The sequence below is a fragment of the Sulfitobacter sp. PS-8MA genome (genome assembly GCF_040933935.1).
Classification (GTDB): Bacteria; Pseudomonadota; Alphaproteobacteria; order Rhodobacterales; family Rhodobacteraceae; genus Sulfitobacter.
In genome coordinates this window covers 1-57,671 of sequence record NZ_JBFQYJ010000003.1, presented here as the reverse complement: position 1 = coordinate 57,671, position 57,671 = coordinate 1, and the positions used below count along the sequence as shown (strand labels likewise).

Sequence of the window (57,671 nt, the reverse complement as noted above, 5' to 3'; positions counted from 1 at the left end):
ACAGTTGCCATATCGTCGTGGAACGGCCGCATCGAAGCCAACATCACGGCAAAGAATTCCATCTGCGGATCGAAGTCCGCGTGCCTGAACATGAAATTGTCATCAGCAATGATCCCGGTGACCGGCGGGATCATTTCGACCCCAATATCGTCATCCGCGACGCGTTCGACGCGATGGAGCGAAGGTTGGAAGGGCATTCCCAGAAGATGCGGGGGGATACCAAAACTCTCTCCGGTCCGCCCCAGGGCATCGTCGTGCGGATGTTCGACAACTATGGGTTTGTGCGAATAAGCGATGGTCAGGAAATCTATTTTGCGCCCAATGCTGTACTGAACGATGGATTTGAGGCTCTCAAGGTCGGATCGGCGGTAGAGTTGAGCGTAGCCGAAGGCGAGGGGGCCATGGGTCCCCAGGCCTCAATGGTACGGCCCATCAGTGAGGTGAGCCTCGAATCCGAACGGCGCGCAGCGCCCTGACAGATCCGCAGAACCATGGGTAGACCGTGCCTTGGGTCCGCCTTCGGTTCGCAAAAACTTCTGGGCGGAACTGGCGTGAGGTTTCAGCCGAGAAAAGCCCCCTTCCTGTGTTGCAGGGATCTTTGAGCGAGGGCCCTTGGCCCGCCTAGGCTTCAAAGAGGGAGCAACAGTAAAAAGGAGCAAGTATAATGCTTATGAACAACTTCAAGGAAATGTATGTCGCCGAACTGCAGGAGGCCCGGTCGTTGGAGGCCCAACTGGTCAAGGCGTTGCCCGGTATGATCGACGACGTCAATGAAATTGACCTGAAACAGGTTTTGGAAGCCCACCTTACGGAAACGCAAGGTCATCTCGAGCGGGTAGAAGCCATCCTTCGGCGCCATGAGGCCGCGTCGGAAGAACATAAGGATCACTCGATGCAGCGGCTGGTGTCAGAAGCCGACAAATGGGCGGGCATGATCGAAGATCGCGATCAACGGGATGCGGGTATCATCGCCTCAGCGCAGCGGATCGAACACTATGAAATGGCCGTGTACGGCACCTTGGCCGCTTGGGCGAAGCAACTCGGCCTGGGCGAGGATGAGAAGGATCTGCGGGCGATTCTGACGGAAGAGCAAGCTGCGGATCACAAGCTTACCGTGCTTGCCGAAAAGGAAATCAATCCCTTAGCAACATAATCCGGCCAACCTGCCATGACAGGACGACGAGAGGGACGGTGCATTTTGCAGCGGCTCAGCCCTTCGCGGTGTGGACCGCGCGGATGTAAGTGGACGCAAAATCTGCCCGGTGGGAGCGATGTACTGCCGGCGTGGCGTTGGAACAATGCGTCCTGCCAATGGTTTTCTTCCTAGGTGACCTGTTCACCAAAGTTCTGGACAGCTTGCCTATGTGCATCGTGAGCAACGATGCTGAACATGACTGAAATGACGTAAGGAAGGGCACAGAATGACTCCGCCAGATGCAAATCTCAAAAAGCAGGAGCGTCGCCATATCGGCCCTTTGATCGGAATGGCCGCGGTAGTGATCTTTGGCATTGGCATTATTGTTTACTGGATGGGCGAGGAAGTCGCCACGGCACCTGAAGAGGCTGATACCGCAATTGAGGCGCTCTCGACCGAGGATGGCGTTTCCAGAAATATAGAGCCTGCCCCAGCTGAATGATCGGTGAGCACTTTGCGTTTGGCCCCTATGCGGGAGGCGCCGCAAAATTCTGTCGCCCCATCGTTGGGAGCGACTTTCTCAGGGCCGCTGCTTGCCAAATGCTATGACGCGTTCGTTTCACATGAGGAATCAAGGAACTGTGCTGTGCGACAGCGCGTTGGCCCAAAAGTACGGAGGTCCATTCTGCACATGCCCCAATTCCGTCGGAACTATATCACTCAACCCATTCACAAGTGGGCACGCAAAGTATTACCCCAACTGAGCGCGACTGAAGCCGAAGCATTGGAAGCGGGCGAGGTGTGGTGGGAAGCGGAGTTGTTTTCCGGTCATCCCGACTGGTCCAAGCTTTTGTCGGTCACGGCACCCAATCTGACCGAAGAAGAACAGGCATTCCTTGATGGTCCCTGCCAGGAATTGTGCAGCATGATCAATGACTGGGCGATCAACGAACAGGATGCCGATCTGTCGCCAGATGTCTGGCAGTTCATGCGGAACAATAAATTCTTCGGCATGATCATTCCGAAAAAATATGGGGGACTTGGGTTCTCGGCCTTTGCCCATTCCGAGGTTGTCCGTTTCATTTCTACTCGTTCTGTTGCGGCGGCCGTCACGGTGATGGTTCCGAATTCGCTTGGACCGGGCGAGCTTTTGCACATGTTCGGAACCGACGCGCAGCAGGACCACTGGCTGCCGCGTCTGGCCGACGGACGCGAATTGCCCGCATTCGGCCTGACCAGTGACGAGGCCGGATCGGACGCCACCGCGATGATCGATGACGGCGTGATCGAAATGGGTACCTGGAAGGGCGAAGAGGTGCTGGGAATCCGACTGAACTGGGCCAAGCGGTACATCACGTTGGCCCCCGTCTGTACGGTGCTGGGCCTCGCATTCAAGCTGCGGGACCCCCACGGGCATCTGGGCGGAAAAGAAGACATCGGCATCACCTGTGCGTTGATACCGGCTGATCTGCCTGGGGTCGAAACCGGGCGACGGCACATTCCCAGCCAGACCATGTTTATGAACGGTCCGACAACGGGCAAGGATGTCTTCGTGCCGCTCGACAATATCATAGGCGGCAAAGAATACGCCGGGCGCGGCTGGATGATGCTGATGAGCGCGCTGGCCGCCGGGCGGGGGATTTCGCTGCCGTCGATGGGGTGCGCCGCGATAGCGTTGTCGGCGCATACGACCGGAGCCTATTCCCGTATCCGCCAGCAATTCGGGCTGCCGATCGGTAAGTTCGGCGGCATTCAAACGCGGCTGGGACGGCTGGCTGCGGACAGCTATTCGATGGATGCTGCACGGCGGCTGACCTGTGCAGGCTTGGATGAGGGGCGTTCGCTTTCCGTCATATCCGCTATCATGAAGGCACATACCACATACCGCATGCGCGACGCTATCAATGATGCAATGGACGTGCATTCCGGCAAGGCAGTGATCGATGGTCCATCGAATTACCTGCAAGCGCTTTACCGCGCTGTTCCCATCGGGATAACCGTCGAAGGAGCAAATATCGTCACTCGCTCGCTGATCATCTTCGGTCAGGGCTCAATCCGAGCGCATCCGCACCTGCTGGATGAGATGAAAGCGCTGAATATCGAGGACTCCGAGGAAAGCTTGACGGCGTTCGACAAACACTTCTGGAAACATGTTGGACATTCGACCAAGACCTTCTTCCGCGCTCTTGGTCGCGCATGGACCGGCGGGTTTCTGGCCCCTGCGCCCGACGCCGACGCGGCAAAACGGCACTACCGCCAGATGGCACGCTGGTCCGCGGCCTATGCCTTGACCGCCGATATGGCATTTTTGACCATGGGCGGCGATCTGAAGCGCAAGGAGATGATCTCTGGTCGGATGGGCGACATTCTCTCCGAGCTCTATATCCTCAGCGCCACGTTGAAACGCTGGGAGGACGAAGGACGGCAAAGCGGGGACCTGCCGGCTGTGGACTATGCCGCCGAACGCGGCTTTGCCCGGATAAGGCTGGCGCTGGACGAGGTTTTGATGAACTTCCCGGCCCGCTGGGCCGCATGGCTGCTGAGGACAGTGACCCTGCCGGGGGTCGGCGCGCCGGGCCCGGATGATGCGCTGACCGAAAAGGCCGCCGGTTTGATCTATGAACCCTCCGCCACACGCAGCCGGATCGTGGGCCGCCTGCACGGTGGCTGTAACCGCGACGGCATCGTGTTGCTGAACGACTGCTATGATGCCGTGATGGACACCGCACCCCTGATGAAGCGCTTGCGCGAAGCAGACCAGACCCCGGATGAGGCCCTAGAGCACGGTACCATCAGCCAGGAGGATCGCGACCGTATCGCGAAGACGGAAGACCTAGTCCACAAAGTGGTTGCCGTTGACGATTTCACCCACGAAGAGCTGGCCGGGTTTTATCCCGGACTGGATGCGCAGGTGTCGCAAAAGGAGGCAGCAGAATGAATCGTCGGGTTTACCTTGTTGACGGCGCACGCACGCCATTCCTGAAAGCAAAAGGAAAGCCGGGTCCCTTCACGCCCGTCGATTTGGCGGTGCAGGCGGGACGGCCACTGCTCGCGCGGCAGAGCTTTAACCGAAAGCTCTTGGATTTGGTGATCTTGGGCTGCGTCAACGTCATCCAAGATGAGATGAACCCCGCCCGTGTGGCTGCCCTGCGGTTGGGATTGAGTGAAGAAATGGTTGCCTTCTCGATGCAAATCAACTGTGGATCGGGCATGCAGTCGATCGACACGGCCTACCGCTATATCCTCGATGGCTCTCACGACATGATCCTTGCTGGCGGCGCAGAGGCGCTCAGTCACGCCCCGCTGGTATTGCGGCAATCCGCGGTCGAATGGTTCGGGCAGATGTCCCGGGCCAAGGGGCCCCTCGTCCGGGCCAAGGCGATGACCGGCCTGCGGCCCGAGTTCTTCAAGCCCGTCGTCGGTCTGGAACGAGGGCTGACAGATCCGATAACAACGCTGAATATGGGCCAGACGGCGGAAGTGCTGGCGCATCGGTTCAATATTTCGCGGCGGAGCGCCGACGAATACGCCAACGACAGCCATCACCGTTTGGCCCTAGCCCAGAAGGAAGGCTGGCTAAAGGATGAAGTCATGCCTGCCTTTGACCGAAGCGGCAATGCCTACGAACACGACGATGGCGTGCGCCCGGACAGCGATATGGAGGGGTTGACAAAAGCCAAGCCCGCGTTTGAGAAACCTTACGGCAAGGTCACGGCTGGCAACTCCAGTCAGATCACGGATGGCGCAAGCTGGGTGATCGTCGCCTCGGAGGAGGCCGTCGAGAAGCACAAGCTCGAGCCACTCGCGCGGATCGTGGACAGTGAATGGGCCGGTCTGAACCCATCCGTGATGGGCTTGGGGCCGGTACTGGCCTCGACGCCTTTGGCTCAGCGCAACGATATGGCGTTCGATGATGTGGATTTGTGGGAGCTGAACGAGGCTTTCGCCGCACAGGTGCTGTCCTGTATTGCCGCCTGGAACGATGCGGATTTCTGCCGTGAAATTTTGGGACTAGAGGGGGCCTTTGGACGTATCGACCGCAACCGGTTGAACATCGACGGAGGGGCGATAAGCCTTGGCCATCCGGTCGGCACTTCGGGCAATCGGATCGTGCTCCATCTGGTCAACGCTCTGCACCGCCGGAAATTGAAACGCGGCATCGCTACCGAGTGTATCGGTGGCGGCTTGGGCGGTGCGATGCTGCTGGAGGTGGCGTGATGACGGGACCCGTACTGGAACATTTGGGCGAAACGAAACTTGAGCTGGGCCCTGTGACGCGCGGCGAAGGCCCTTGGCTGCGTGGAGAGGCAGACGGTATCGTCTGGCTGGCGCTGGATCGGGGTGAGGGGGCCGTGAACACTATCGGGCAGGACGTGGTCGAAGGGTTGCAAAGCCACATCGAGGCGCTGGAACGTGACCAGCCTCGTGCGGTGGTCATCCGCTCGGCCAAGATCGCGGGCTTTGCCGTCGGCGCCGATATCACCGGTTTTGATGACATTGCCAATGAGGGGGCGGCCGAGATGCTCACGCATGGGCACGACGTGTTGGACCGATTAGAGGCACTCGATTGCCCCACGATCTGCATTGTGCACGGCGCGGCCTTGGGGGCGGGGTTCGAACTGGCCTTGGCATGTGACTGGCGCATCGCGGTCGAGGGCGCGTCCTTCGGTTTTCCCGAAGTCCAGCTGGGCCTGCACCCCGGCCTAGGCGGGACGTTCCGCCTGCCGGCGTTGATCGACCCGGTTAAAGCGATGACTCTGATGCTGACGGGCAAGACCGCGCATACCGGCAAGGCCCGCAAGCTGGGCATCGCTGATGTGGTCACCCAAGAGCGGCATGTGGCAGCGGCGGTCGATGCGATCACGGCGGGCGAGGTCGAGCGTGATGCCCCCGGCCTTAAGGCCCGCGCGATGGGCTTTGATCAGGCGCGCAGCCTGGCCGCGCGGCAGATGCGCAAGGAGACCGGGCAGAAGGCCCCGGAGCAACACTACCCCGCGCCGCATCGTTTGATAGACATGTGGGAAGAGCATGGCGACGACCGGGCCGCCATGCAGCGCGCGGAGATCCAGAGTTTCGCGAAGTTGTTGGACAGCGACACCTCGAAGAACCTGCGCCGCGTGTTTTTTCTGCGACAGGACATGAAGAATAACAGCCGGGGCGAGGACGGGATCGATCATGTACACGTCATCGGGGCCGGTGCGATGGGGGGCGAGATCGCCGCTTGGGCGGCAATCAAGGGCAAGACCGTGACGCTGGGCGATGTCGCACTGGATCCCTTGGCCGAGGCCGTCAAACAGGCGCAGGCCGTCTGCAAGAACAAGCATCTCTCCAACATTGAGACACGCGATGCGCTGGATCGCATGATGCCCGACCCGCACGGCTATGGCATCGCCCGTGCAGATCTGATCATCGAAGCGGTGCCGGAGAAGCCTGATCTGAAAGAGAAGATCTACACCGGATTGAAAGGCCGGATGAAACAGGGGGCGATCCTTGCCAGCAACACCTCCAGCTTGCGCCTAACCGAGTTGAAGAAGGGCGTAGCCGATCCATCGCGCTTTGCGGGGCTGCATTTCTTCAATCCGGTCAGCAAAATGGATCTGGTCGAAGTCGTGCGCCACGCCGATACCGCCGAGGATGTCACCTGCAGACTTGCCGCCTACTGTGGCGAGATCGGGAAGCTCCCCGTTCAGGTCACCGACTCTTTCGGTTTTCTGGTCAACCGCGCACTGATGCCATACCTGATGGAAGCGATGATGTTGATGGACGAAGGGGTGGACAAGGAGGTCATTGACACGGCTGCCATCCGCTTTGGCATGCCGATGGGTCCTGTCACCCTGGCCGATCAGGTGGGCCTGGATATTTGCCTGCATGTCGCGGAAAGCCTCAAGGACGGGCTGGACAAACCGATGGCGGACATTAGCAACGATCTTCGCAGGAAAGTCGAGCGGGGCGATACCGGTAAGAAGGCGGGGCAGGGGTTCTATGATTGGTCACAGGGCACGCCGCACCCGAATGCCGATCTGGACAAAGCTTCCGATGATCTGACAGACCGGCTGATTCTGCCGATGCTGAACGCCTGTGCGGAATGTCTACGGAAGAATGTGGTGAGGGATGCAGATGCCATAGATGGCGCAATGATCTTCGCCACCGGGTTCGCGCCTTTCCGGGGTGGTCCGATGCGGTACGCCCGCGCACGCGGTGCCAAAAAAATACGCGAACGACTAGAGGAACTGGCCGGGAAGCATGGTGAGCGTCTCGCCCCTGACGTGGGTTGGCAGGACCTTTGAGCGCGCGACACGACCGGAAGAAGCCGACTAGAGCTTTGTTCAACAATATATCTGCTGAGATGGGACTGATGCGCATTTTTTTTTGAGTGGCATTTCAACAAGCCAGCGATGCCGAGCACCGAATAGACGAAATTTGAACTTGATCTCACCTACGATGCCTAGTCGTTTGTAATTGATGTAGCTCCTTTAATGGTTTTGATCCTTTCAATGCCGCCCGAGATCGCCTCGGCCGATCATAGGAATCGGAGGTTCCGGATGGTTTGTCTCGTTTACGCCGGCGAGTTTTGAAACCAGCATGCGCAATGTGTGCTAGCGGTATATTATGCGGCTGCATGAGAGGGGGCATAGTCGAAGAGTTCGGACGCACGTTTGAACGCAAAGCTCGGTAGGCTTTACCTGACGGTGCTCGTGATCAGAACCGTCAGCATAGTCGAGGTCGGCAACGCAAAATTAATAAGATACGTTGCAAGCAAAACTATTGACGTTTATCGAATTGGAAAAGTGTGGGACTATTCGATTAAAGTCGTTGCGGTATCCACGTCTGGCTATTAACTTCTTCCCTTTATTCAACATAATTTCCACTATAGGTGTTTTTTGCTGTAGCAGGCGCGCGCTACCCTCAAGTGCGACTCTTGTTAGAAAACAGTAGTTTATCTAGTGAGAGGAATCGGTATGGGAGCCGTTTACAGCCAACTGAGTATCACAGAACGACGCAAGATAGAACGCTGGAGACACGCAAAGGTCCCCGTCGATGAGATGGCGCGCGTTCTGAAGCGCTGCAGATCCACGATATTCCGTGAGCTGAAGCGCAACCATTTCTCGGATGAAAACATGCCCGGATGCGATGGCTATTACGGTGCAGCTGCGCACCTGATACAAGCGGAACGCCGTGCTCGGGAGCGCAAACTGATCAAACATCCTGAGCTTCGAAAGCGCGTGATTGAGCGTATCAAGAACGGTTGGACACCAGAGCAGATCAGTAACCGCATGATCCACGAGCGCGCTCCCCTCAGGGTCTGCCAGGAAACCATCTATCGCTACATCTATTCCAAGGAAGGTCAGCGCGAAGACCTGTGGTGGTATCTACCGACCCACCGTGTCGCCCGCAGACCGCGTCGCACCAGAAGGCGCAGAGAACCCAAATTCCACCGCGATGTCAGTATCCTGTTCCGACCCGATGATGTCGCTCATCGCCGTCAGTTTGGCCACTGGGAAGCTGATTTGATGCTGTTCAAACAGAAGCTTGGCCAGTCCAACGTTACCTCATTGGTTGAGCGCGTCAGCCGCTTCACCGTGATCCTGAAAAACCCGAACAGGCGCACCAAGCCGGTCATGGGAAAGATCATAAGGTCTCTCAAAAATCTTCCCCTCGTCGCCCGTCGGTCCATCACTTTTGATCGCGGAACTGAGTTTGTCAGTTGGCCACACCTACAAGCTGAGATCGGAACCCAGACGTGGTTCTGCGACCCCTCCAGCCCCTGGTAGAAAGGCACAGTCGAGAACACAAATCGACGCCTTCGAAGGTAGTTGCCCCGCAAACGCGACCTCCGGCAATGCACAGATCACGATATGAAGGTGATCTGTGATCGCCTCAACAACACGCCGCGCAAGTGCCTCGGATGGAAGACGCCAGCCGAGGTCTTCCGCGAAAAGATGTTGGAGGAAATGCGATGACGCCCCTACCCTGAGCTCGATAAGAGTCGCAGTTCAGGTATCGCTCACAAGCATGATCGTCAGCTACAAGCGCCACCGTTTTCCACCAGAGATCATCGCGCACGCGGTTTGGCTGTACGTCCAGTTCAACCTATCCCTGCGCGAAGTCGAGGAAATGCTGCTGAAGCGTGGCATTGATGTTTCCTACGAAACGATCCGGCGTTGGGTGGCGAAATTCGCCCCGCAGACTGCCTGAAACTTGCGCCGGCGGCAGGCCCCTCCGGGGGACGTTTGGCATCTCGACGAAGTTGTGGTGACGATTTCCGGGCGGAAATTCTGGCTCTGGCGCGCGGTTGATCAAGAGGGGGATCGTTCTGGAGGAAATTCTGCAATCTAAGCGCGACAAGCGTGCCGCAAAGCGTCTTTTGAAAGCTCTGATCAAGCGGTTTGGCCTGCCCAAACGGATCGTCACCCGTCTTTCTGATGGGCTGTTCGATCGTTTATCGATGGCCCTATGTGCGCGTACGAAGTTACCCCCGCCTTTTTATCGGTCTGTGATACCGGCCACCGCCGCGAGCCCGATGACGAAAAGATCCGTATCGTTGAGGAAAACTGCCTCTTTTGAGACTTCTTTCCGGGCGCACCGTCAAACGGTGATCGGTTGGCTCTCAGCTGGCCCATCGACGATCATCATTGCGCAGCCTCGCGAGCAGCGCTCAACGCGGCTGTTGATACCATAGAGGCGGCGGATCATCGCGGGTGTGAGCACCTCGAGGGTCGGACCGGTGGCCAGGATGCTACCCTGGCCCAAAGCGATGGTGGTCGCGCTGCACCGCATCACCTGATTTAGGTCATGCAAAGCGAGGATCATCACAGCTCCGCTTTCAGCGGCATAGGATTGCAACGCCTCCAATACCTCGTATTGCCGGTAAAGGTCGAGCGCGGAGGTGGGCTCGTCCATCAAGATAACCCGCGGCCGCGTCACCAGCGTCTGTGCGATCGACACGACCTGTCGTTGCCCGCCGGACAGTTCCGGCAATTGCCGCTCAGCAAGTGCGGTGATGCCCAATCTGGCCAAAACGTCGTTCACGGCCGTCAGCTCGGAAGCCGAAAGGCGCCAGCCGCCCCCACCCTGCTTCAGCGCGAGTATGATGGATTCGTAGACCGTCAGCGCTGCATTCATCCCCGTATCCTGAGGCATGTAGCGCAAGTCCTCCGCGGCTGCACCGCTGAGGCGCACAGTCCCTGCTCCCCGCATCTGTCCTGCGACGCGCCGAAACAGCGTGGATTTACCAGCCGCATTGGCTCCCACAAGAGCGGTCAAGCTGCCTCCTCGAATTGGCGGTGTTGTTGCCTTGCTGAGGACCTCATGCCGACCATAGCGCGCACCGAGGTTTTCAAGTTGCAGCGTCACCATGCTTTACGCCCCTTGGTCAGAATAAGAGCGGCAAAGAAGGGAACGCCCACCAATGCCGTGATAATGCCAATGGGAAGGACAGCGCCGGGCAGCAGGGCCTTCGAGAGCACAGATGTGGCCGAAAGGATCAGCGCGCCAGCTAACATCGCTCCAGGCAGAAAGAACCGTTGATCTTCACCCAAGAGAAGCCGTGCCACATGTGGACCGACAATGCCGATGAAACCTATCGTGCCGACGAAGGAAACCGGCACGGCCGCCAAGAGCGATACGAGAAACAAAGCCTCCAGTCTCAGCCGACGTACCGGCACGCCCATTGCCGCCGCGCGCGCTTCACCCAGTCGAATGGCGGTCAGGGCCCATGCCCGGCGAGCAAAAAGCGGCACACAGAGCGCGAGGACTACCGCCGTCACCGCCACCTTGCCCCAAGTGGCTTTGGTGAGGCTGCCCATGGTCCAGAAGACCACAGCAGATAGAGCCTGCTCCGACGCAAAATATTGCAACAACGCCAAGGCCGCGTTGAAGCTGAAGACCAATGCGATGCCTAGAAGGATAATGGTTTCGACCGTCACGCCCCGCAGAGTGGACAATCCAAAGATCAGCAAAGCGGCTGCCATCGCCATCAGAAAAGCATTGATCGGTACCATCAGGGAAATCGCCGCCGGAAAGAGTGCGACCCCCAACACCATCGCCAACGCCGCACCAAAACTGGCTGCTGCCGAAAGGCCGAGCGTGAAGGGACTGGCCAAGGGGTTCGCGAGGATGGTCTGCATCTGCGCCCCGGCGAGCGACAGGCTTGCTCCGACCGTCACCGCGAGCATGGCCATCGGCATCCGAATGTCCCAAACGACGACCCGCATCTGGACATCCGCATTAGTTGGAGAGACGAGGGTCCGCAGCACATCTGCCACCGAATAACGCGCCGGTCCCAGTGATACGTCCACCGCGACAGATAGTATCAGCAAACCGGCCAGCAGAGCCAGAATGAAGATACGTCGCGTCACCAGCCCGCGGTAGGCGAACGCGGGTGCCGCAGTGTCGGATGTGATACTGGTCATTGGTCTGCCTTATTCGACAAGAGGGCTGCGCTGCGCGCCCTGATTACTTCAGTGAAACCCAATATCCAGGACGGTAATCGACGGGCAGGAACCGCTCGTGAAGTTCCTTAAGCGTTGCCTCCGCGTCGAGGTCGGCAAACAACTCCGGGTGCAACCATGTCGCCAGCCGTTGGACGGCGACAAAGCTATAGGGCGAATTGTAAAACTGATGCCAAATCGCGTGAACCTCGCCTGCCTCGACGGCCTTAACACCGGTAAAGGCGGGACGCTCCATCAAAGCCTGCAACTTCGCACGGGCCTGCGCTTCGTCCGAGCCTGGCCCGACACCAACCCATGCCCCACCGGGTACGTAGGCCTCCCAATTGCCGCCGGTGACTACGATTTGATCGGGGTTGGAGGCGATCACCTGCTCCGCGTTCACCGTACCAAATGTCCCGGGGATGAACGGGGCAGCCATGTTTTCCCCACCCGCCAGTTCGACCATGCGACCGAAGTTGCCGCTGCCGAATGACATGCAGCAATCCTCGGAGTAGCCCCCTGCCCGTTCGACAAATACCAAAGGACGCTCCAGATCGTTCTGCGCATCGATCACATCTGTGACACGGGCGATCTGCTCTTGATAGAAGTCGTTGAAGTCATCGGCACGCTCTTCTTCGCCAAACAATTTACCGATGATTTCCATTGACTTTGCGGTGTGTTCAGACGGCTTTTCGCGGAAATCAACATAGACGATAGGGATGCCGACCTTGGCGAGCTTTTCCTCATAGCCTGCCTCATCGGTAGCCGCCTTGGCTTCGAGGTTCATGATCATCACGTCAGGGGTCAGGGATACGGCCTGTTCAATATCCAATGTGCCATCCTTGAAGCCGCCGAAGGTCGGAATATCAGCGATCTCGGGAAATTTTTCAGCATAGGCGTCATAGCTCTCGGGCGCGGCTTCACGGAAATCGTCCCGCCACCCCACCACGCGTTGGAATGGATCTTCGCCGTCCAATACGGCCGCAAAGAAAATTTGGCGCCCTTCGCCGAGAATTACCCGCTCCACAGGTGCTTCGAGTGTGACTTCTCGCCCTGCAATATCCGTTATGGTGATCGGGTCTGCAAAGGCAGGAGCGGAGAAAAGACACAGCGCACCGGCGCTCAAGGTGTAGCGAAGGGACATCAGAAGACCTTTATGTTTGAACTGGCCCACCGCCTATTAATTCCGACTTAAATAGTCAAGTTTTAATATTGACAAAAATTGTCGCCTTTAACATGGAGGTAATCGACACGTCTTGGAGCAGACCTATGACCCAACCGCTTGGCAGCAACCGTGATCTACGCGATGAGATCCGCGACTACTGGTCGGATCGTGCCGCCACTTTCGACGCCGAGCCAGGCCACAAGATTGGGCAAGGTGAAGAACAAGCAGCTTGGCAGGCGCTCGTCCAAAAACATCTCGGATCTGCCACGGGACGCCGACTGCTCGATCTAGCGTCTGGAACAGGAGAGATTGCGCGCCTGTGCCACGATCTTGGTTATGCGGTAACAGGTCTCGATTGGTCCGAGCCCATGCTCGAGCGCGCCCGCGCCAAAGTTCCGGCCGCAGTTTTTATGCAGGCTGACGCGGAGCGTACCATGCTGCCCGATGCAAGTTTCGATGTGATCGTATCCCGCCATCTTGTATGGACCCTCGTCGATCCAGCTGCAGCCTTCGCAGAATGGAAGCGCGTTTTGGGTCCGGGCGGACAGCTGCTGTTGGTCGATGGCGATTTCGTCACCCGTAGCTGGGTTGCGCGCACCTTGGCTCGGCTCTCTCCACGTCGGTCCCAGAACATGAATTCTCGTCATCAAGAAATTCTGTCGCAAGTTCATTTCGCCCAAGGCGCTCGGGCGGAGCAAGTTGCTTTCCTGTTGGCCGAGGCAGGCTTTACGGATATTCGCATCGATACCGATCTTAGTAAAATACATCGCGCACAAGCACGACAGCTCGGCTGGCGCAGGTCTTTGATCCGTCACAGTGAGCATCGGTATGCTATCAGCGCAAAGGTTTAAGCGGAGGGAAGGACGAGCGCTTGTCTCACAGGCATTTCGATACACAAATTGCTCTTGCAACCAACATGGTCCTGTTCTCTAGTAATTTCTCGTTCATGAATAATGGTGTTATCCATATGCAGGTCAGTGTCCGCGATAATAATGTCGATCAGGCTCTTCGGGTTTTAAAGAAAAAGCTTCAACGTGAAGGCGTTTTCCGCGAAATGAAGCTCAAGCAGCACTTCAAAAAGGCTTCTGAGAAGAAAGTTCGCCAACAAGCCGAAGCGATCCGCCGGACTCGCAAAGCGGCGCGCAAGCGCTTGGAGCGAGAAGGCGGGGTGTAGGTCTACCGATACACATCACTCAGAAAATTGCCCTTCGGCGTGAGTTCCCATCTAAAACAAATGGCTTTTTCCCGACTGGGCTCAGTAGTTGACCTGCTCGTAGCCATATTTGCCCTCGTAATCCCGCCACTCGACGAATACCGAACGGTGGCGGATGCTCGGACAATTGTCGCCCCACCTCTCCAGCCCCACATGATCTTTCGGCAAGGTTCCGATCGATGAACGCTGCCAAGAGAAGTCTCCTTGAACGCCATAAGTTCCAAGTACAACGACCGCGCTCCGCTCGCAGTCCCCCTCGCTGCCTGCCTCATATTGTCGAGCGTTCCGCACATCAAAGATTCGTATCGAGCGCACGAAGTTAAACTCCGGACCGCTGATGTCGATGTCGGCGCGATTTTGACCAAGCATAATAAAAAATTCATTGCTCCTATCACCCGTTTCAACCCTTTCCGCCGGGAACACGCCTGTCGGTGATAGGCCGACTTCCTGAGATCGGGCGTAAACCTTCGCCGAGGGCCGTCTGGCTGCTGAGCTGTGAGATCGTTTATCGAGTGTCCCTATGGACGCACACGAAGACACCCCCCGCATTCAAGTTTTGTCAGTCTCTGATACCGGCCGTCGCCGCCGTTGGTCTGATGACGAAAAAATCCGTATCGTTGAGGAAAGCTTTGGCGACGGCGTGACAGTGGCGGAGGTAGCACGACGCCATGAGGTATCGCGGTCTCAGCTTTATGATTGGCGTTATCGCCATAAGAATGGATTGCTTGGTTCTGGCCCGCAATTTTTGCGCGTTATGAAGATCGAAGATGCTTCTGATGGCACTGACACTGCGCCAGCGCCGCAAGCTCCTGTCATGACTATTGATCTCGGAAAGCGGTGTCGTGTGGCGATCCCGTCAGGTTTTGACATGGAAGCTGCTGCGCAGCTGCTTAACGGCTTGATGGTGCGGTCATGATCGCGTTTCCGGCTGGAACGAAGGTGTGGATTGCAGGTGGTGTGACGGATATGCGCCGAGGCATGAATACTTTGGCGCTGACAGTGCAACAGGGGCTTGGGCGTGATCCGCATGCGGGCGAGATCTTTTGCTTCAGAGGTCGAAAGGGTGACCTGGTGAAGCTGCTCTGGCATGACGGGGTGGGCATGTCGTTATATTTGAAGCGTCTTGAGGCGGGGAAGTTCATCTGGCCGGTGAGCCAAGACGGGACGGCTGTTGCGATATCTGCGGCGCAGTTGGGCTATCTTCTCGAGGGGATCGATTGGCGTAACCCACGCTGGACGCAAAGGCCCAAAGCGGCTGGATAATTTGCGCTGAAGCGCCTGTTTTTATTGGTATTTAGCGGCTTCTGTGGTAAATATTTGCCATGTCCGACGCCGCTTCCGAAATTGCCAGATTAAGCGCTGCACTTGCCGCGCAGACCGCCCGTGCGCAGGCTGCGGAAACCGAATTGGCGCAGGCTCGCGCTCTGGCCTCCTGCACAGACGCAATGATCCAAGAATTGAAGCTGGAGATCGCCAAGCTTCGGCGTGACAAATATGGCATCACCTCCGAGCGTCGCACGCGGCTGATTGATCAGCTGGAATTGCAGCTTGAGGAATTGGAAGCGGCCGCAACCGAGGATGCGCTGGCGGCTGAACAGGCTGCGGACAAGGCCAGCGCCGTGCGTGTCTTCACGCGACGCAAGCCCGTGCGCAAACCGTTCCCCGATCATTTGCCTCGCGAGCGGGTTGTCGTCGAAGCACCTGCCGCCTGCACCTGCTGTGGCTCGGACCGGATCGTAAAGATGGGTGAAGATGTCACCGAGACGCTGGAGGTGATCCCCCGCCAGTGGAAGGTGATCCAAACGGTCCGCGAGAAATTCACTTGCCGAGCTTGCGAGAAGATCAGCCAACCGCCGGCCCCGTTCCACGCCATTCCGCGCGGTTGGGCAGGGCCGCAACTGATCGCGATGATCGCCTTCGACAAGTATGGACAACATCAACCTTTGAACCGGCAATCCGAGCGCATTGCACGGGAGGGGATTGATCTGAGCCTGTCCACCTTGGCTGATCTGATCGGCCATACCTGTGTGGCGCTGACCCCCATTCATGCGTTAATCGCGCGCCACGTGCTGGATGCTGGCCGTTTGCATGGTGACGATACCACCGTGCCGCTACTGGCGCGTGGTGGCGCAAAAACGGCGCGACTGTGGACCTATGTGCGCGACGATCGACCGTGGGGTGGGGGTGCGCCACCTACCGCACTCTTCCACTTCTCAACAGATCGCCGGAAAGAACACCCGACACGGCATCTGGCCGAATGGCACGGTGTTCTTCAGTCGGACGTCTATGGCGGCTACAATGATTTGTATCTCGCAGATCGTAGCCCGGGCCCGGTCCGTAGTGCGCTGTGTTGGAGCCACTCAAGGCGCAAGTTCTTTGAACTGGCCGACATCAAGGCCATAGCCCGCAAGGGTAAAAAGGTAGCAAAAGAAATCTCGCCCATCGCGCTGGACGCTGTGACGCGGATCGATGCGATCTTTGCGGCCGAGCGTAACATCACCGGCCTGTCAGATGCAGCGCGTCGTGAAGCTCGCCAGCAGTGGGTAGCGCCGATGGTCAATGATCTGCATGATTGGATGCAGGCCGAGCGGGCTCGGATGTCAAAGCACAACCCAGTTGCCAAGGCGATCAACTACATGCTCGAGGGCACAGGTCGCTGGGAGGCCTTCACCGCATTCCTTGATGACGGGCGTCTCTGCCTCACGAACAATGCCGCCGAACGGGCGCTCAGAGGGATCGCATTGGGCAGAAAGTCATGGCTTTTTGCAGGGTCTGAACGCGGTGGCGACAGGGCAGCCTTCATGTATACCCTCATTGTCACAGCAAAGATGAACGACATCGACCCGCAGGCATGGATGGCAGACGTCTTGGCGCGACTGCCCGAGATGCCTGTGTCACGCTTGCCAGAGCTGTTACCCTGGAATTGGAAGGCCGCCATGGGATTGAAGAGGATTGCTGCATGACGCTGGTCGCGCGCATCAAGGTCACATTGTCCGATGTCGAGCCTCAGGTGCTTCGACGCTTTGATGTGCCCCTCAAGATCAAGCTGAACCGCCTGCATGATGTGATCCAGGCTGCCATGGGATGGACTGACAGTCACTTGTATGAGTTCAGAGCCGGTGGCAGCGGCTGGGGCGTGCCAGACCCAGATGGTTTTTACGATGGCCCGATGCCCGCCAGCAAAACCAGCCTGCTTGACGTGATCGAAGATTTGGGAACCAAGACCATCCATTACATCTATGACTTTGGCGACAACTGGCACCACGTGATCAAGATCGAGAAAATCGATGGCTCTATCGCGGGCGCCGCATATCCACGCCTTGTCAGGGCTATCGGTGCTTGCCCTCCGGAGGATGTGGGTGGCTTCTCCGGCTACGCTGACTTCCTCGATGCCATAGCCGACCCCAAGCACGAAGAACACAGCCAGATGCTGGAATGGTATGGGGGGCAGTTCGACCCGGATGAGGCAGAGATCGGCCGCATCCTCGATAACTTCGAGCGTCTTGCAAAGAAATGGGCCCCGAAACCGCGCAAACCAAAAGCCGCACCCAAACGCCTCTGATCAATACGGCGCGCCCACGGCCTTCGCCGAATGCTTACGATCGGGCAACGGTAATCGTCTGGAGCAGCTGATGACGCGGTCTATCGAACAAAATGTCGAAGATACGGCCGCCATTTTGACCAGTGCCATTGAGTTCATGGGATGCTCTCATCGGACAACGCCATATCTGCAACGGAGGTTCTACTGGCCAAGGTGTTATTCTTCGAATGAATTCCGCGCGGGCGCGTGAGCATGGCGCTGATGCGGGCCAACCCCCTGAAAGACAGAGGAGAATCGCGCAATCAATCGGATAGGTTTGCGCCCTAACCCGCTCGGCCGTTCCGAAGAAAGGCGTGGAGCCAAGAGCGACAAGGACGACGAAACGAGTAAGAGCTTTGGGCATGAATACTCTCCTAAAGTTTTGGCAGGTTGACGGTCTCTCTAGATATTTTATATTCATTACGCCAATAGTATATTTTTGAAAGACCTGCTCCGATGACTATTAAGGCCTGCTAATTTGGGTATGCTCGCCGCCACTCGAAAGCGCTTCGAGGTAATCGATCACTTTCACTGGTGTCGACGATTTTGCCTCTGCCAGCACTTCGGGATGAAGCGGCGGCTCGATAAAACCGGCAGGTACCTGCTCGTCCAGCCAGAGCACCGACAACTCAGAGGAATTCCACAGGTATACCCATCCAACCGTGCGCTCCCGATCATTTCCAAACAATCGGGCTATGGGCTCCGCTTCTTCTTTCAACAGTCTCACCGCTTTCTTCATTCCAGTTTCCCACGACCAAGCAGGATTTCGATCACGTCAGACCTTCTCTGGCCCATTAGACGGCGATCGAATCACACTGCCTGTAGTTGCACTGTCGTGAGCCGCGAATTCACGATACGAAGCGAACGCCAGCGAAATAGAACGAAACGAACAACGGTACGTCCATGATAAAGAATGGAAAATACTTTGTTCCTCCGTTGGATGACGGAAGTGACTTTAAGGAGTTGTTCAGACGGTTGAGCGCGGCCGGAGCGGGTCGGCCTATTGACAAAGATGGGATACCCTTGGGGCCGTGGACACCCGAGCTTCTTGCCACCGCAATCACTCAGATCGAAGCCAACCAGTCCGGGATCGAGCTGCGAACGGTGCAGCTTTGGTACCAAGACAACGAGAAAGGAATCAGCACCGAGAACATTCGATGGCTGGCAAGGGTGTTTGGGTGTGATGATCCGAAGGCGACCAGCGAGTGGCAGACGGAACTAAGTGCGGCCCGGGCACGATTGTCAGCCAGGAGGCGAGCGCTGCGTGCGGGGTCAGACGGCCACGATGCGCATAGTCCTCCAGATACGGTTCAGAACGCGGCAATCGACGTTGATACCGTGGTTCCGTCACCGCTGGCGCACAAAGGTGAGGTTATCTCGCCGAGTCGGGGATTTAGCTTGGCGAGAACAACGGAGGCCGTGTTCAACCGGGGATCCCCTTTGGATTTGTCGGCGGCGGTGTTCGCAGGGTCCGTGGCCCTTGGGTTTTCCTCTTATTTTTTGGGCATTCATAGTATTGTTTTTCCGCAGACGAATGGTGTGATTAAGCAGGTTGGGTACTTATGGGCACCGAACTGGACACTCCTCTTCATGGTGCTCATGCCGCTATACTTTGTATTCGTGCGCGACTTAGTGGTCTTTTGGAGGGGTACAAGGCGGTCACTGTTAAGTCCTGAAGGTGAAGGAATCGCGAATGACGACATGTGGGTGCGAAAAGTCGCGACCTTTTCGGTGACGTATTGGGCGGCCTTTCTTGTTTGTTTACCTATAGCTACGGTTCTTCAGTGGATCGATAGGTGTTTAGGCCCATTACTGACCCGCGATACCGGCAACTACCCGGTGGAATGGGCTCGGATGGCAATTGAGCGCCCGCACGTCATTTCGATACCGGAGGCGGTCACGTTCACCGGGTTCGCCTATCTCTACATGGGTGTGGTATTTTATCTCTTCTTTGCAGGGCTCATTTTGCTCTTCACAATAGCGTACGATTCTTGGGAGCTTGGACCTAAGGACTCTGAACCTTGGGCAGATGGAAAATACCAGCGCCAGTCCAATCAGCTCGATCTCAAAATCATGCGTGGGATTTTTCGGTGCGGTATTCTCGGACTCTTGATTGCCATATGCATGAAGCTCCAAAGCACTTTTATGCTAACAAGTGAGTCGACAATAGCAGGTTGGTTGGCTAGCGATTTCCTGTCAGTCTTGGGAAATCATGAGAAGGCAAGCGACTGGCTCGAATATAGCATGCCGACGAACTATAGCAGCCTGCTGATCGTATTGGCGACCTGCACTGTGTTTCTATATGGGCTTATTCGAGTCCACGCCGCGTTGCGTCAGCAAGGGGACATTGGACATGGTCGAAATCAGAGAGAATTCGGAATCATGTTGGCGCTCGTCGCCCTGCTGGTCATCGCCTACGTGCTGATCGGTGCGATCTCCGGTTTCTCGATCTTGCTGTGCATCGGGCTGCTGTCAGCAATCTACGGCCTGGTTTATCCAAGCATCGATACATGGCGGGCGACTGACCAAGGAGAAAAACAAAGTGTATCATAGCTGGCTTGACCGTTGGGATGAGCGACGAGCAGAGCGCGGGGACGAAGTAAAGAGGCCGACCGACTTCGCTCTGGACACTGAACTTGCCTTCCCTGGTTCCGGGCAGCCGGCAGGTATCGAGGCCTTTTGTAAACTTGCAGAACAGGCTGTCGAGGTCCCAACCTATTTCGATGAACCGGGTAACAACAACTTGGTCGTCGAACGCGAAGGAGAGTGGGTCAAGTTTCCTTCAGGGATTTCTACTGACGTCGCAGAGAACAATGTCGTTTGGGCGAAAGTAACAGAAAGCAGGTCATTCGACCAAGCTTTGGTTGTGTTTCACCATTGGAATGCAAGCGCGCGGTATCAACAGATGGCGAACTTTTTCGCCCGGCGGGGGATTACGGTAGTCGAGATGGCACTGCCGTATCACTTCGAACGTAGCCGTCCCGGCGCCGATTATGCCGACTACATGCTAAGCCCGAATCTCGGACGGACGGTTCAATCCGTGAGACAGGCGGTATGGGATGGCCGAAAGCTCATTAGATGGCTGAAGGGGCAAGGTTATAAAGAGATTTCTGTACTCGGAATGAGTCTGGGCTCTTGGGTTGCCGGGTTGATTGCCGCCAACGACAAAACTGTTTCAAAAGCTGCGCTATTCCTGACGGCTGGAAGTCTTGCTGACATGGTGTGGACCGGGCGCGCAACGCGAACGATTTGCGAAAGCATCAAGCCCGCGATCGAATTGGACGATCTCAGAAGGGCATGGGGTCCACTTGATCTAGCGAAACATGCGCATCGTCTATCGCGGGACAGTCTCGAGGTACAGGTGGTGTTGGCCAAGAGAGACAAAGTGGTGTTGCCAGAACATTCTGATAGGCTGATTCAAGGGCTGAAGCACGCCGGGGCCGCGCCCAGCATATTGAAACTGAATTGCGGCCACTATTCGCTGTCCATGCCGCCCTACATTGTGTCGGCGGGCCGAAGCGTGGCTCGCTTGCTGAAACCCGGCCCCTAAGCCGCTGACGACGGGACTGGAGCGGGTTCTCGGCTGAATTGCGCTCGTAGTCCAGTTATCGGATTCGGAACCCGCGCGACTGGGACAAAAAGTTTCGCCCGAAGTTATCGGTGAAGCGAATCCAAGAAGCGCCCATATTCCTCGCCAACTTCGCGCGCTTCCTCAAAGGCGCGAGCACGCTCCTCGTCGAGACAGCGAAAATAAACCTGTACGTCACGGAAGTAGCGCTCGAAGTCTTGACGGAGGATGTCCATAAATTCCGTGGCAACCTTCGGATCTCTTGGAACAAATGGCCGAGGCGGGGGGATGCATGGACCGGCGAGCGCCGGACAACCGACGAGCGACAGCAGAACGAATGTGCGCATCAAAGGTAGGATGCGCAACCGAAGGTAGCCAAAGCCGTTTAAATCCTTGAACGAGTGCATGTTACGTGCCTAAAGGTGTCGTGATCAAGGTATACCGCGAAAATTATAATACACTATTGCGGTCATTAGTATACTATCGTAACCCTAGGCATCAAGTAGGAGTGCTCGGGTGTTGCGTCTTTGGAGAAAGCGTGAGCCGGGCCATGAACTGGGACATAGAAGCACCAAATGTGGTTACGGAAGCTAGGTTCCGCGAACTCGTGGAAAGCGGCTATAGCGCAGAAATCCTGTGCCAGGAGTCGGCACATAAGAAAGGCCCCAGCTATTACGGGGTCTGGATCATGCGCGTTGTCTCTGATGACGGGGTGGAAAAGCTCCTCGTCACCGCCCGCACGCGGACGACCTACAACGATATCAAGATCCGCGAGTTCAAGACGATCTCCGGCGTGGTGTCTTTCTTCATTGGCCTTGGCTTTGCGCATGTCGACCTGCCGCTTGAGGCGGGTACAAGTCGCACGCACAAACTCGCCCCGTCAGACCAAGCGCCATCAGACAAGGACGCTGACAACTAACCTCGTCTGTCTCTGGCTGGTCGCAGCACCTGCCTCAGCTCAAATGGTCCTGGTCATGGAGAGCGACGGCTCTCTGACCCCATCCCGGTCTCAGAGCGGTTTTGCCCGGAACTACAATGACGGCGTTGGTCAGGGATCGGCGTCCGATGGTTTGGCCATTCTTGGTGAGACTGAAGCAGCGCCCAATCCTGACGCGCTGCAGTTTGCGACACTCGCCCAGCCAGCACCCCTGCCCCGCGCAGACGTTCTCTTGGGCATCGAGGCAACGGCCCTGCGCTATGCCAATCATCCTGGTTTGCGCCGCGCAGAGCTCTCCGTGAGGGATTGGCTGGCTCTCTACCGGGCCAACATCGAGGTTGAGAGCGCCTACCGGCAGGATGCGATCTCAACGGCCGGCGCCATTGGTCTAGGTCAACTGATGCCAGCAACCGCGCGTGATCTCGACGTCAATCCGGAGGACCCGATGCAGAACCTCGACGGTTCCGCCCGCTACCTCGCGATGATGCTCGAGACGTTCGGCGATCCGCGCCTGGCGCTGGCCGCCTACAACGCCGGACCCGACGCCGTGCGCCAGTATGGCGGCATTCCCCCCTACCGAGAAACCCAGAACCACGTGGCCCGCGTCATGGCCGTAGTGGCCCGATTGGAAGGATCAAGTTCATGATGTCCCAACCTTTTTGGAAATCATTCCTCAAAACACTTATCGGCAGGGTCACGAGAGCGCGCAGCGCGGCAGTGCATTGGCGATACCGCTTTTTCCAAACAAGTTGGATTTCAAACCTCTTTGTCGCCTCACTGGCGCTATTCCTGCTCATTGCCGAGCCCGCCCTTGCCCAAAGCATCGATCTCTCCCCGATCCAAAGCTTGTTGCAGGGCATTGTCGATGCGCTGACCGGCCCGCTCGGCGTCGTGATCGCCACACTCGCGGTCCTTGGCGTTTTCTTGAGCTGGTTCTTCAACATCATCGATCTGCGCCAGGCGCTCTGGGTCCTCGTCGGGATCGCCGGTGTTGCGGCTGCCCCCACCATCGTTGCCGCGGTCTTCGCCGGTGGCTGAGCGCGCGCCTCTCTTCCTCGGCCTCGTGCGCCCGCCCAAGCTTCTGGGCCTGCCCATCATGTATGCGATGGTCTGGCTCTTCGGTTCGGTGCTCTTGTTCGTCTGGGTCCAGCACATCGCGGTACTGGTTGTCGCGGCCCTGCTCTACCCGGTGCTTTGGAAGGCCGCAGATTGGGACCCGCGTTTCATCGACGTGATGATGACAGCCCTGCAGGAGACACCGCCCACGCGCAACAGGCCCATCCATGGCGGGGACAGCTATGCCCCGTGATGACGCCCGTGATGCTGCGCTCGATGCCCGCACAATGACGCCAGACTGGTATGCGCGCGAGACCCGGCTTGCGCATATGCTACCCTATGTGAGCCTCGTCGACGACCAGACCGTGCGGACCCGGGTGAACGAACTCTTCCGGTGCATTCGCCTTGAGGGGATCAACAGCTACACGACGGACGATGCCTATCTCGACAAGGTGACGACGCTTTTTGCTCGCATCGTCGCGCAACTCGGGCCAGAATTCAGCTATTACGTCCACAAGGTCTCCAAGGCCATCAAACCTGATCTCGACCCCATCCGTGAGGACAGCTTCGCGGGCGAGGTGGACCGGCGCTGGCGCGCGAAACTCGAGACCAGCGGGCTGCGCGACAAAACACTGACACTCACCGTCATTCACCGCCCGCCCCCGAAAAGTCTCCTGCCTTTCCTCAGCCACAGCGCGCCGGACAGGTTGAGGGAGGAGACCCGCAAGCGCCTGCAGCGCCTCGGCGAGGCCGTGAACGTCTTCCTCTCGGGCCTCGCAGAGCTCAAACCGCGCCTGCTGTCGGCTGCATCGGGGGAATTGGTGGGGTTTCTGGGCGCGCTGAACACGGGCACCGAGCTGCCGCTCTACCCTGCAAACACCTACGGCTTTTTGTCCGTCAACGTCGCCAATACCCGCGTGACGTTTCATGGCGATCATTTCGAGCTTTCCGAGGGCGTCGTGGGCCACCGCTACGGCAAGAGCTTCACCATCGGAGAATACTCGGAAGGCACCTCCTGCACCATGTTCGACATGCTGAACCTGCCGGTCGACATGATCGTGACGCACTCCTTCACGCCGATCAATTCGAACCTCATGGCGGGCCGCATCAAGCGACAAAAGCGCCAGATGCAGGCCAGCCAGGACGCAGCCCTCTCGCTCCTGGAAGCCCTCGACATCGCCGCCGATGATCTCGAGGCCAAGCGCCAAAGCTTCGGCGAGCATCACATGGTCGTGACGCTCTTTTGCGACACGCTCGAAGAACTGCAAACCCTCAGCGCCGAGATCGTGAACGCCGCCGCAACCGAAGGCGTGAAGATGATTGGCGAGCGGGTCGCGGCCAAGGCGCATTACCTCAGCCAGCACCCCGGCAACCAGCCCAAGCGCGTGCGTGCCAGCGCCGTCACCAATCGCAACTTCGCGGATTTTGCGGCCTTCCACCGGACACAGCTCGGCAAACCTGCAGCACTTACCCCCTGGGGCCGGGTCGTCACCTATCTGCCCACGCCGGAGCAAAGCGCCTACCGGTTTTCCTATCACGAGCAGGGCGCGCCCGACAAAGAACCCACCAGCGGGCACACCCTGATCATGGGGCGGCCCGGGTCGGGCAAATCGGTGCTCTCGGCCTTCCTGATGACCCAGGCCCGTCGCGTGGGCGCCCGGATCTTCGTTTTCGATTACCGTCTTGGCATGGAGATGGCGGTGCGCGCCAATGGCGGGCGCTACGCGTCCCTGAACGCCGGTCAGCCCACGGGCCTCAACCCGCTCTGGACCGAGACCGATGCGCGCGGCACCGCCTGGCTCTCGGACTGGCTTGCTACGCTTCTTTACCGCGCTGACAAGCCGCTCACACCGGCGCAGACCAACCGCATCCAGGAGGTCGTGCGCCAGAATGCCCAGGCCACCAATCCGGCCCTGCGGAACTGGCGGGATTTCGCGTCGCTTTTTGTGTCCACCGATGATGGCGGCGATCTGCACCAGCGCCTGCTCGAGTGGACCGAAGACGGCCGCTATGGCTGGATCTTCGGGCAGAGCCTCGAGGACACGTTCTCGCTCAAAGGCGATGTGGTGGGCTTCGATCTGACCGGCATTCTCGACAGCGAGGCCGACAAGGAACGGATGGCGGTCCTGTCCTATCTTTTCCGCCGGGTCGAGCGCGAGATCGAGGACCGCCGCCCCACCATCATCGTGATCGACGAGGCCTGGAAGGCGCTCGACAACGCATATTTCGCCGAGCGGCTGTCGAACTGGCTGGTGACAGCGCGCAAGCAGAACACGGTTGCCGTGATGATGACGCAATACGCAAGCCAGCTCGAGCGCACCCGGACCGGCAAGACCATCGTCGAAGCCGTTCCGACGCAGGTCCTGCTGCCCAATATTCGCGCGCAGCCTGCGGACTACGCCATGCTGAACCTCACGGAGAAGGAGCTCGACGTCCTTCTCAACACCGGCAGCAATAGCCGCCTCGCACTGATCCGCGACGATCAGGGCTCGATCGTCGTCGATGCCGATCTGAGCGCCCTTGGGCCCAATCTCACGATCCTTGGCGGAATGGAAAAGGGAGAAGCGCTTGTCGGCGCCGATTACCGCGACCGCTCGGACTTCTGGAGGCTTTCATGATCCGTACCCTGTTTCTTCTCACCGCGCTCGGCGCACTGGCCTCCTGCACCCAGTACCGGGAGCCGCAGGCGAACTGCTTCACCTTCCTTGCGTCCACGGCACCCGTCGCGCCTGATTGTGACTTCACGCCCCTTGGCACCCCGGAGGGCGACATTGAAGTCTAGCCTGCCTCATATCCTCGCGTTTTGCCTGCTGCCCGGTCTCGGCTTCGCCCAAGGCGTGCCGACCAACGACAGTGGGCTGACCGCGCGAGACATCGTCGAGACCGGCGACCGCGAGGCTGACTTGGCCGTTCAGGCGGACAAGCTTGCCGTGCGCGAACTCATTGCCGAGATCGACCGGGAGCAGCTGGAAACCCTGCAACGCATCCTTGATGCCCAGACCAGCTTCGGCGGTCAGGGCCTGCCGGCTATGGTCTCGGGGCTGGAAAGCGGCAGCGGGGATCCGGCCCGGTCAGTCGAGGCGGTCTATGGCAATGCCGACATCGACCCCAATCCCGGCGGTGCGCAGATGTTCGGCGACGCCGCCGAGAACATCGAGCAGCTCATCATCCGCGTCGCCCAGGAAACCAGCGGCTTTGCGGGTGTTGGCCGCGCAGGGCTCTCCCCCGTCCAATGGCGCGCGCTGCTGCAAGCGCTGATCTGGCAGGAAAGCCGGTTTACGATTGGGGCACGGTCTCCCGTTGGCGCCTATGGCCTCACCCAGATCATGCCGGGCACGGCCAGCGATCTGGGCATCAACCCGGAATACTTTGACAGCCCCTACCTTCAGGTGCATGGCGGTGCACGCTATCTCGCGACACAGCTCAACACCTTCGACGGCAATATCATCAATGCGCTCGCGGCCTATAACGCGGGACCCGGCCGAGTGTTCGAATATGGTGGCGTGCCGCCCTTTGCCGAGACCCAGCACTACGTCCAGGTCATCCCCGAACGCTACAATCTCTACCTAAGCCGCATCGGCGGGATCGAAGCGCTTGGGACGATCGACCCCGCTCTGCTGGCCAATGCTAACCTCTCGATGACCGGGCATGGCGCGGCTTTCTATAGCAACAACTCGCCCGCCGCGATCAGGCAAGCTGCCCTGCGTATCCAAGACATCGTCACGCGGATTTCCGCGACGGAAGACGTGCAGGAAAGCGTCGCGCTCAACACCTATGCCCGCGCCGAACTCGTGCGTCTCGTCGCGGCCCGCATCCGGCTACAGGCGGCGCGGACCCGCGTACTCTCGGCCGAAGAGCTGGCACAGGCCAGCGCCCGCATGGCCGAGGGCGCGTTCATGGAATTCACGATCAGGGAGATAGACTGATGAGAGATTTACTCTTGAGAACGGCCTTAGCCACGACACTTGGGATTGGCCTACACTTGGGAACCCTCTCCCTTGCCCTGGCGCAAGGTGTGCCCGTCGTCGACACCCAGAACATCGCGCAAAACATCCAGCAGCTCCGGCAGATGATCGAAGACGAGATCCTACAAAACGAACAGCTGACGCAGCTCCGCGAACAGCTTGCGACACTCACGGACCAACTCGCGGAGCTGCAAAGAACCTATGAAGCACTTACCCGCCTTGCCGAACTTCCCGAGATTATCCGCACCGAGATGGAGGACGAGCTGAACGGCCTGCTCGACCAGGAGTTCGGCGATATCATCGCCACGATTGAGGCGATCAAGACCGGAGACTTCTCTGGCCTGTCGGGCTCCGGCGCGGGCGAGATCGAAACACAGATGGACCGGGTGCTGGCCGATCTCGGCTTTGATGACGATACCCTCACGGAAATGGCCACCAGCGGAAATCCCGGGGCCAACCGCGTGGCGACGCAGGCCACAACCGGCGCGCTCGTCTCGGCCGCTGCCCAGAACAGCTACGAGGACGCGGGCCAATCGCTGGAACGCGTCGACCGGTTGGTCGGGCTGATCGATGACATGGACGAACTGAAGGAAAGTATCGACCTCAACACGCGGGTGACGGCGGAGCTGGCAATTGCCCTCGTCGCCATGTGGCAGCTTGAGGCCGTGCAAACCGTGGGTGACGGCACAGGCGGCGTGATTGATGCCGCCACAATCGCCGAAGAACAGCGCTTCATGGATTTCACCTTGCCGGACCTTCGGGCCGAGTAATCGTGGGGGCATGAATGGTGGCGAGTGAACAAGAAATCATCGAGGAAGAACTGGTCTACGGTGCCTTGCGCCGCGAACGGCTCTGGCAACGCCTTGGCCTGACGGGCCTTGTCTTCGGTGTCATCGGCTGTCTGAGCGCCGCGGCGGTCTCGATCCTCGATGTCGACCCGCCCCCCGTCGTTGTTCCCTATGATCCCGCCACCGGCTTTGCACTCCCCGAAGCCTCGGTCGGCGCCTCCTCGGTGACCGCCAACCAGGCGATCATCGAGGCGGAGGTGTTCCGCTATGTGACCGACCGGGAGGTCTACAACCAGCTCGACAACGATCTGCGCATCCGCAACGTCCTGCGCCGCTCGGACGGGGCGGCCGAGAGCGAGCTGCGCCAGATCTGGAACAGCGCCAATGAGAACTACCCGCCGACGGTCTATGGCCCCAATGCGCGGCTCGACGTGGAGATCCTCAGCATCAACCGGATCGGAACCAACCGCGCGACGGTCCGCCTGCGCAAGCGCCTGACATCTATCAACGGCGTCCAAACCGGGCTTTTCACCGCCACGCTTCTCTTCGAGTTCCGCCCCGAGACCCGCCGCTCCATCGATGAGGTCTGGACCAACCCCTTCGGCTTCACGGTCCTCGAGTATTCCATCCGCTCCGACAGATTGGAGAATTGAATTTGTTCCCTGCTCGACTTTTCATATTGCTGATTGCCCTGTTGCCCGGCTTTGCTTTCGCCGAAGCCATCCCGCGTGGCGGGCCCAATGACAATCGGGTGCGGCTGGCAACATATCAAGAAGGTCAGGTCTACCGCCTCAGCGTGTCGCTCACCCATGTGACCACGGTCGAGTTCGGGGAAGGCGAGAGCATCCGCTCGATCATTGCGGGCGACACGGAAGGCTTCGAGATCGACGGCGTACCCGGCGGTCAGGCCTTCGCGATCAAGCCGGTGGCGCGCGGGGTGCATACCAATGTGACCGTCTACACGAACAGGCGCAGTTATTACTTTAACGTCCAGGAGACCCGCAGTCCGACCTTTTACGTGGTCCAGTTCCGCTACCCCGAAGACAATACGCGGCCCACACGTGCCATCGCGGCCCAAGCGCCGAACTATAATTACGGTGCCAGCGCGCGGACCGAGGTCACCCCCACCCGTGTCTGGGATGACGGGACGTTTACGTATTTCGAATTTCCGCGGAACGCGCCGGTGCCTGCGATCTTCCGCTACGCCAATGGCCGAGAGCGCACGGTCAACACGCAAGCCACCGAGGACGGCGTGATCCGGGTTTCAGGCGTGAACCGACAATGGGTGCTGCGGATCGGGGAGGAGGTGGTCTGCATCGAGGCCACACCACCTGCGGGGGTGGGATCATGAGCGATACTGGAAACGCAGACCTCGAGAAACGCCTCGCTGCTCTAGAACAAGGTAAGGGCGCTGGTTCGCCCCCTGCCCCACGGCGCTCACCGCTGCTCGCTTTGGTCGTCGTCCTCGTGATCGGCGCGGGCGGTGCGTTGCTCTATCTCATGTCCCAACCCGAGGAAGAGGAAGCCCTTCCCACGGCCACGCCGGACGTGTTCCAGAACGAAGGCGACGGGTTCGGCGCCATCGAGACCTTGCCCCCGCCCGAGCCCAAGGTTGTGTTCGTCGCACCCGATCCGGTGGAACCGAACGCCGAGCTTTTGGCGCAACTCGCCGCCCTTCAGGCCCAGATCGAGGAGTTGCGCAACACGCCCGAACCGGTGGTCGAAGAAGATACCGCTGCCGCCGAAGCGATCGATGCGCTGACCGCCCAGATCGCTGCGCTCCAAGCCGCCTCGGAAGCCGCACAGCAACGATTCCAGGATGAACTGACGGCGCGGGATCGCAGCCTTGAGCAACTCCGCATGGATCTGGAACTGGCCCAACTCGAGGCCAACCGCCCCCTCCCCGCACCCATCGGGCCCACCGAGGACGAGTTGCGCGCGCGGGAAGAAGAACGGCTCCGCCGCGAGGAAGAAGCACGACGGCTCGCGGAACTTGAACGCCGCGCGGCCGAGGAACGGGCGTTTCAGGAACGCCGCATCACCTCGCCCACCATCGCCTTTGGCGGCACTTCGGGCGCCAATGAGACGGCGTTAGCCGAGCGGACTTTTGGCGAAGTGACGGATTTCGTTCTGAACGGCGCGCTGCCCACTTCGGTGACACAGGCAGAAGTCATCGCCAATCCCTCCAACACGATCATCCAGGGCACCATGATCCAGGCCGTCATGGAAACCGCGCTCGACAGCTCCCTGCCCGGCCAGACCCGGGCCGTTGTTTCCGAAGATGTCTACAGCGTCGACGGCTCTCGTCTCCTGATCCCGCGCGGGTCCCGTCTCATCGGGCGCTATCGCTCTGGCGTCGATATCGCGCAGCGCCGGGTCACCATCGCCTGGGACCGGATCATCCTGCCCAACAACCAGACGATCCAGATCAGCTCTTTCGGGGGTGACGAATTGGGCCGCTCCGGCGTGACCGGCTTTGTCGACACGCGCTTCGATGAGCGTTTCGGCTCAGCGGCGTTGATATCGCTGATCTCCGCCGCGCCAAGCGCTGCTGCTGCAAACGTCCAGGATGAGACCACCGCGGACGTGCTCGAAGACGTGGGCGATGATCTTGCCGATGCCACGGACAGCGTGATTGGCGACTATCTCTCCATCGGCCCCGTTATCTATGTCGACCAGGGTGCCCGCGTCACAGTCATGGTCGACCGCGATCTGGAGATTTTCTGAGCCCATGTCGCTGAGCTATCTCCAGACCTCGCTTGATCGGATCGACGCCGCCGCCCGCGACGATGTCATCGAGATCTGCATCAATCCCGACGGGACCTGCTGGGGAGAATTCCAGGGCGATCACTTCATGCGAAAGCTGGACCAGAAGCTGAACGCAACAGAAGTGAAAGATCTCGGCAACCAGATCGCCTCCTCCGCCAACACCACGATGAGCAAGGACCGCCCGATCATCTCGGTATCGATCACCTACAAGGGGCGACCGATCCGGGCTCAAGTCATCACCCCACCTGCCGTGCTCTCGGCGATGTCGATCAGCCTGCGTTTTTTCTCGAGCCTGCCGCTCGACGGGATCGCGCTGGATTTCCTTTACGGCAAGGAACGCAAGCTTGAAGAACTCCGCCTCGAGAGAACCCGCGAACTGCGCGAAGTCGTGGCTGCTGGTGTGATCGACGATGCCCTCGCCTTCTGCGTCGACAACAAGCTTAACATGATCGTTTCCGGGGGCACCTCCACTGGCAAGACCGTGGCTGCGCGCAAGATCCTCTCGCACGTGCCATCCGAGGAACGCATCGTCACCATCGAGGAAGCCGCCGAGCTTCTACCGACCCAGCCCAATGCCGTGACCCTCATCGCCAATCGTGACGCGGAATTCCAGACCGCCGATGTGCTGCTCACCGCGACACTGCGCTTGCGCCCCGACCGGATCATCCTCGGCGAGGTGCGCGGCAAGGAGGCCATGACCTTCCTTGAAGCCATCAACACCGGCCATGGCGGCTCCATGACCACGCTGCACGCCGAAACTCCGCAACTTGCAGTGCAGCGACTCGCGATCGCGGCGCTCAAGACCGAAATCCCGATGACCTATGCCGACATGACCCAATACATCGAGAACTCCATCGACGTGATCATCCAGGCCGGTCGCCACGACGGCAAACGCGGCATCACCGAATTCTACCTGCCCGGCGCAACTGAGATTGGAACTTCCCCATGAAGACCTTTGAATACGATATCCTGTCCTTTCCCATGACTCGTAAGACCAGCCTTGCCGACATGCGAACCTGCCTGAACCAGAAGGGCGCAGACGGGTGGGAGGTGGTGTCGATCAGCTCCTCGGAATTCGCCAATATCGGGCACACCGTCTTCCTGAAGCGTGAAACCATAGCCACCGGAGCCACGACATGAGGCAGGCGGGCTGTACCCTCGTATTGACCGCGTTGGTCCTGGGCCTGACGCCCGCCTTCGCCGTTGCCGAGCGCAACCTAGTGCCAACCCTCGATCGCAGCTTTGACGTCTGTCCGGACCGGCCCGCCGAGCCCGTCTGGATGCAGGAAATCCCGCTCCGCCAAGCCTATCAGCGGGTTCTGGTTCAGGACATCTATCGCGCCCAGAATCTCGAGCGGGTCGTCGAGATCGGCAACTGCGACTGCGCGACTCGGTTCCCGTCCTGGGACGCTGCCGAGGCCGTGTTTCGGGAGAGCTACGCGAGCGACGAACGATGGGAAATGCTCGAAGCCTCGGATGGCTATAACCGCCGCGCCAACGCCGCCCGAACTGCCGCCAAGGCCATCTGCGACGCCGCAGGTAGTTGGTAAGGCAGCCCCGCGATGAGTGTCGTCACCTACTTCGTTGAAACCTCCCAAGCCTATCTCGACACCGCTGCCGAAACCCAGTTTGGTGCGGTTGCGGCAACGGTCGGCACGCTCCTGGTTTTGGGGACAACGCTGGTGGTGATCCTCGTCGGCATCAACATGATCTATCAATATCGGGCCATGGATGGGCACACAGCCTTCTGGCTCGCGGTCAAGATCGGGCTCATCGGGATATTCGCGACCAATTGGATGCAGTTCAACGCCTTCTCGTCTGCCATTCTCTATGGGATCGACAGTATCGCGGGCGCGCTCGTGGCCTCCGTCGGCGGCGGCAGCCCGGGGCCTTCTGGAACTTTCGCTGAAGAATTCGACCGGCTGATCGCCGAGCTCGGCGATTACCTGAATGCCGCCGGGTCCGAGCTGAACTGGATGGCTGGCGCCATGCTCGACATCGTCGGTGTGCTTCTGCTCTCGATCCTCGGCGGACTGGCCGCCTTCATCCTCGTGGCCTCCCGACTGATGATCGCGCTTCTGATCGGGATCGCCCCGGTGATGATTTTCCTGACCCTCTTCGAGGTGACCAAGGATTATTTCGCGCGCTGGTTATCCGCGCTTATCTCCTTCGCGATCTACCCTATCGTGGTCGCAGGGGTCTTCGCGACCATCACCGGGGTGGCCTCGGCTCTCATAGGCGAGTTGGGTGATCCGGAAGGGGCTTCCAACATCGGCGCGCTCATACCCTTCTTTATGATGGTGCTCATGGCCAAGGGCTTCATTATCGCCACGCCCTTCATCGTCCGCGCGATCTCCGGCAACATCATGATGCCCGCCCTCTCCGGAGGTCTCGGCGGCGGCTACAGCTTTGCCCGCGCCGCCATGGGAAGCCAGCAGGCCTACAATCGCTACCTCATCGGCGGGGCCAGTGGCGCAGAATACGCAGCCCTCAGGGCGCGGCAGTTCTTGGGCGTGCAGCAAATGCCAGTGCGGCAAGGCATGGGGCAGACGGGTTCCGGAGGCGGCACAGGATCCGCAGACTCGGGATCAAAAATGCTGGCGCAGCTTGCGAGACTGGGACGGCTTGGACGACGGTGACGGCCCAGTCCGGCCGTTCATCGAGTTCACTTTCGCTGTGCTGCGGCTACACCGAACCGATCATCTATGGCGGTGTGCAGCGTAGTCGGGAAAGCCAAGTGTGCCAGCGCTGCATTCGGGCCTCCGAAGTGGCGGCTCACAGCCGAGTGCAGTAAAAACCGGAGGCGAATGTAGCCGAGAGTAGAGTGGTGAAGCGTTTCGTGTTCTTTTAGATATGGTCAGACGGCACGGGCTTTCCAGATTTGATAGATTGTCTTGCGGCGCTCAAATGCCTCCGGGCCGCCCTCCATGATGGAAATGACGTTGGACTGACAGGACTTATCGTCGATATTGCCAACCGATATGGCGATGTCATCATCGCTGGCGCTGCATGTGGTGATGGTCTCGGCATCGCCAAGCACCGGAAAATTCGCGTTATGTGTCGCGAAGATGAATTGCTGGTTTGGCTTGATCCGCCGAAGCAGCTTGACCACCTCCTCGTAGACGGTCTGGCTATCAAGATCATCTTCCGGCTGGTCGATGAGCAGAAGATCATTCCCCTTCTGGCTAAGCAGGAAGAGCATCATCGCGGAGGCGCGCTGACCAAGAGAATGCGACAGAAGTGCTTTGCCGTGATACGTCACCGCATAGCTGTTGGGCACCTGATAAGAGATGAGTGCGTAGAGATTTGCTATGAAGAGCTTTTTGAAGTCCTCGCTTTTTCCCTTCGCGTGAGCACAAGCCTTTTCGAGGTCTTTGAAAATCTCGCCAAAATCGGAGTAAGCCTCTGCAAGTGCATTATAATATTCCCTGCGAAGATTATTGCCTCGAAGTAACCCGTCGATATGGGTCGTGAAGGCGTTGCGGTCTCCCTTGAACGCTGCATTTACTCTCAATGATCCTTGCGATTCGTTGATGATTTTCAGCGCCGCCGCGATTAACTTGAATTCATCGTGCCAGGCATCATTCAGCGATGTCATGGCGATCAGGACGGCTTCGAGCCTTGTTTTTTCCTTTCCCGTCCGCTTGGCCAGCTCGGCGATTTCAGCTTCAAGCTCCTGCTTGCGCTGCGTAAGCTTGATATAGGCATCCGGCTGGATCGAGGTAACGCCCTGTTCGTCCAACGCTTTGACCAGTTCCCGCTCGGTCTCGGCAAATTCTTCCTTTAGGCCGTCGCGCACGCCTTCAAGCTCTTGGCGCAGTTCATCCAGATCGCCGGACTTGGTCTTGATGGTGGCAGCAAGAGCCTTGGCTGTCCCAACCGTGCCTTTTAGCTCTTCCACCTTGGCTGCGTAGCGCGTGAAGAAATCAGCATTTTGATCGGAGGCATGAACTTCTATCAGCTTGAAATCTTCTTCGGCCTGGGTTGCAGCATCATCAATCGTCTTGCGCCAGGCCGCAGCCGTCTCGTCAATACCCTGACAGTAGGTCAGGTCCTCGCTATAGGCCAATTGCTTTTCAAGCTTGTCCTTGATGCCATGCTTGTCGAATTGCTCCAGGTTGAATTCAACATCCTTGAGTTCATCTTCCAGCGCTTGCTTGTCCTCCGCATCGCCGCGGACAGAATTGAAGCTCTCTATAGCCGACTTTAGTTCGCCCGCGCGTTCCTCGATCTTTTGCCGCACACCCTTTAGGCTATCGCCCATGAGCTTTTCGACAAGATCGTGCCCAAAGCCCTTTCCAGCAGCGGAGAGGTCCTTCTGCCCGAAGTAAAGCGGCTTGGCGATGATCGTCTCCTTAATGGAGACACCGGGGCGCAGCACGCCATCGACATAAACATCCGGCAAATGCCCCCAGATGCGCCTTACCTCATAGCGACCGCCATGCCGATCGGTCGCTTCGACAATTACCTTGCCGCCGCTTTTCAGAACATGGGGCAGGAGCTTATCCTTATATTCCTTGTCCTGTGCCTTTTCGCCAAAGGGGATATCAAGTGCGTAGCGCACGCTTTCCAGGATAGAAGATTTTCCGCTGCCCTGAATGCCAATCAGACAATTCAGATGCGGAGAGAAGGTAACACGCCTACCATCCAGCAACCCGCCTTCAAAGCGAACGGCGTTGATGTGGGAATGGCCTATGGACGGTATATCCGGCGCAACGCGGAAAGCATGATCCGTCAGGGCAAATTTCACCGCATCGAAACCAACATCGCCAAGCTTCAGGTAAACCTTCTTACCTTTGCCGATTTCAGAAATTTCTTTTGCATCAGAGCCTTCCACTTCGGCTGGATAGTGATCGCCCCACCAGCCCTTGACCTTCGTGCGGCAAACGCCATCCTGCTTGTCATGGGTGCGGACCTTCTGGAAGCCAAGGGCATATTTTTGAATGAGCGGCTCAGCGGCAAGTTCGCCCATTCGCCCGCCGCTTAACTCCTTCCACAGGCCACTATTGGCCTCGACATGCGCGAAGATAATGAAGAAGTCGCGGTTGTAGGATTCCAGTTTTCTGAGCGTCTCGATCAGGTCATCATTGCTACGTCCGTTTTCCTGCTCGTATTGCGCGGGAACCTTCCCAGCAAACGCTACGCCAAGAAATTGGTTGATGTAATCCTGACCATCGGCCAACCAAGCTTCGGAAAATACCACGAGTGTGTGAACGCCGTTTGCGCCGTCCTTGACGGATAGTTCCACGCCGGGGAGCACACCGATACCGAATTTGCGCGCCCTCTTGCGCAGAGCCTTGAATTCTTCCAAGTCAAATTTGTTGTGATTGGTGATGACGGCAAGGCGTGTTCCGTTAGCTTCAAGCGCCTCGACATAGCTGGCGACGAAACGGTCAGCGTCGCCGTCATAACGAAATTCCTTATCCGCTCGAGTGTGCAGGTGGAAATCTGCCCTTACCCACTTCGTGCCATGCTCGAAGAGTTTCTGAAGTGCCTCACTCATTCGCTACATCCCTGTGATCAATTAGTTTTTCTTCCCAATGAGACCACGCAATGCGGGTCTCTGTAAAGTTAGGCGCTGACTGGCCCGCGGTTGGCCAGAACGGCGCGCGGGCGGCGGCAGTGTGACTTGCCGTAGGGTGCAAGCGCGACTACGTCCGAACGGTCGCTGCAATTGTGTTGCAGGCCCTTAGGGGAAGTCGACGTTATACCCGTTAGGTGGTCATGAATCCGTTGCCAGCGGCCATCAATCTGAATGGCTGGTCTCACGGTTAGGCTGCGGCTGCAATGCCGCGGCGCCATGAGGCCGCTTTCCGCCCTGCGTTTGAGAGTTCGGCGCGATGCTGCGCCAGACGCGCGGGACTGCTCTCAGCGCTTTGCGGTCTTATGCCCAAACGGCTGCGACCGTTAAGGTTCAGACTTAGTCAGAATTAACCGGCCTTTCCGTCCCGAGACCCGCCATCCTACGTGGAAGTGATCGGCCTGCGAGGTTAGAAGGGCGAATTAACGAGAACCCTCTTTCATTTTTTTGCGGGGGGCTTGCTAGATTTGCTAGGTTTGAGGGACGGTGTGTTCCCTGGTGTGGTTTTGTTGTCACGGCGTCGCTGATCCGGTTTCCCGGTTGATTTTGCTATCGGCTTCGGTCCTGGTTTAAGTGCCATGAATGCTCTCCTTTATTGGTTTGTTGATTTGATGCTCCCACGAATGTCCGCGTTGTAACGATGCTGCGGAAGCAACGCGGCATCGCCGCATGTGTGCTTCCCGCCCACGAACTCAAAGATTAACAGGCAGGCAGCCTGTTCGATGCCTGAAGTTGGCCCAAAGCGATGGCGACCAACCGGCGATCGAAGATCTTCAATTTGCGCTGTCCAGCGACTTCCCCGCCAGCCCAGTCCTTAAGACCTTCCATCACTCCCTCAACAGTCGGTTCGATATCGTCGTGCTGCATCATCCAGTCGACAGTCGCCAGAAGTTCCATGCCGAGAGGCGACTCAAAGCCATCGATGGTGGCCGAAGCCCATTCCAGTACGCTTGAGAACTGCTTCCCTTCACCCGAGTTCAGATAGGCTTGCACTCGATCATACTTTGCGTCGTTGAACCAAATGAGATCCAAGGGATCGGCATCTGCAAGGCGCTTGTCGCACCGGAGATAACTTCCATCGAGACTGTCGAGCAGCTTCGTCAGGTTATGCGAATAAGGTCCGTACTTGTTTGCTTGGAACCTGAACTTGAGTGCGTCCGAACCCCCGAACCGTTTCACGCTGCGCTCGAGGAACCATCCCAATTTCTGCACCTCAAGAATCGAGCATTCAATCCCAAGGAGTGAGTACCGACGTACCATCTCAGCCACCAGCGCGCGTGCCGGGGTGAGCTTCTCAACACCAGTGCGCTTGGCGACATTCTGATACTTGGAAGTCGGCTCGTAGACGATGGCATTGACCCCTTCAAGTTCCGCCAAGGCCGACTCGATAAGAGGACGCACATCGCGCCAGTCAAGGCCACCATTACCACAGCCAAGTGGAGGGATCGCAATTGAATTAATTCCCTTCTCACGAATTACTCGGACAAGGTCCTTCAATCCATCCTCGACCCATTCAATCTTAGTTTTCACTCGCCAATGGGTCTTTGTCGGGAAATTGATGATCCAGCGCGGCCCAAAGAGCTCCTTGTTCTCGGTAACAAACATTTTGCCAGTACGCACTTCGCCTGCATCGCAGGCGCGCGCATAAGCTTCGAAGTTTCGTGGGAATTGCTCCTTGAACATGAGGGCAATTCCTTTGCCCATGATTCCGACCGTGTTCACGGTGTTCACCACCGCGTCAACGTCAGCTTCCAGAAGATTGCCTTGCGTGTAAGTTACCATCAGAAATACCAGCCTGGTCGCGCCACGATCTTGAGATCGAGCCCAACCTCCTCCCGTTGCTGTTCAAGTGTTCCTTTTTCGTTCTCGCTCAGGCAGACTATGCCTGCAAGGTGCTCCACTGGCAAGTGCCTGTGCACGAGCGCCTCGGCCTGGTAGCGATCCGTCTTTTCGGGATCATCGACGTCGCGTTTGAAGTCTCTACGCTGCAGGATGCCCCAGTCGACCTTGTCGAGGTCGTCGAGCGAGGTGAAGAATTGCGCAGTCTGGAGGTATGCGTGGCGATCTGAAAACACCGTTGCTACGCCTCGATCCTCGAGCCCTCGAAGTGAGGACGCCATGATCACAATCTCCGTGTTCGGGAACTGGCGAATTCCTCCGTAGCCAGTCTTGATGTTGTACATCATCATCGAAAATGGCGTGAAATAGAACGGAATGTAATCTGATAGCGATCCGCCCGGTGCAACAGGTACATTCCGTGCAGTCCGACGCTGAATTAATTCGAGGTTCCCAATTCGCACGAAATTGGGGTCTTGCACTCCGGAATTCTTGCAATGAAGCCCATGCCTGAGGATCCACGGCACATTGTTGATGTGCGTAATCCTGAAGATCAGAGCTTTTTCGGCGGTCAAGTTGTTTGCCATGTCTCGATATGGATACAGTTTGGGCCAACTTCCCTCAAGATGTTATATGGTGGCCAGCGCCGTCGAGCACATAGCCGATTGACTGGTTCGCAAAACACTTGCCATTCGGTCTTCGCACGAACGCCAACCATTGGCGACGGCCAGCCCCGAATGTCCGCACCTGCTTATGGCGTTGAACCTTTTCGCACCCTTTGCAAATGTCCGGAATCCGTCCTCCCCGACAAGCAGGCGATGTCCGCCACCCTATCGAGCAACCAGCTTTTGACCACCGTTCTCTCGCAGCATCGCTTCCATTTCATCCAAGCCATCGACAGCAGAGCGCATTTGCGCCTCATCAACGACGCTCGCAGCTTCGGCATCCACGACCTGGCTGCCAAAATCCATCTCCATCTGGCGCTGTTCCTCGGCGATCACAGCTTGAACGACAGGCGCGGTCTTTTTCGGAGCGACGTCGATTTGCCCTGACGATTGACTCCCAGCATCTTGGCGTGCGGTCTCCGCAACGGCGTCAGACCCACCTGGCCCGGTCGAAGGCGGAGTCATTGGCATGGCGCGCACACTCAGCGGCAGCGTGCCCTGCGGTCCACCTCCCCCCGGCTTCGGAAACGGCAACTCACCTGATTGCGCCGCGTGGATCGCCTTGAACAGCCGATCATCAAAATATTGGATCCGCTTTGCCCGGACCGGCATCTGGGCATCGATGACCATGACGATTTCATCGAGCGGCAGACGGCGCGCCTCATCTTCGGGCAATAAGGAACTTTCTTCAGTCCGCGTGGATTGGCTGCGGCCTTCAAAGGGGTTTTTGCCGATGGACTGGGAGCGCGTGATGACGGTCTTTGTGGTCTTGCCAACCGCCTTGCTCAGCTCCTCGACGGTCTTTTCATCCGAAGGCGTCAAATAAAGCTTCACGCCGGCGTTGCCCTGCAGGGCACGGCGGGTGTTCTCGCCATAGATTTCATCGAGGGCGGGGATGGTTTGCGTGACCACAGCCAGGTGGCCGCGATAGGTCCGCAGGGTCTCGATGCTTTCGACCACGATGGGCATTTTGCCCAAGCGATTGAACTCGTCGAGCATGATCATCACTGGCCAGGGCTCATCCGGCCCTGGGTCCTTTTCCTGCATGGCCGAGAGAAGATCGGAGAAGAAGAGTCGGATCAGCGGCGCGAGGGGTTTGACCATTAGCGGCTGGACCACGAGATAGACCGAAAAGGGCTTCTTGCGGATCGTCCGGAAATCAAAGTCCGAGACCGCTGTCGCCTCATCGATCGCCGGGTTCTGCCATTGATCCAGTCCCGAGGTCATCAGAAGCGAGACATAGGAGGTCAGAGTATCGTTGTTGGTGGACGCCAGCCGCGTGAAGATCAGCTTGGCTGCCCTGTTGTCGACTTCATGGCCCCGCGCGAAATACTCCTTCTGCTTGTTCCCGCCCGAGGCCGCGATGCGGTAGATCTCGCCCAAGGTCGGACGCTTGCGCTGGAAGGCCAGCAGGCCTGCTGCCACAAAGAGATCAATCCCGCCTTTGAGGAGGCCCTGCACCCGGTCGTTGTCGCTCTGCAGGAAGAGCGTCGCGAGAAGCTGCAATTCCATCTGCTGGCGCGCGGGATCTTTCAGTTGATAGATGCGCAGGAGCGGGTTGTAGCGATGCGTGCGCTTGCCCTCCCAATCGGTGGGGGCAAAGCGATAGACCTTGTCGCCTTGGGCTGCGCGATGCCGGGCCGTGGCCTCAAAGCATTCCCCCTTCACATCGAGCGTCACGGCGGAGCCCTGCCAGGTCAGCAGGTTCGGAATGACGAAGCCCGTGGTCTTGCCGCGGCCCGTGGGCGCCACGATCAGCGCATGCGGAAAAACCTTCGAGCAGATGTAATTGGCGCGAGAGCCCGGCGGCCCCAGCTTGCCGAGGATGAACCCGGTGCCCGGCGCGCCGAAAAAACCATTGGCCTTCATCTCGCGCGCAGACTGCCAATGGGTCTGACCAAAGCGTGTCAGGGCGGACCCCGAGAGGGCGAGGCTCAGCATCAGGCCGGCAGCCGCGAAGCTGCCGATGATCAGGTGAATAAGTTGCGCGTCCTCCGGTCGGCGATTGAGGATCGCCAGATAGTTCTGCGCGATATAGGCAAAGTCGATCTCGGCCCCGAAGCCGAGATCCTGGTAGGTCAGCACCGCCGAGGCGATGGTATAGCCCATGGCCCCTGTCACCAGCGTCACGAGCAGGACGCCCGTGGCGATCCGCGCTTTTCCCATGGCGGCGCTCAATGGACCTGGCCCCGCTCGGTCTCGCCATCCACGTCTGTCGCGCGGTGTTTTTCATACTCAGCATCGGCAAGATCATCGACCACCTGGCGCAAGGCCTCCGTATTGGCCGTCGCGGCATCGGATTGCAGGTAGACCTTGGCGACATAAAGCCGGTCGAGGCGGTCCTCTAGAACCTTGTCCAGCGCATCGGCATCACCGGATGTGAGCCGCACGAGTTGGCGAACGTCCAGCACCCGTGCGATCTCCTCGCGGAAGGCATCCCGTTCCGCCTCGGTCTCGAAGGGCGCAGACAACTCCCCCGCCCGCTCATGCTCCAGGACACGCGCAATCTCGTCTGTGAGGCGGCCGGTACGGTCAGACTGCGGCGCAGTTTCACCGCCGGCGGCGAGGATGTCGTCGCGCGTGCCAACCCCAAGCCCCTCGCGCATCTCGGTTTCGCGGCGGACCTGATTGATGGCCTCAGTGTCCCGGATCTCCACAACGGCGGCATAGGTCGCGCCGAGCCCACGGGCGAGGTGGGACGGCATGTCCGGATAGCGCGCACGCAAGTCATCGGCGACCGCATCCGCAACGGACGTGCGGAGTTCGCGTGCCTCCATGATCCGGTCGACCTCGCGGGTGATCTCGCTGGCGCGGGCTGCATCAGTGATGGACTCCCTGTAGGGCTCAGACCGGTCGATCACATCGCCCGGACGTGCGAGCAGCTCCGGGTGTGCCTCGAGATACGCGCGCTGCTCCGTCTCGATCCGGCGCTCCGCCCGCGAGACGACCTGCCAATCCCGGTCCTCGATCTGCTGCGCTGTCAGGCCGTCTGCGCGCATCTCCTGACGGATTGTCCCTTCCATCGCCCGGACCGCGTCCTCGTGATAGTGGAACCGCTCGCTGACCGCTTTCTCCTCCACGACCCCATCCCGGCGCAGCACGTTCTCCCGTTCCAGAAGCGTGCCAAGCTCGACATGCACGTCATTCAGGATGTCACGCGCCTGTTCCAGATCGGCGCGGCGTTCGAGGTTCAGATCGCGCGCCTCAGCCACCTTGGAGAGATCATCGGCGATCCATTGATGCTCGAGAGCCGCATTCGAGGCCCCGGTCTCGATCCGGGCGACCACTTCCGCTGTGCTGATCCCAGTGCCGCGCAGGGCGGTGTCTATGCGCGACCGCAGGCGCGGCTCAGTGAGGCGCTCTAACTGGCTTTCTTGGATGTTTGCCTCTGAGTAGACCCCTCCCTCCGATGGTGCCTCAGACAACGTGCTCGAACGCAATCCGAGCGGCTGCATGTGCTGGACCTGCGTCTGAATCTCGATGAGGCGTTTTTCCAGCACGGGACGTTCCGCGTCAGACTTCTCGGCGATCATGCCCTGCACCCGGGCGAGCTTCTCCGCATAGAGGCTTCTCAAATCCTCAAAACTTTGATCCTCGGCCATATACACATCTCCTGTTCGGCCCACCTGCCCGCCGCGCGCCAGCACCTCGCCCGCGCGGAAGAGGGCTGCGGCAATATCCTCGCGGGCCTCGCGCGAAGCCTCCGCAGCAAGCGAGTGGTAGACAGTTCTGGTATTGGCGATCTCCGCCAGCGTCCGCGTCAGGTCGGCCCCCACGCGTTCGCGCTCGCGGGGCGCGCGCCCCTCTTCTTTCGCCGCATAGACCTCGCGGGTAGTGGCGGGGTAATGCACGACACCCCGATCTACCCGCCGCGTGGCCTCCAGCCGCACGCCATACTTTTCCGCCTCCTCGACCATGGCGAGGCGAAAGTCGTCATAGTTGAAGCGGTGGTTGCGCCCCAAAAAGAAGAACTCACCTTCCTGCGAGCGGCGGTTCAGCACCAGATGCGCATGGGGGTGATCGCGGTCCTCATGCACCGCGATGATGTAGTCGAAATGCCCCGCATCACTCTGGAAGAACCGCTCGGCCACATCCGTCGCGATATCGCGCACATCCTCACCGCGCGTGCCGATGGGGAAAGACATGAGCATGTGGGTGGTCTGCCCGAGCTTGGGCTTGAAGCCCGCATCCCACCGCTTGGCAAAGCGCTCGGTGAGGTCCTTGATGTCTTTAGCCTCGAGCTTCGCCTTGCCATCCAGGAAGCCACTCGAGTCCACGATATGGGTGGACTTTGTGGTCAGATAATCAAGCTGGTTTGCGAGCTGCGATTTGGTATGCGTGCCGCCGCCCCGGATCGCCTTGAAGACCGCTGGCCGGTGCCCCGCCGCCGCACGCACAAGCTGGCTCTGCTTGGCCACGTGCAGCCCCTGCATCGAGCCCCGGATCCGGCTCCAGCCATCCCTGAAGACCTCCCCGGTGACCGCGTCAACCGCATCATTCAGCCGCATGGGCAAACTCCCTCAGCGCGGCCGTGGCCTCGAGCTGCATCGCGTCGCGACGGCGGCGCAGGAGCAGATCGATCTCGTCAGCGGAATCCAGGATGAACCGGGCCAAGCCCCGCATCTGCGCAAGGCGCAATTCGGAGAACTCGGCCCCCGCGTTCCCCGTGCCCCCCTGCCCCAACCGGTTGGCCTTCGTCATCTGCTTGGCGATCTGCGCGACCCCATTGCCGACCTCGTGCAAAGAGGCCCTGTATCGCGCCATTTCAGCTGCCATCTGCGCGTCCGGAACGAACACCCCACCCGCCGCCTGGATGAGCCGCCGCAGCCCCTCGGCACGGCTCTCGACCCCGGCGGCGGCCAGCACCGCGTCGAGCGCCTCAAGCTCCGCAGCCGTGACCTTCACACTGACCGCTGAGACCGGAATTGCGGCATCCGTCTGGCGCTCGGCATCGGCTTTGAGCGTGTACTGGATCGCCCGCGGCGACACACCAAACCGCTCAGCGAGCACCGAGGTGGAAATGCCTTCCGCAGCCTCGCGAACGATCTCCATGCGGTCCGCATCTGTGAGACGTTTTGAACGAGACATGCGAAGAAAGACCCCCTATTTCCTGCCACCTTCCACCAAGGCTGACCCCACCTTACGATAATATACCGCGCTGTCAATTATATACTTACGTTGCATTCAGGCTCAGGCAGCCTTGGTATCCGCTTCGCGCCGCGGCCCGCAGGGACGCGGCTCTGCCACCCTCACCATCGGGCGACCCACCTGTCCAATGGGTCCCCTTCCCCAGCACCGCCCGAGGGTCTGGCCGAACACGCATGTGTTCGGACGGAACCGCGGGCGGGCGCAAACCCCACCGACAGGGCGGACAGGCAGGGTCAAGGAGGGCCAGATTTGGCTCCGCCAAATCTCTGCCGCAAAAACCGGGAGGCCCTGGCCGATAGGTTTTTGTGGATGGCCCCCTTGAGGCTGACTGGCCGGTCTGTCGCGGCCGGATCATTCCGAGCGGCGATCGTCCGTTGCGCGCGCAGCGACCGGCACCAAGAAGAGGTCACCTCGGGCGAACTGACCGCCGGACACGGCATCCCTGGAACAGGGATCGGGCCGCCCCAAGATCGTCCTGGGGCGGCCCATCCTCGCCAGAGGATTTAGTCCTGGGGATCTTTCGCGCTCGGTGGGAACATCACCAGCTCCGAGACCGCGACCGGGAAGTCGAGCTTGAGGCTGAAGAACTCCGATCCATCCCCGTTGCGGGTGTTGCGGAACATCGCGCCCACGCGCTGAAAACGGGTGCGCTCCTGGCCATCGGTATCGGTGAACTTGACGGGAACGGTGGCGACGTAGTGGTTGGTCATTTGGGTTACTCCTTATTGCGATGAGGATCACCCAGCACGGGGGCAAGAGGACCGGTCGCAAGCGCAAATGCGGAGGGTCCGCGGCCCCGCCGTGGAAGCCGTATTTGTGCTTGCCAAAGCGTGAGCTGAGGGCACGAACGGGCCGACCCCGTGCGATCCATATGCATAGCAAAAAGGAGGGACCCGATTGACCTGTGCTATCACGCAGTCGCCACCATCCGCGTCCACGTCCTGCCGAACCTGGCCGGGGTGCTGATGACGCCCGCCCGCGTGGATGCGATGTTCCGAAACACCACCCGAGGGTTGTGCAGGTCTTCAGCCTCATGTGCGACGTCTCGCCCCCTCGGTCTTGCGCTGCTGACGATGTGCGAGGTGCGCACCATCCCCAGCCCGTACCGATGTGGATGGGCCGAACTCTGACGGGCTGGGTAGAGGGATGACGGTGCTGGCCGCCGCGAGTTGCTGAAAAAGTGTGACCGATCGCACGCGCCATGAGACATGACGAAAGGGCCGCGCCAAGCGCGACCCCGTTACGGCCATCACGCGCCCAAGCTGTCGAGCAACCCGCTGGTATCAGGCATTCGCTTCAGCGAGTTGCCGATGTGCTCCCGCCAGCGCGGCCCAACCTCCATTGCGGTGGCATAGGCCCGAGCCAGATCATCGGGCCGGTCCTCGGCCATCGCTTCGATAAGGAAAGCCGCCTGCTCGCGGTCCTTCGCGGATTTCAGGCTCCCTGCCCCATCGCGGCGCCGGTCGGCAATGATCAGTTTGTGGACTGCATAACGCTCCGGGCGGGGCACCTGCACCAGAACGCCGGATCTATAGATCGCCGCCGCGTGGATCGGCTCAGCGATCAGGAAGTTGAGATAGTTCAATCCTTGGGCGTTCACGCCCAATGCTGGCAGATCACGGATGGTCTCATCTCCGAACGCCGGTGTGAGAAACTCGACCAACTGGCCGCTGCCACCCTGGGCCCATCGCCATGTCCGACCTTGGTCAAGAGCTGGCAGAGGATCGAATTTGAGCGCCGAGAACGTCTCGGCAAGACCCGGGTCGACCTGATCCTGCAACGCAACGCTGAGCTTCTCGAACTGCGCGATGTCGATGTCGCCAGTATTGGCCATACCGCCAATTGGCAGTCGGATACCAAGCTCGCCTTCATAGAGTCGGAACGCGTTTGTCCCGACGATGGTGCCACCCAAACGGAAGGTTCCGGCTGCGGCCATGGCCGACAGGATGGAACCGGTCGCCCGGTCGGTGGGCGTCATGCCTTCCGCACGCAAGAGCCGGACAAGCCGCGACCGTTCCGCCTGCCGATCCTTGGCCGTTGCGCGCAGCTCTTCAATCCGGTCGATGCGCGCGCGCGTCTCGTCGCTGTCTTCGCCGATATAGATGAACCGCATCTCCGTCCCGACACGGCGCGCGGCATACCAATAAGCCTTATCCCCACGCTCCTTGAGCGTGGGCTTGCCTTCGACACCGGACAAGGCGTCGTCCTTCAGAAGACGCACCAGGTCGGTATAGGCGCTCATCGCGATGCTGCTGAGTGGGGTCATGCCTATCATTTCCAAGTTTTGCTTGGCATTCATATACCTATCAAAACAGGAAATTGCTAGGCAAAGTGATTTGGAGAACGTCCACACCCATAAGAAACGACGAAAGGGCCGCCCGAAGGCGACCCTCTCTCTTCAATCCTGCGACGCCTTCTTCGCCGGGTCCGCAACCCGCATGACCGTCAGGTCTTTCGCTTCCGCCTTCTGCCCGAGGTTCAGCGCGACCCCGTTGCCGCCGAAGAGCACAACCCCCGTCGCCGCAAACTTGTCGTCTAGCATCTCGTCGTTGCACTTGAACGGTGCCGCCCGCCCATGCGCGGACCAGCGCGGATCGAAGCGCGCCTGTGCTATCCCGCGTGCCCGGGCCCACCGAGCCGCAATCATCTCCGCCCCGTGCTTGCCACCCTTGTGGCAGAGGAAGATCTCCTGGTTGCGGTTCTGCTTGATCCGTTCGCGAACCTTGTCGAGCGTGTTGAAGATCACATCGACATCGGTCCAGTCGGTGGCGCCTGAGACGATCAGGGGAACCCCTTCGACTTTCGATTTCTCGGCAGTCTCGCGGTCGTGCTGCTCCAGGAGCTGCCGCGCCTCAAAAACAGCACCTGTCTCCTGCGCCCGGATGCTCGCGCGCGACCCGGCCGCCGGGATGAAGGCGTGACCCGTCTCGATCTCGTAGCATTCCGCCGCAGCCTCGCTCATCACCTCGATTGCGCCGACAATCTCGCGCAGCTGCAGAAAGCGCGCCTGCGCTTCTTCCAGCGCGGTCTCGGCGATCTCCGATCCGTCGTGGGATTTTGCCAGCGCGCCGATCTTGTCGGCGGTGCGATCGACCTCCTTGCCGAGCGCCACCTTGCGGCGCTGCAGGATCGTGGCGAGCCCATGGGCCAGCGGTTCGATTTCTGCTTCGAGCCCGGTCCCGCGCAACTGACCAAGCAGAGCCTCGAAGCTCTCGCGGATGATGCGGTCGGTCAGGATGTGATCTTCCGGGATCGGCAGCTGTGCATCCTTCTCGGTCAGCCCGAAAAGCTCGATGGTCTCGTAGGTGTTTGCTGTGTCGTAAGCCATATTCATTCTCCAGATATTGGGTTCGACCACCACGTGAGTGTGGGGGCATGGCCGAATGCCTGGTTTCCGAATCTGCCCGGGTCAGGGACGGCGCAGCCGCCGGCTTGCCGGGCGCAAAAGTTTTCTGCGTGCAGCACCCGACACATGCGCGCCCTCACACACGGGACCGCCCCCCGCCACGGGCACCGCCCTCGCCGAAAAGTTTTGCGATCCTTGACGCGGGCTGATTTGGGGGCCATCCGGAGGATATGCTTCCGCACTCATGTGTGTGTGTTTGTTGACGGTAGGTTTGACCGACCTGAGCAGGCAAACGGCCTGACCGGACGCGGGAGACGGATGGAGCGGCGGGATCGTTTTGCCGCGCAAAACAGACCAGAGCGCAATCCGGCGGAGCGGCTGGGGAGGGACGTGCTCGCGAGGCGGGCAAACCGGGACGCCAAGCGCAACGCCGCGGTGAGGCCGCATGGCCGAATGCGCGACGGACCGAAGGGCCGTTCTCCCCTGCGACACGCGAAGCCGAGCTGGGGAGGCCGCAAGGCTCAGACCAAGATTGATGTAGGGGCGACGCCGCTGCAAATTCCACAGATTGCTTTTCCACGCATTCGATCTGAGGGTGGGAAGCCGACATTCGATGCGTGCGCAACTCAGATGGAAGGCCTCGGCAGGAGCGGACATTCAGGTGGTTTCTGCGCATCGAACAGTCGTCTTGTCCTGCCGACGAGAGGCAGGACAGAATTCATGTTACTATTTCAATATCTTGGGAAACCGGCACGGTGCCGAAAATGATCGAGTTGATATCTGTGTGCAAGGTCACGTCTTCTCTTGCGGTCTTGACTGACACCACCAACGCATATCGTGTCTTTTGCTGACGTGTGGCAGTATCCGCGCGGTTCTTCCACCAACCACCGACCGGCTTTATGCAGAGAATATTGCGCGCCAAGAGCCACGCGGCTGGCCCTTTCCATTCGTTACAGTGCAGCGATCCGGACGGCGTGCCATCAGGAAAGCGCCAATTGTCGGTGTCCGATTGCGTGGGGGGCTTGCGTCGTGGGTCTGCTCGCTCTTCGACATTCACCCTCTTTTTGAATTCATCAGTGCTTTCCATCCGGCGTTTCAAGTCGAACCGCAAGCCGAACGACTGATACCGATATGGATCGAGCGACGCCAACGCTCCCGGGTTTGGATCAACAAAGTATGACAAGGTGATCTTCAGTCTGACCTCCTCATCCCCTAGCGCTTCAAATGCCTGTCGCGGCCAGGGCAAGTCGTAGTAGTGGCAGTCTTTGAAACCCGAGACGCCATAGGGTTGGATTTCGGACTGCGCCACCAGAGCGAGATGGTTCTCAGCTGAAGCAATTGCCCGCTCATACGTGGGTACGCCGTATCCGAAGTGCCGCAACAGCTTTGCAGCGTCGGTTTTCCCTAAGGGGTCTAGCGCAAATCGCATCTTTTCTGTCCACTCGGCACCGTGGACCATTAAGGCACGGATAGTCTCCGGCCAGTATTCAGGCTTGGCCGCCATCAAGCGGCACGCCAGTCGCGCAGCTTCGGCTGTTGCCGCGCTTGTAGCACGAAACGGTACCAACGGACGCCGGTCAACTTCGGGACCAGAGGTTGCGACCGAAAGAGAGGTTGTATCGACAACGGTGGTTCGGGAAGCATCCACAGCGCGGTTTCCAGCTTCCATGACAATGTCGGGTTTTATCGGCCTATTGCGCCCTGTCGTCCATAGCGTCGAAGTCCTCGTGAAAGGGCTAAGGTCGCCCGCTTCGGCAAGCGGCGAATGGTCGGCCAATTCAGGTTCGGCAATGTGGATTTTGTCAGTGTAGCCACCGACGGTTACGACATTCCAAGCTTGTGCCGGGTCCTCAATCGGATAAGTGTCCGAGGGTTGCACCTCGTCAAACATGATCGGGTTGGGTGCATTACCTGCGGAAACAACAATAAGGCGTCTGGGTGCCCTTTTGTCGTCCATTGTGACGCCCGCCGCTTCTTGATCAAGCGCCGCGCTCCATGTTGAAGGCTGTGTCCCTGAGATGTCTTCATTGGTAACCGCCATGCAGAAAACGCGGCCGCGTTCTGGTCGCCCGATTTCCGCAAGGCTGACGGCAGACTTCGTGATCGGACCGTAGAAGCGCTCTTCGGGCTTTCCCATTCCCGGAGGCGGAAGGATTTTTACACTCTCTAGTCTATGGGCCAGTTTAACCTGGTTTTTATCAGCTAGCTTCGGCACGAGGTCGCCATGCAGAGCGATCCCAGCCATTTGAGTCCCATGGCCAGGACGCGGACCAGTATCGTCTACCCCCCATTCCGGACGAACACTGTATAGGTCAGCGGGTGAAAGAGCTGGTTCAATCAAACTATGCGCACGATTGACGCCACTGTCCAAAAGGCAAATCGCTGGAACCTCTGCACCGGGCCATTCGATCCGGCCCGCAAGATCGTCGGTCCATTCAAACTGTTCATCAGGATTTAGGTCATCAATGAAGAAATGCGGAGTATCCGTGGCTCGTCGAAGTTCTGTGATTGAAAACCGCGCAAATAGCATCAACTCGATGGTAGCGCGCGCGGCAAGAACGGGAACAACCACGTGTTCTGGAAACACCAAACGCTGTTCCTTTGGAGCGCATCGTGCATCGAGCTTTTCAGCCAAAGCATCGAGAGCATTCTCTGCCGACTTGATGCACCACACCTCCCACCAGATCGTATCGTTGGGGTCTTGCGGCAGCGCTTCCAGATCATCTGTCCAGAAGGTTTCGAGACGGGCCTTTCGGATGGCCTCAATCGGTTCAACGAATGACTTGTATGGCGGGTTTTGACCTTTTTCAGTCAGTTCGCCCGACTGGTAGTCGGCCAGAATGCTTTCAAGTACCGGCTTTGCGTCTTCAGGAACAAACAGGCCAACGATCCGAGTATCGGCAGCTCCCAGCTTTGCAGAAGCCGGTTTCAGATGGCTTTTCTTCCTCTCCAGACTATCCGGGCTGGCGTTCGGTCTAAGCTCGACTTCCAAATAGACACCAGCAGCGGGAGATACCCGTTCATCGCGCGGACGATCTTGCTCAAAGTCGTTTGCTGCCTGCGAGAACTGCCCTCGGAGCATTGCGCCATGCTGCTGGCGGTCCCGAGGAGGAGGGCTTCCGGGAAAACGCTCATTGGTGGACTTGAAGTCCGCGCGCTCCCGTCTGCTTTCGATGTTGATATGCGGTAAGGAGTACTTGGATGCCATCTACTACTTGTTCACTGCCGAAGGTCGAAACGCCTCTCGCATTTCTCGCCTGTCATTCAGCCTGCGCAGCAGATCGTCCGATGTCACGTTCTTCCGCTCAGCCAAGATTGCGCTTTTCACCGCGTCTTCTGTTGCGCGGGCAATCTCAGACTGGCTCAACCCTTGGGCCGATGCAAGAATGCTCTTCCACTTCAGGTTGGGGAATTTCATTGGCCGCAGATTGAACTTGATGATCGTGCGGATTTCTTCGTCAGTGGGCGGACAGAATTCCATAACCAGATCGAACCGGCGCAACAGAGCCGGGTCGAGCAGGTCTGGATAATTCGTTGCGCCAATGATCACGCTGTCCGTGGAATTCGGCTCTTCCATGAATTGCAGGAAAGAGTTCAACACGCGGCGCATCTCGGCAACGTCATTCGTCGCGCCTCGATTTCCTCCGACAGCATCGAATTCGTCAAAGAGATATACCCCCCGGTGACGGGCGGTTTCGTCAAAAACGAGCCTCAACTTGGCGGCAGTCTCACCCATGAAGCGCGTGATCAGGCTTTCTAGGCGGATTACGAACAACGGCAACCGCAACTCACCAGCCAAGGCTTCCGCCGACATCGTCTTGCCCGAACCCGGTGGTCCGACGAAGAGAACACGCCGGTTGGGCGTCTTGCCATGTTCGCGGAGCCAGTCACGCTTGTGCTGTTGCAAGACAACGTCATCCAGCCGCGCACGCAACGAGGCGTTCATGACGACGCTTTCAAGATCGAAGCGCGGCGGGCGCATCTCGATCAAGTCGGCAAGATCACCACGCGGGGACGCGAAAGGCACGGCGACGGTTTGGCCCGACGCCGCCTTCTCCCGCGCCTTGTCTACAGCGGCCCTCAGGTCTTCTGCGAGTGTACGACGCCCTTGCCGGGCCTCTGCGGCGGCAACCTGCAACGCAATTGAATAGAAATGCTCGTCGTCACCGTCCGCCTTGCTCTGGAGCATAGCCAGTATCTGCTTTGCGTTGGACATGCTCCAGACCCTTGGTGCTTGCGACGATTTCCTTTTTCCCAACGGGTTAGTCTGTCGGACCGTCTCGATTTTGTGCGAAGATCGCAAATCCTCGCTGATTTGTCGACGGGAATTCGGCACCCCAAGCAAAAACGCGACAGTGTGAGCGTAACGCCTCTGGCGAAAAAAGTCAGCTAAGACGTTCCGCAACGCAGCATGACGGTCAATGATGAAGGTCCGGTTGGGGCCGACCACGTCTGGCGTACGGCTTCAGTCCAGATCGACGCCGCCGAGGCGCGGCGCATGTACATGCGTTCGGATTAGGAACGCAGCGCCCGCGCCCGCGATGGCGCCGAAGAGATGCGCCTCCCACGAGACGCTGGGTTGGCCTGGAAAAACGCCCCAGAGAAGGGAGCCATAGAGGACACCGACCACCAGTGCCGCGCCCAGCGTGATCGGGGAGCGATCCACGAGGCCGCGCGCGACGAGGAAGCCATACCAGCCGAAGACGAGCCCTGACGCGCCGATATGGATGGCCGAGCTTCCGAACAGCCAGACAAGACCGCCGCCGAGGCCGATCACCACGGCGTTCACGGCCAGCAAGGCCCGCGTGGTCGTAGCCACCAGCAGCCCACCCATCACCAGGAGCGGCGGCGTATTGGCCATCAGGTGCGCGAAGCTTCCATGCAGGAGGGGCATGGCGATGACACCATCCAATCCGCTGACATGCCGGGGGATCAGGCCGAAGGCCGGGTTCAAACCGTAACCGAAGATCCAATTGACGACCTGGACCGCCCAGAGCAGCGCTACAAAGGCGACAAGCGCCGCGGTGCGCCCAAAGAAGACGCGCATGTGATCCCGGTTCATCATGTTGGCGACAGTAGACGTCACCACAGCGCCTTCAATGGTTTTCGCGCGCAGCACAGGGTGCCACCTCCGGGAAAGGGGGTCGCGGCGGCCAACCTCGGTAGGGCTCAAGCCAAGAGAATGGCTCCGATCTTAAACGGTGTTCCCAGGCCGCCGCGGCATGATTTCACGCTCGGGGCGCTTCAGGGCTTCGGCGTATTTACGGGCATTGTCGTCAATCGTGCTGTGCCAGAGCTTTGAGACAAAGGCCTGGGCGTCTTGAACGGTCATGTCTTTCAGCGAAGAGGACAGCACCATGAATAGCTCATCTTCGCTAATCGAGGCGGCGCGGTGCATGGCATCCGCGTAAAATGACGGGTCGTTGAGAACCTGCTCGCGCAGCGGCATCCGCGCGAGATTCTCCTCCGGGATCGCCATGAAGATCGTGTCCTGCAGGTCGGTCAGATACGCACGCCGCGATGTGGACACCGGCTTTCCCGCAGCCTTGGCCTCCAGAACTGCCTGCTTTGTCCTGTCGAGCTTTGCCCTTGCATGGGTCATGAGGACATCACGCTGTCGTTCAGGCAGCGCAAATCCGGTGCAACGCTCGATATGAGCAAGAAGCTCTGCAACCTCTGCGTCTACATCAAAGCTCTCGAACCACGGAGCTTTTCCTAGTCTCGCCACCATGCGCCTACCCTCGTCCATTCAATAATATATTATCGTATATCATAGTCAGCAGATCGCAAGCAGATGCGTGCTTCGTGCAGCCAGACATGAAAAAGGGGAACCGTGATCCCACGGCTCCCCTTTCGGTTCAGATCGTCTCACCTCGCGCGCTGATCAGGCAACCAGCGACAGCCCCGCGCCCGCGTCCTGCGGCTGCTCACCGCTGTCGATGAACGGGATGATCGAGAAGGTCTGCCCGCCGCGCTGCTCTTCGTTCTGCACGGCGTTGACGCGCAGGTCCCCATCAGGCGTGTTGATCAGCAGCGACAAGTAGTCATTGCCCGTGCGGCTGCTCTTGGCCATCCAGGCCGAGCCGACGCGGATCGGCGTGCCCCGGGGCGAGCTGACCTCGATCCGGTAGTCAGGGTGGGTCTCCTCGGTCTTGTAGCTGTTCTCGATCAGGATGAACTCCAGATCGAACATCATGTTGGCGATGTAGCCAGTGAAGGCGTTGTCGGCGTCCATGGCGGTGAGCTCGCCCGAGATCGAGCCGGATTTCATCAGACCGTTCGAGACGAGCGGGATGATCTCGAATTCGCCGCTCTGGCCGCGCGCGCCTCTTTCGTCTGCACCGCGTTGACCCGGAACGGGCCCAGGCCGACATCGATCTGCATCGAGATGTAGGGGTTGCCGCTGGTATTGCCGGTTTCGTTCCAAGCCGTGCCGATGCGGACCTTGCGGCCCGACTTGTTGATCGCCGTCACGTCGTAATCCGGGCTGCGTGCGGACATTTTCGGGCGGGTTTCGAGCTGGATGGCGACATCGAAGCGCGTCGAATGGATCATGCCGGTGTACTCGGCGGCTGCGGTCGCGACATTGCGGGTGAGGGTTCCTGCGAACATGGGATGGTTCCTTTTCAGATTGGCCGGTGCCCGACGTTCTTGCCAGCGCATCCGGGATTGCTTTCTCGACCCCTCCTGGGATCACAAACCAGAAAGCCTGCTTTCCTTTCAACCCCGCCCACCCATCAGAGCTGCTGTCCGAGTGGGAATGCCCCCGCGCCTCCGGGTGCTACGCCCCTCCCCTGCCCGTTTGGTCTTGATTGGCTGCCCGGATTTTCCGCGCCGTCCTTCGATCGCGCGACGAAGAACTCCGCCTCTTTGCCGTTCAACCGGTGCCCGCTTCGGTCGGTCAGGCCGATGCAGCTATCATTCGGCACATAGGTGATGAGGTACTGACCGAGCCGGTCCTTGTGCACAACGTAGCCGGTATTGACCCAATGCACGGTCTGACCGGCATCGACGGCGGTCTTGATTTCATCGAGTGTCATGCGAACCTCCTTACGAAGAATGGTGGGTAAACGACGCAAGAAGCCCGATATTCCGACCGGGCTTCCATGCAGCATTCGTTTGGCAAACGACCGAGAGCTGTCAGGCACCTTGCATGGCTTGCGTCGCGCGTGCCGCCATCCAATCCTTCAGGCCGAGAACCGTTCTGCCGGCTGCGACCTCGGAGGCCCAGGCGACCCTTGGATCGCCGCAGGGCTCGGAGCCGACATGCCGGTCGATATGGCCATTGGCCATCCATGGCTCGGGCTGGATCCGTCGCAGCCAGTCCGCCATGCTCGGGATGCGGCCCTGGCAGTCTTCGCGGACATGCTGTTCGCCGATCCAGCGCACGGGATATCCCGACCTGCGCTATTGGTCAGGGTCAGGCCAAAGACACGTTCGGCCTCGAACAGGCCTTGGGCGTGGTGACGCAAGGCCCGATGCGTGAAGAGCGCGAGGTGCTCTTTCGAACCGTCAAACCAATCGTGCACGGCCTGATAGTCAGACGGCACCCCGCCGAATTTCCGGGCAGAGCTTTCAGCATGATGAAGCGGATGGGCCATATCACAGACCCTCGTCATAGCTGTGCGAGCATTCAACGTAGCGGTCCGCGTGATCGAGGGTGAGGCTGTCGTTGCGCAAGTCCCAGGTCAGCGTGCCATAGCCGCCCTCATTGTTCTCGAACCCCGGATGATGGTGATAGGCGAGCGTCCAGGCGAAGACGCCAACCTCTGTGGCAAGCAGTTCCGGCAGTTGGACCTCTGCAGGCTGCACCGTCACATCCTCGACATTGCCAGAGTCGCCATAGCCTTCGTATTCGGCAGTGACCTCGCTGATGCCAAGGGCGCGCAATTGCACGATCAGTTCCGCTCGGGTCTCCTTCAGGTTGGTTTCGCGCTCTGCGCGCCACTGAGCCGCCATTGCGGCATAGTCGATCTGGGGATTGGTCATGGGTCTGTCCTCTTTTCTGCGATTGGGGGGCCCGGCGCGGCATTGGCCCGCGCGCGCCCGGAAAGCGCAGACCGGCCAAACCCCGATCCGCGACGCCCGACCCGAAGCCCGCTTTAACCTTTCAGGCGGCTTGGTCTGACGTGATAGCAGGCCCCCGCCCGACGATCCGGGCCAGAATGCTGCCCGTGTCGACCCCTTCCCCATGCGGCAGGAACACCCGCAGCTGGAAGGCGATGATCTCAGTGAAGCAGCCGAGAGCCTTGAGAGATTCAATCATGCCCCGATCCGCACCGCCCAGCTCGAGGCGCATCTCACCTGCGACCCGGCGACGGGTTAGGGTCAGGCCCCGGCCCAGATCGACCGGCGCGGTGGTGCCGAGAGCGGCAGTCAGCATCTCTTGCGGCGTTTGCGGGTTGGAGACAAGGAAGCGGGCGCGGAGCGCGGCCGCCCCTTCTTCCCTCAACGTGCGCCCGATCATGGCCGTCGCCCCGTCAGGCGTGACCCTGTAGATGCGTTCATTCGTGGTCGGAATGTCCTTCCAGATCGGCAACAGCAGCCCGGTCAGCAGGTAGAGCTTGGTCGTGGTGGTTTTAGGCAGGGACGCGGCCTCGGCATCCCAAAGCCCTGCAAACTCAGGCTTGCCGATCTCTTCCCAGGCCGAGGACGCGAACCGCACCTCTTCAAGATAGCTGGACCCATTGGGTCGCACCACCTTGCGCATGAGCGTGACGATATCCTCGTCATACATCTGCATGGGCCGCGCCGAGATGAGCGCCGCACGCCCCGAAGCGCGATTGACCATCGGCAGCTTGTCGGGATTGCGCGACAGGGCGTCATCCGCTGACAGCACACGGACCGGGTCGGTGACCTCCAGCCCGATGATGCGCGTCACGGCGCCGGATTTCGGGCAGGTCCAGAGATCCTCGGTGGAGACCTGTCGATCTTTTCGCCACGCAGGGTTTCCACCCCGAGATCGAGCGTGCCCGCCGCGCGCGCCCGTTCCGTCTGGTCGGCAATCCTCGCCATGAATTCGGCAAAGAGCGCGTTCTGCATGTGGATGGGCAGCGCCAGCACCCGGTTCAGAAACCGCTGGATCGGGGGAAGCTCCTCGAGCAGCACGCCGTCCTTGTCGATCAGCCGGAGGGCCGTCCAGTCGGTGAAGCTCTCGTAGCTCATTGCCTCGGCGCGCCCGGCGGCAAGATCGGCGAAATATCCACGCAAAGCTGCCCGTGCGATCGGGCTTTCCAGATTATCCTCCTCGCGGAACATGCCCTGCGACCCGGTTTCGCGCTGGCCCTTGGTCAAGGCCCCCAGCTGGTCGAGGCGCTTGGCGATTGTCGAGGTGAAGCGCTTCTCGCCATGCACATCGGAGGTGCAGACCCGGAAAAAGGGCGCGCTGACCTGGGCCGAGCGATGCGTGCGGCCGAGCCCCTGGATGGCCGCATCGGCACGCCAGCCGGGCTCCAGAAGGTAGTGCCGGCGCCTCTTCTGGTTCTTGGCCGTTTGCGCCGCGTGATAGGATCGGCCAGTGCCGCCTGCATCAGAGGAAGATCAGGATATCCTTTTCGCCGTCCATAAAGGCTTGGGGTCTCGGAGGAATTGCTGCTGGCGGCGCGCTTTTCGATGAAGAGATGACCATCCTCGGCCTTGAGGGGCCGGAGAGACCGCCCCGTGACCTCGGAGACAGGCCTCCTCGCCAAAGGCCCAGAGGATCTGATCGAGCGCTGAGGGGACCGGGGCCAGAGTCATCAACTCCATCATAGCCGCATCGCGCAAGCCGAGCGCCTCGCGCGAGACCACCAGCGCGCCGGTCTCATCCCCGGAGTGGCTCGGCCACCATGTTGCCGTCAATCTCCACGAGCTTTTGCGCATGGATCGGGAAGGCTTGCTCGAGATAGCTCAGAACATAGTCGCGCGGCGTTTAGCGCGCCCTCGACCAGCTCGTCCTCTGGGTCCATCGTCCTCAAGCCGACGTTTCAGCAGGCTCTCACCCGTTGAGACCCACCTGGATGACGCAAGCATTGCCCGCCGCCAGATCGTCCTTGATGGCGCGGATGATGGTCGGCGCTTCATGCCATCAGGAGATGGTTGAAGAAGCGCTGTTTCGTGCTTTCAAAGCGAGACTTTGCAGAGGCGCGTGCGGCCGAGGCATTGGTCTCGCCCGAGGCATCGTTGACACCGGTCGCGGTCAGTGCCGCCTCGAGATTGTGGTGGATCGTCCGAAACGCACCTGCATAGGCGTCGTAGATCTCGATCTGAGCCGGGGGTCAGCGCGTGTTCGAGCAAATCATATTCCACGCCATCGAAGCTGAGAGCACGGGCCGTGTAGAGACCGAGCGTCTTGAGATCGCGTGCGACCACCTCCATGGCGGCGACACCGCCCGCCTCCATGGCCGAGACGAAACTTTCGCGGCTCTGGAAGGGGTATTCGGGGCCCTGCCCCCAGAGCCCCAGCCGCGCGGCATAGGCGAGGTTGTGGACGCTCGTCGCTCCCGTGGCC

The 57,671-nt window shown here is 59.4% G+C and carries 50 protein-coding genes and 5 pseudogenes (1 of these 55 running past the window's edge); 31 read left to right on the top strand and 24 right to left on the bottom strand.

From position 1 onward, the window contains the following. The 8 genes and pseudogenes from AB4M76_RS01370 to AB4M76_RS01335 form a co-directional block, all read left to right on the top strand. Positions 1-476, top strand: the 3' portion of a protein-coding gene (locus AB4M76_RS01370) for an HPF/RaiA family ribosome-associated protein (RefSeq protein WP_067942133.1). The gene continues 109 nt to the left of window position 1, outside the view; only the last 476 of its 585 coding nucleotides appear in the window; its start codon lies off the left edge, out of view; its stop codon occupies positions 474-476. Between the two features lie 188 nt (positions 477-664). Continuing rightward, positions 665-1,153 carry a ferritin-like domain-containing protein gene (locus AB4M76_RS01365; RefSeq protein WP_067942134.1) on the top strand — a complete coding sequence of 163 codons (489 nt, stop codon included), beginning with the start codon at positions 665-667 and terminating at the stop codon, positions 1,151-1,153. 268 nt (positions 1,154-1,421) lie between these two features. After that, positions 1,422-1,637 carry a hypothetical protein gene (locus AB4M76_RS01360; RefSeq protein WP_067938563.1) on the top strand — a complete coding sequence of 72 codons (216 nt, stop codon included), beginning with the start codon at positions 1,422-1,424 and terminating at the stop codon, positions 1,635-1,637. Between the two features lie 189 nt (positions 1,638-1,826). Then, positions 1,827-4,073: an acyl-CoA dehydrogenase gene (locus AB4M76_RS01355; protein ID WP_368440039.1), complete on the top strand. Its 2,247-nt coding sequence runs from the start codon at positions 1,827-1,829 to the stop codon at positions 4,071-4,073. Next, positions 4,070-5,353 carry an acetyl-CoA C-acetyltransferase gene (locus AB4M76_RS01350; protein WP_368440038.1) on the top strand — a complete coding sequence of 428 codons (1,284 nt, stop codon included), beginning with the start codon at positions 4,070-4,072 and terminating at the stop codon, positions 5,351-5,353. Before AB4M76_RS01355 ends, AB4M76_RS01350 begins: the two co-directional genes overlap by 4 nt. After that, positions 5,353-7,422 (top strand): 3-hydroxyacyl-CoA dehydrogenase NAD-binding domain-containing protein, encoded by a 2,070-nt coding sequence (locus AB4M76_RS01345; protein WP_368440037.1) that lies wholly within the window; start codon positions 5,353-5,355, stop codon positions 7,420-7,422. The genes AB4M76_RS01350 and AB4M76_RS01345 overlap by 1 nt, the downstream gene beginning before the upstream one ends. A 672-nt stretch (positions 7,423-8,094) precedes the next feature. After that, positions 8,095-9,096, top strand: a pseudogene (locus AB4M76_RS01340) (IS30 family transposase). A gap of 52 nt (positions 9,097-9,148) precedes the next feature. Beyond that, positions 9,149-9,548: pseudogene (locus tag AB4M76_RS01335) on the top strand (IS6 family transposase); the annotation flags it as partial. A gap of 173 nt (positions 9,549-9,721) precedes the next feature. Here AB4M76_RS01335 and AB4M76_RS01330 read toward each other — a convergent pair. The 3 genes from AB4M76_RS01330 to AB4M76_RS01320 are packed head-to-tail and all read right to left on the bottom strand — an operon-like array spanning position 9,722 to position 12,709. After that, positions 9,722-10,492 carry an ABC transporter ATP-binding protein gene (locus AB4M76_RS01330; protein WP_368440036.1) on the bottom strand — a complete coding sequence of 257 codons (771 nt, stop codon included), beginning with the start codon at positions 10,490-10,492 and terminating at the stop codon, positions 9,722-9,724. After that, the gene (locus AB4M76_RS01325; RefSeq protein WP_368440035.1) at positions 10,486-11,547 is read right to left on the bottom strand and encodes a FecCD family ABC transporter permease; all 1,062 of its coding nucleotides are present in this window, start codon (positions 11,545-11,547) and stop codon (positions 10,486-10,488) included. Before AB4M76_RS01325 ends, AB4M76_RS01330 begins: the two co-directional genes overlap by 7 nt. 43 nt (positions 11,548-11,590) lie before the next feature. Then, entirely contained in the window at positions 11,591-12,709 is a 1,119-nt protein-coding gene (locus AB4M76_RS01320) for an ABC transporter substrate-binding protein (protein ID WP_368440034.1), read from the bottom strand. 125 nt (positions 12,710-12,834) lie between these two features. On the opposite strand from AB4M76_RS01320, the gene AB4M76_RS01315 reads away from it, so the two are divergent. Beyond that, positions 12,835-13,581 (top strand): class I SAM-dependent methyltransferase, encoded by a 747-nt coding sequence (locus AB4M76_RS01315; RefSeq protein ID WP_368440033.1) that lies wholly within the window; start codon positions 12,835-12,837, stop codon positions 13,579-13,581. 116 nt (positions 13,582-13,697) lie between these two features. Next, positions 13,698-13,904, top strand: a complete 207-nt coding sequence (gene rpsU, locus AB4M76_RS01310) for a 30S ribosomal protein S21 (protein WP_368440096.1) — start codon at positions 13,698-13,700, stop codon at positions 13,902-13,904. A gap of 81 nt (positions 13,905-13,985) precedes the next feature. On the opposite strand, the gene AB4M76_RS01305 is transcribed toward rpsU, so the two are convergent. Beyond that, the gene (locus AB4M76_RS01305; protein WP_368440032.1) at positions 13,986-14,312 is read right to left on the bottom strand and encodes a hypothetical protein; all 327 of its coding nucleotides are present in this window, start codon (positions 14,310-14,312) and stop codon (positions 13,986-13,988) included. Between the two features lie 151 nt (positions 14,313-14,463). Here AB4M76_RS01305 and AB4M76_RS01300 point away from each other — a divergent pair, with 151 nt between their 5' ends. Genes AB4M76_RS01300 through AB4M76_RS01285 form a run of 4 tightly spaced genes read left to right on the top strand, consistent with a single transcriptional unit; the run spans position 14,464 to position 17,505 of the window. Next, a complete protein-coding gene (locus AB4M76_RS01300) occupies positions 14,464-14,859 on the top strand; it encodes a transposase (protein WP_009827085.1) in 396 nt (131 codons plus the stop codon). Beyond that, positions 14,856-15,206 (top strand): IS66 family insertion sequence element accessory protein TnpB, encoded by a 351-nt coding sequence (tnpB, locus tag AB4M76_RS01295; RefSeq protein WP_072630505.1) that lies wholly within the window; start codon positions 14,856-14,858, stop codon positions 15,204-15,206. Before AB4M76_RS01300 ends, tnpB begins: the two co-directional genes overlap by 4 nt. A gap of 59 nt (positions 15,207-15,265) precedes the next feature. Continuing rightward, positions 15,266-16,906, top strand: coding sequence for an IS66 family transposase (locus AB4M76_RS01290; protein ID WP_368440031.1), 1,641 nt, complete (start codon positions 15,266-15,268; stop codon positions 16,904-16,906). Beyond that, positions 16,903-17,505 carry a plasmid pRiA4b ORF-3 family protein gene (locus AB4M76_RS01285; protein ID WP_368440030.1) on the top strand — a complete coding sequence of 201 codons (603 nt, stop codon included), beginning with the start codon at positions 16,903-16,905 and terminating at the stop codon, positions 17,503-17,505. The genes AB4M76_RS01290 and AB4M76_RS01285 overlap by 4 nt, the downstream gene beginning before the upstream one ends. A 481-nt stretch (positions 17,506-17,986) precedes the next feature. On the opposite strand, the gene AB4M76_RS01280 is transcribed toward AB4M76_RS01285, so the two are convergent. After that, positions 17,987-18,262: a hypothetical protein gene (locus AB4M76_RS01280; RefSeq protein ID WP_368440029.1), complete on the bottom strand. Its 276-nt coding sequence runs from the start codon at positions 18,260-18,262 to the stop codon at positions 17,987-17,989. A gap of 164 nt (positions 18,263-18,426) precedes the next feature. Here AB4M76_RS01280 and AB4M76_RS01275 point away from each other — a divergent pair, with 164 nt between their 5' ends. Then, positions 18,427-20,076 carry an RcgA family putative transporter gene (locus AB4M76_RS01275; RefSeq protein WP_368440028.1) on the top strand — a complete coding sequence of 550 codons (1,650 nt, stop codon included), beginning with the start codon at positions 18,427-18,429 and terminating at the stop codon, positions 20,074-20,076. Then, positions 20,066-21,073 carry an alpha/beta hydrolase family protein gene (locus AB4M76_RS01270; RefSeq protein WP_368440027.1) on the top strand — a complete coding sequence of 336 codons (1,008 nt, stop codon included), beginning with the start codon at positions 20,066-20,068 and terminating at the stop codon, positions 21,071-21,073. Before AB4M76_RS01275 ends, AB4M76_RS01270 begins: the two co-directional genes overlap by 11 nt. 104 nt (positions 21,074-21,177) lie before the next feature. On the opposite strand, the gene AB4M76_RS01265 is transcribed toward AB4M76_RS01270, so the two are convergent. Further along, positions 21,178-21,498: a hypothetical protein gene (locus AB4M76_RS01265; RefSeq protein WP_368440026.1), complete on the bottom strand. Its 321-nt coding sequence runs from the start codon at positions 21,496-21,498 to the stop codon at positions 21,178-21,180. Between the two features lie 143 nt (positions 21,499-21,641). Between AB4M76_RS01265 and AB4M76_RS01260 the strand changes: the two genes are divergently transcribed. From AB4M76_RS01260 to AB4M76_RS01190, 15 genes are all read left to right on the top strand, one after another. Next, the gene (locus tag AB4M76_RS01260; protein ID WP_368440025.1) at positions 21,642-22,010 is read left to right on the top strand and encodes a hypothetical protein; all 369 of its coding nucleotides are present in this window, start codon (positions 21,642-21,644) and stop codon (positions 22,008-22,010) included. Positions 22,011-22,053: 43 nt separating this feature from the next. Then, the gene (locus tag AB4M76_RS01255) at positions 22,054-22,674 is read left to right on the top strand and encodes a lytic transglycosylase domain-containing protein (protein ID WP_368440024.1); all 621 of its coding nucleotides are present in this window, start codon (positions 22,054-22,056) and stop codon (positions 22,672-22,674) included. 107 nt (positions 22,675-22,781) lie between these two features. Next, the gene (locus tag AB4M76_RS01250) at positions 22,782-23,066 is read left to right on the top strand and encodes a TrbC/VirB2 family protein (RefSeq protein WP_027246639.1); all 285 of its coding nucleotides are present in this window, start codon (positions 22,782-22,784) and stop codon (positions 23,064-23,066) included. Next, positions 23,059-23,337 carry a type IV secretion system protein VirB3 gene (locus AB4M76_RS01245; protein WP_368440023.1) on the top strand — a complete coding sequence of 93 codons (279 nt, stop codon included), beginning with the start codon at positions 23,059-23,061 and terminating at the stop codon, positions 23,335-23,337. The genes AB4M76_RS01250 and AB4M76_RS01245 overlap by 8 nt, the downstream gene beginning before the upstream one ends. Continuing rightward, positions 23,327-25,702: a type IV secretion system protein B4 gene (locus AB4M76_RS01240; RefSeq protein WP_368440022.1), complete on the top strand. Its 2,376-nt coding sequence runs from the start codon at positions 23,327-23,329 to the stop codon at positions 25,700-25,702. Before AB4M76_RS01245 ends, AB4M76_RS01240 begins: the two co-directional genes overlap by 11 nt. Further along, on the top strand, positions 25,699-25,866 hold the full coding sequence (locus AB4M76_RS01235; protein WP_162931912.1) for a hypothetical protein: 168 nt from the start codon (positions 25,699-25,701) through the stop codon (positions 25,864-25,866). The genes AB4M76_RS01240 and AB4M76_RS01235 overlap by 4 nt, the downstream gene beginning before the upstream one ends. Further along, positions 25,856-27,010, top strand: coding sequence for a lytic transglycosylase domain-containing protein (locus tag AB4M76_RS01230; protein ID WP_368440021.1), 1,155 nt, complete (start codon positions 25,856-25,858; stop codon positions 27,008-27,010). Before AB4M76_RS01235 ends, AB4M76_RS01230 begins: the two co-directional genes overlap by 11 nt. Further along, complete coding sequence (locus AB4M76_RS01225; protein ID WP_281843947.1) at positions 27,010-27,819, top strand: type IV secretion system protein; 810 nt, start codon at positions 27,010-27,012, stop codon at positions 27,817-27,819. The genes AB4M76_RS01230 and AB4M76_RS01225 overlap by 1 nt, the downstream gene beginning before the upstream one ends. Before the next feature lie 14 nt (positions 27,820-27,833). After that, on the top strand, positions 27,834-28,490 hold the full coding sequence (locus AB4M76_RS01220; protein ID WP_368440020.1) for a virB8 family protein: 657 nt from the start codon (positions 27,834-27,836) through the stop codon (positions 28,488-28,490). Between the two features lie 2 nt (positions 28,491-28,492). Further along, a complete protein-coding gene (locus AB4M76_RS01215; RefSeq protein WP_368440095.1) occupies positions 28,493-29,188 on the top strand; it encodes a TrbG/VirB9 family P-type conjugative transfer protein in 696 nt (231 codons plus the stop codon). Continuing rightward, positions 29,185-30,564 carry a TrbI/VirB10 family protein gene (locus tag AB4M76_RS01210; protein ID WP_368440019.1) on the top strand — a complete coding sequence of 460 codons (1,380 nt, stop codon included), beginning with the start codon at positions 29,185-29,187 and terminating at the stop codon, positions 30,562-30,564. The genes AB4M76_RS01215 and AB4M76_RS01210 overlap by 4 nt, the downstream gene beginning before the upstream one ends. A 4-nt stretch (positions 30,565-30,568) precedes the next feature. Then, a complete protein-coding gene (locus AB4M76_RS01205) occupies positions 30,569-31,555 on the top strand; it encodes an ATPase, T2SS/T4P/T4SS family (RefSeq protein ID WP_368440018.1) in 987 nt (328 codons plus the stop codon). Continuing rightward, a complete protein-coding gene (locus AB4M76_RS01200; protein ID WP_368440017.1) occupies positions 31,552-31,746 on the top strand; it encodes a hypothetical protein in 195 nt (64 codons plus the stop codon). Before AB4M76_RS01205 ends, AB4M76_RS01200 begins: the two co-directional genes overlap by 4 nt. Continuing rightward, entirely contained in the window at positions 31,743-32,156 is a 414-nt protein-coding gene (locus AB4M76_RS01195) for a hypothetical protein (protein ID WP_368440016.1), read from the top strand. The genes AB4M76_RS01200 and AB4M76_RS01195 overlap by 4 nt, the downstream gene beginning before the upstream one ends. A 12-nt stretch (positions 32,157-32,168) precedes the next feature. Beyond that, entirely contained in the window at positions 32,169-33,245 is a 1,077-nt protein-coding gene (locus AB4M76_RS01190) for a type IV secretion system protein (protein ID WP_368440015.1), read from the top strand. A 218-nt stretch (positions 33,246-33,463) separates the two neighbouring features. On the opposite strand, the gene AB4M76_RS01185 is transcribed toward AB4M76_RS01190, so the two are convergent. From AB4M76_RS01185 to AB4M76_RS01100, 18 genes and pseudogenes are all read right to left on the bottom strand, one after another. After that, a complete protein-coding gene (locus AB4M76_RS01185) occupies positions 33,464-36,109 on the bottom strand; it encodes a TrlF family AAA-like ATPase (RefSeq protein WP_368440014.1) in 2,646 nt (881 codons plus the stop codon). A 777-nt stretch (positions 36,110-36,886) separates the two neighbouring features. Further along, the gene (locus AB4M76_RS01180; RefSeq protein WP_368440013.1) at positions 36,887-37,969 is read right to left on the bottom strand and encodes a macro domain-containing protein; all 1,083 of its coding nucleotides are present in this window, start codon (positions 37,967-37,969) and stop codon (positions 36,887-36,889) included. After that, positions 37,969-38,598 carry a DUF4433 domain-containing protein gene (locus tag AB4M76_RS01175; protein ID WP_206054332.1) on the bottom strand — a complete coding sequence of 210 codons (630 nt, stop codon included), beginning with the start codon at positions 38,596-38,598 and terminating at the stop codon, positions 37,969-37,971. Before AB4M76_RS01175 ends, AB4M76_RS01180 begins: the two co-directional genes overlap by 1 nt. A 255-nt stretch (positions 38,599-38,853) precedes the next feature. Further along, a complete protein-coding gene (locus tag AB4M76_RS01170) occupies positions 38,854-40,854 on the bottom strand; it encodes a type IV secretory system conjugative DNA transfer family protein (RefSeq protein ID WP_368440094.1) in 2,001 nt (666 codons plus the stop codon). 8 nt (positions 40,855-40,862) lie between these two features. Beyond that, positions 40,863-43,196: a relaxase/mobilization nuclease domain-containing protein gene (locus AB4M76_RS01165; protein ID WP_368440012.1), complete on the bottom strand. Its 2,334-nt coding sequence runs from the start codon at positions 43,194-43,196 to the stop codon at positions 40,863-40,865. Beyond that, the gene (locus tag AB4M76_RS01160; RefSeq protein WP_095591000.1) at positions 43,183-43,776 is read right to left on the bottom strand and encodes a helix-turn-helix domain-containing protein; all 594 of its coding nucleotides are present in this window, start codon (positions 43,774-43,776) and stop codon (positions 43,183-43,185) included. The genes AB4M76_RS01165 and AB4M76_RS01160 overlap by 14 nt, the downstream gene beginning before the upstream one ends. 563 nt (positions 43,777-44,339) lie before the next feature. Continuing rightward, on the bottom strand, positions 44,340-44,546 hold the full coding sequence (locus AB4M76_RS01155) for a hypothetical protein (protein WP_007120662.1): 207 nt from the start codon (positions 44,544-44,546) through the stop codon (positions 44,340-44,342). Positions 44,547-45,085: 539 nt separating this feature from the next. Then, entirely contained in the window at positions 45,086-46,102 is a 1,017-nt protein-coding gene (locus tag AB4M76_RS01150) for a GSU2403 family nucleotidyltransferase fold protein (protein ID WP_245601474.1), read from the bottom strand. 132 nt (positions 46,103-46,234) lie between these two features. Next, positions 46,235-47,164: a DUF2493 domain-containing protein gene (locus AB4M76_RS01145; RefSeq protein WP_368440011.1), complete on the bottom strand. Its 930-nt coding sequence runs from the start codon at positions 47,162-47,164 to the stop codon at positions 46,235-46,237. Between the two features lie 736 nt (positions 47,165-47,900). After that, a complete protein-coding gene (locus tag AB4M76_RS01140) occupies positions 47,901-50,390 on the bottom strand; it encodes a S8 family peptidase (protein WP_368440010.1) in 2,490 nt (829 codons plus the stop codon). A 3-nt stretch (positions 50,391-50,393) separates the two neighbouring features. Next, positions 50,394-51,398, bottom strand: a complete 1,005-nt coding sequence (locus AB4M76_RS01135) for an AAA family ATPase (protein ID WP_009815532.1) — start codon at positions 51,396-51,398, stop codon at positions 50,394-50,396. Between the two features lie 249 nt (positions 51,399-51,647). After that, a complete protein-coding gene (locus tag AB4M76_RS01130; protein ID WP_009815531.1) occupies positions 51,648-52,301 on the bottom strand; it encodes a rhomboid family intramembrane serine protease in 654 nt (217 codons plus the stop codon). 75 nt (positions 52,302-52,376) lie between these two features. Further along, positions 52,377-52,913 (bottom strand): hypothetical protein, encoded by a 537-nt coding sequence (locus AB4M76_RS01125; RefSeq protein ID WP_368440009.1) that lies wholly within the window; start codon positions 52,911-52,913, stop codon positions 52,377-52,379. Positions 52,914-53,066: 153 nt separating this feature from the next. Beyond that, a pseudogene (locus AB4M76_RS01120) lies at positions 53,067-53,794 on the bottom strand (DUF736 family protein). A gap of 125 nt (positions 53,795-53,919) precedes the next feature. Continuing rightward, the gene (locus AB4M76_RS01115) at positions 53,920-54,222 is read right to left on the bottom strand and encodes a hypothetical protein (protein WP_368440008.1); all 303 of its coding nucleotides are present in this window, start codon (positions 54,220-54,222) and stop codon (positions 53,920-53,922) included. Between the two features lie 100 nt (positions 54,223-54,322). Beyond that, positions 54,323-54,783, bottom strand: a pseudogene (locus AB4M76_RS01110) (hypothetical protein). A 1-nt stretch (position 54,784) separates the two neighbouring features. Then, positions 54,785-55,171: a DUF6878 family protein gene (locus AB4M76_RS01105; RefSeq protein ID WP_368440007.1), complete on the bottom strand. Its 387-nt coding sequence runs from the start codon at positions 55,169-55,171 to the stop codon at positions 54,785-54,787. Positions 55,172-55,292: 121 nt separating this feature from the next. Further along, a pseudogene (locus AB4M76_RS01100) lies at positions 55,293-57,671 on the bottom strand (strawberry notch C-terminal domain-containing protein); the annotation flags it as partial.

Coding starts and splice junctions, on each gene's coding strand:
- AB4M76_RS01365 (WP_067942134.1), top strand. CDS start 665: ATGCTTATGAACAACTTCAAGGAAATGTATGTCGCCGAACTGCAGGAG.
- AB4M76_RS01360 (WP_067938563.1), top strand. CDS start 1,422: ATGACTCCGCCAGATGCAAATCTCAAAAAGCAGGAGCGTCGCCATATC.
- AB4M76_RS01355 (WP_368440039.1), top strand. CDS start 1,827: ATGCCCCAATTCCGTCGGAACTATATCACTCAACCCATTCACAAGTGG.
- AB4M76_RS01350 (WP_368440038.1), top strand. CDS start 4,070: ATGAATCGTCGGGTTTACCTTGTTGACGGCGCACGCACGCCATTCCTG.
- AB4M76_RS01345 (WP_368440037.1), top strand. CDS start 5,353: ATGACGGGACCCGTACTGGAACATTTGGGCGAAACGAAACTTGAGCTG.
- AB4M76_RS01330 (WP_368440036.1), bottom strand. CDS start 10,492: ATGGTGACGCTGCAACTTGAAAACCTCGGTGCGCGCTATGGTCGGCAT.
- AB4M76_RS01325 (WP_368440035.1), bottom strand. CDS start 11,547: ATGACCAGTATCACATCCGACACTGCGGCACCCGCGTTCGCCTACCGC.
- AB4M76_RS01320 (WP_368440034.1), bottom strand. CDS start 12,709: ATGTCCCTTCGCTACACCTTGAGCGCCGGTGCGCTGTGTCTTTTCTCC.
- AB4M76_RS01315 (WP_368440033.1), top strand. CDS start 12,835: ATGACCCAACCGCTTGGCAGCAACCGTGATCTACGCGATGAGATCCGC.
- rpsU (WP_368440096.1), top strand. CDS start 13,698: ATGCAGGTCAGTGTCCGCGATAATAATGTCGATCAGGCTCTTCGGGTT.
- AB4M76_RS01305 (WP_368440032.1), bottom strand. CDS start 14,312: ATGCTTGGTCAAAATCGCGCCGACATCGACATCAGCGGTCCGGAGTTT.
- AB4M76_RS01300 (WP_009827085.1), top strand. CDS start 14,464: ATGGACGCACACGAAGACACCCCCCGCATTCAAGTTTTGTCAGTCTCT.
- tnpB (WP_072630505.1), top strand. CDS start 14,856: ATGATCGCGTTTCCGGCTGGAACGAAGGTGTGGATTGCAGGTGGTGTG.
- AB4M76_RS01290 (WP_368440031.1), top strand. CDS start 15,266: ATGTCCGACGCCGCTTCCGAAATTGCCAGATTAAGCGCTGCACTTGCC.
- AB4M76_RS01285 (WP_368440030.1), top strand. CDS start 16,903: ATGACGCTGGTCGCGCGCATCAAGGTCACATTGTCCGATGTCGAGCCT.
- AB4M76_RS01280 (WP_368440029.1), bottom strand. CDS start 18,262: ATGAAGAAAGCGGTGAGACTGTTGAAAGAAGAAGCGGAGCCCATAGCC.
- AB4M76_RS01275 (WP_368440028.1), top strand. CDS start 18,427: ATGATAAAGAATGGAAAATACTTTGTTCCTCCGTTGGATGACGGAAGT.
- AB4M76_RS01265 (WP_368440026.1), bottom strand. CDS start 21,498: ATGCACTCGTTCAAGGATTTAAACGGCTTTGGCTACCTTCGGTTGCGC.
- AB4M76_RS01260 (WP_368440025.1), top strand. CDS start 21,642: ATGAACTGGGACATAGAAGCACCAAATGTGGTTACGGAAGCTAGGTTC.
- AB4M76_RS01255 (WP_368440024.1), top strand. CDS start 22,054: ATGGTCCTGGTCATGGAGAGCGACGGCTCTCTGACCCCATCCCGGTCT.
- AB4M76_RS01240 (WP_368440022.1), top strand. CDS start 23,327: ATGCCCCGTGATGACGCCCGTGATGCTGCGCTCGATGCCCGCACAATG.
- AB4M76_RS01235 (WP_162931912.1), top strand. CDS start 25,699: ATGATCCGTACCCTGTTTCTTCTCACCGCGCTCGGCGCACTGGCCTCC.
- AB4M76_RS01225 (WP_281843947.1), top strand. CDS start 27,010: ATGAGAGATTTACTCTTGAGAACGGCCTTAGCCACGACACTTGGGATT.
- AB4M76_RS01220 (WP_368440020.1), top strand. CDS start 27,834: ATGGTGGCGAGTGAACAAGAAATCATCGAGGAAGAACTGGTCTACGGT.
- AB4M76_RS01210 (WP_368440019.1), top strand. CDS start 29,185: ATGAGCGATACTGGAAACGCAGACCTCGAGAAACGCCTCGCTGCTCTA.
- AB4M76_RS01205 (WP_368440018.1), top strand. CDS start 30,569: ATGTCGCTGAGCTATCTCCAGACCTCGCTTGATCGGATCGACGCCGCC.
- AB4M76_RS01200 (WP_368440017.1), top strand. CDS start 31,552: ATGAAGACCTTTGAATACGATATCCTGTCCTTTCCCATGACTCGTAAG.
- AB4M76_RS01195 (WP_368440016.1), top strand. CDS start 31,743: ATGAGGCAGGCGGGCTGTACCCTCGTATTGACCGCGTTGGTCCTGGGC.
- AB4M76_RS01190 (WP_368440015.1), top strand. CDS start 32,169: ATGAGTGTCGTCACCTACTTCGTTGAAACCTCCCAAGCCTATCTCGAC.
- AB4M76_RS01185 (WP_368440014.1), bottom strand. CDS start 36,109: ATGAGTGAGGCACTTCAGAAACTCTTCGAGCATGGCACGAAGTGGGTA.
- AB4M76_RS01180 (WP_368440013.1), bottom strand. CDS start 37,969: ATGGTAACTTACACGCAAGGCAATCTTCTGGAAGCTGACGTTGACGCG.
- AB4M76_RS01170 (WP_368440094.1), bottom strand. CDS start 40,854: ATGGGAAAAGCGCGGATCGCCACGGGCGTCCTGCTCGTGACGCTGGTG.
- AB4M76_RS01165 (WP_368440012.1), bottom strand. CDS start 43,196: ATGCGGCTGAATGATGCGGTTGACGCGGTCACCGGGGAGGTCTTCAGG.
- AB4M76_RS01160 (WP_095591000.1), bottom strand. CDS start 43,776: ATGTCTCGTTCAAAACGTCTCACAGATGCGGACCGCATGGAGATCGTT.
- AB4M76_RS01155 (WP_007120662.1), bottom strand. CDS start 44,546: ATGACCAACCACTACGTCGCCACCGTTCCCGTCAAGTTCACCGATACC.
- AB4M76_RS01150 (WP_245601474.1), bottom strand. CDS start 46,102: ATGACCCCACTCAGCAGCATCGCGATGAGCGCCTATACCGACCTGGTG.
- AB4M76_RS01145 (WP_368440011.1), bottom strand. CDS start 47,164: ATGGCTTACGACACAGCAAACACCTACGAGACCATCGAGCTTTTCGGG.
- AB4M76_RS01140 (WP_368440010.1), bottom strand. CDS start 50,390: ATGGCATCCAAGTACTCCTTACCGCATATCAACATCGAAAGCAGACGG.
- AB4M76_RS01135 (WP_009815532.1), bottom strand. CDS start 51,398: ATGTCCAACGCAAAGCAGATACTGGCTATGCTCCAGAGCAAGGCGGAC.
- AB4M76_RS01125 (WP_368440009.1), bottom strand. CDS start 52,913: ATGGTGGCGAGACTAGGAAAAGCTCCGTGGTTCGAGAGCTTTGATGTA.
- AB4M76_RS01115 (WP_368440008.1), bottom strand. CDS start 54,222: ATGACACTCGATGAAATCAAGACCGCCGTCGATGCCGGTCAGACCGTG.
- AB4M76_RS01105 (WP_368440007.1), bottom strand. CDS start 55,171: ATGACCAATCCCCAGATCGACTATGCCGCAATGGCGGCTCAGTGGCGC.